Source organism: Staphylococcus sp. Ze2, from assembly GCF_048568365.1.
Classification (GTDB): domain Bacteria; phylum Bacillota; class Bacilli; order Staphylococcales; family Staphylococcaceae; genus Staphylococcus; species Staphylococcus xylosus.
On the sequence record NZ_CP183486.1, the window covers coordinates 173,015 to 230,685 of the forward strand.

Sequence of the window (57,671 nt, forward strand, 5' to 3'; positions counted from 1 at the left end):
AATGCCGGACTTACTGGTGTAGATGTACAAATCAATTTGTTAGGAAAATATGAGAAATCACCACAACTTTTAAAAGAAGCTCTCGACAAAAATAATTTAAAGTTAGCAGCATTAACAGTGCCACATGCTTTTGTAGATGGGCATGCATCTGATAGTGAAAAAGAGATAGATGATTACTTTTTCAATTATCTCAAGCATTTCCCTGGAGCAATTATGAATGTTCCATCAAGAAGTGGCAAAAATAGGGATAATTTATTGCAACGACAAAAAGAAATTATTACAGGCGCAAATGAGCTCGCTAAACACGCTTATGAAGAGCATGGTATTACAACCTCACTACACCCAATATCATATGAAACATCTTATTGGAAATTTGAAGAAGATTATAAAGTCCTGTTCGACGGCCTAGATGGTGGTTATATGGGCTATACACCAGATGCTGGACATATTGCTATGGGCGGTATGAACCCATCAAAAGTATTTGAAGATGCAATTTCACTTATTAAGCATGTGCATTATAAAGATGTTGCTAATCAGTCAGAATGGAAAAACATGGGCGCTGGAGATATAGATTTTTCAAAATGTACACAAATTTTGAAAGATAATGACTACAACGGCTGGATAATGCTCGAAGATGAAATAGGAGAAGCACATGCAAACACTACCCAAGTGATTAAAGATCTTGGTAACTATGTTCAAAATCATCTTCAACCTATAATCAACGATAAATAGTAGAGAAAATTTTACTTAACAATAATTTTCATCACGCTATTATCAGTTAGAATAATTGCTAAAATTTATGTATATGGAGGTAATACTTATGAAAGTTGGATTTATTGGCTTAGGTATTATGGGAAAACCTATGGCACTTCACATTATTAAAAGTGGCTATGAAACATATATTTTTGATTTAAATACAAATGCAGTTGATGAGTTAAAAGCATTAGGTGGCAAAGCCTGTAGCTCAAATAGTGAAATAGCTAAAAATTGCGATGTTATTATAACGATGCTTCCTACATCTAAACATGTTACACAAGTCTTATTTTCTGAGGAAGGCCTTGCGAATAATTGTAAGCCAGGGACTATTGTGATAGATATGAGTTCTGTATCAACTGAAGATTCCAGAGAATTCGCAGCCAAGTTGAAACCATTTAATATTCAATTTATGGATGCTCCTGTCAGCGGCGGAGAACCAATGGCTCTTGAAGGACGTCTATCCATTATGGTTGGTGGCGAAAAACAAGATTTCGAAAAAGTTCTACCTTTATTTCAAACAATGGGAGAAAATATTGTTCACTTTGGAGAAAGCGGTACTGGTTCAGCAGCTAAATTGGCTAACCAGATTATCGTCAGTATTAATTTAGCAGGTTTATCAGAAGCTTGTGTTTATGCTAGTAAATCAGGAATAGATTTGAACAAACTCTTTGAAGCAATTAGTGGTGGATTAGCCGGTAGTGCGGTCATGGACGCTAAGATGCCATCTATTATAGAAAGGAATTTTGAGCCTGGTGGAAAAATTGAAACAAACTTTAAAGATTTAGGCAATATTCAACACTCTGCCAACGCTTTAGGAGTACCACTCCCTGTTACAAATATTGTTAAAGAAGTTTTCAGTTCAGAAGTAGCAAATGGTAATAGTAAAAAAGACCACTCCTATATTATTGATTTTTTCGAAAAAATGGCTAACCATCGCGTATAGAATAGCGTAACCCAAATTTTTGGAGATATGCTTTAAATTTCAATCAAGGAAGCTACTACCTATATAATGATTAATGTTGAGACAATTAATTTGCCTCAACTTTTTTATCTCTTCTTTCAATATAAACCTACTAATACTCAACATGTGCTTTCCACTTTATTTTCAGATTATTACCTCAACATAATGTCCACACATTGTTACACTATTTTAACTAAAAAACCCTGCAAAGTTCTCAATGTTAATTGATTACTTTGCAGGGACATATCCATAATTCAAGTTAGGTTTCTTAGCAAATCAATTATTCTTTATTGATTTTAAGTATAAATACCCACTTTTAAAAATTACTTTTTAAGTGAAAATAAATAATCTAAGATCTTTTCCAATAAGTCTGATGCAGTATCTGTATCTGGCATGAAAATCACTCCCAACTATTGTAACGTTATGTTAGCGTTTACTTAAACGCTTATTAGTTAGTATAATAGTAAATTTTAACTTACACAAATTTTTTATATAAAAATTACTTAATAATTAAGAATATATAACCAATTATATATATTATACAATTTTAAATTACATGCAATGTATAAGTTATATGTATAGTAATAGCCACCTATTTCAGAACTCTGTCTAAAACAAGTGGCTACTATAATATACTTTAAAATTATTTAAAAGCACGTTAGATATTCATTAAATTCAAGTTAATTACATTGTGCTTGTATCGATAACAAAGCGATATTTAACATCAGATGCTAAAACTCTTTCATAAGCTTCATCTATTTGATCAGCTGAAATCATTTCAATTTGAGGTTTGATATTGTGTTCGGCACAGAAGTCTAACATCTCTTGTGTTTCACGTATACCGCCTATAGCTGATCCAGCAAATGATCTACGGTGACCAATTAAATTTGCAACTCTTAATGAGATTGGTTCCGCTGGCGCCCCAACGTTAACAATTGTACCGTCTAATGTAAGCAATTTAAGGTAATCATCTAAAGGTAAGTTTGCACTTACTGTATTGATAATTAAGTCAAAAGTTTTTGGCAACTGCTCAAATGTAGATTCATCACTTGTTGCATAGTAATGTGTTGCGCCTAATTTCAAACCATCTTCTTTTTTATTTAACGTTTGTGATAATACAGTAACTTCTGCGCCCATGGCATTTGCAATTTGAACAGCCATGTGTCCTAAACCGCCCATACCGATAATTGCTACTTTTTTACCTTCACTTGCTTTCCAATGATTTAAACGTGAATAAGTAGTAATACCCGCACAAAGTAATGGTGCTGCAGCATCTAAACCGATATTATCAGGAATACGTAATACAAAATCTTCATGTACTACAATATGTGTTGAATAACCGCCTTGTGTCGGTTCACCATATCTATCCGTACCTGCGTATGTGCCAACCATGCCTTTTAGACAATATTGTTCTTCACCGTTTTGACAATTTTCGCATTCGCCACAAGAATCAACCATGCAGCCAACACCGACACGATCATCTACTTCATACTTACTCACTTCTGATCCAACTTCTTTAACAATACCTGCAATTTCATGACCTGGGACTAGTGGATAGTGAACTGGTCCCCACTCACCATGTGCAGTATGAATATCAGAATGACATATACCTGCGTATTTAATCTCAATTAATACATCATGTGTATCAAGATCACGTCTTTTAATTTCTGTAGCATGAAAATTCGAATCCGGCCCGTTAACCGCTCTAGCTTTAGCATTAACCATAATATAATTCCTCCAGTACTTATCCTATTTGAAGACTTTCCAACTTCTTCACCTAATATCATAGCGCTTAGAGTTAACTCTAGTCTAAAGAACAGCCTATATATATTTATATACCTATATAGTATCGTATATTTTTCATGTTTTTATTACAAAATACAATTAAAATTTTAAAAACCAGTTATTATATGAGTTATTGCTTACATTATCGTGTTTTCTGGTTTTGTATTGCTCTGTACATCTTTTTCTTAAAACAAATTCTTGTTTAGACAATATTTATTTTGAAAAGATTAAGACACTTCTTTTATTTATTATAGGTTGAAAATGTAATTTCATCCTGATTATTTAACGATAAATTTTACTACCTTTCGAAACAAATTCTTTTGACTTTTGCTTCAATCCTTCTGATTTTAAATCTTTATGTTTTCTCAAATCATGGGAGATACGCATCGAACAGAATTTAGGTCCACACATACTACAAAAATGGGCAACTTTTGCTGACTCAGCCGGTAAAGTCTCATCATGAAATGAACGTGCCTTGTCTGGGTCTAACGATAGATTAAATTGATCATACCATCTGAATTCAAATCGCGCTCTACTAATTTCATCGTCTCTGCGTTGTGCCCCTTTCATTCCTTTGGCCAAATCAGCTGCATGTGCAGCAATCTTATACGTAACAACGCCCTCTCTTACATCATCTTTATTAGGCAGCCCTAGATGTTCCTTAGGGGTAACGTAACAAAGCATTGCCGTGCCATGACTAGCAATTTGTGCGGCGCCAATCGCTGACGTAATATGGTCATAGGCTGGTGCAATATCAGTTGTCAATGGCCCCAATGTATAGAATGGCGCTTCTTGGCAATGGAAATCAGCGAGGTCTTGATTTTCCTTTATCTTGTTCATCGGTACATGACCTGGACCTTCAATCATCACTTGCACATCGTGCTCCCATGCTATTACAGTTAATTCGCCCAGTGTTTTTAATTCTAGTATTTGACTCTCATCATTTGCATCGTAGATTGAGCCAGGTCTTAATCCATCACCAAGAGAAATTGCAATATCATAGCGACTCATAATCTCACAAATCTCTTCAAAATGTGTATATAAAAAGCTTTCTTCATGGTGAGCTAAACACCACTGTGCCATGATTGATCCACCCCTAGAGACAATACCTGTTAATCTATCAACTGTTGTAGGTACATATCGCAATAACACGCCAGCATGTATGGTAAAATAATCGACACCTTGTTCTGCTTGTTCAATCAATGTGTCTCGGTAAACTTCCCAAGTCAAATCTTTAGCAGAACCATCTACTTTTTCAAGTGCTTGATAGATAGGCACTGTGCCAACTGGGACAGGCGAATTTCTCAAAAGATATTCTCTCATAGCATGAATATTTTTACCTGTAGATAAATCCATGATAGTATCAGCGCCCCAATGAATACCCCAGACTAATTTTTCTATCTCATCTTCTATAGAAGAGCTAACTGCTGAGTTTCCTATATTGGCATTTACTTTCACCTGAAAGTTCTTACCAATGATCATCGGCTCTGATTCAGGATGATTTACATTATTAGGAATAATCGCTCGTCCGCGCGCAATTTCAGAACGTACATACTCAGATGATGTATCTTCTCTCATAGCTACAAATTTCATTTCTTTCGTGATAATACCCTGTCTCGCATAATACATCTGAGTGACATTCTTACCTGTTTCTGCTTTCCTTGGCTGATATTTAAACGGTGTTTCGACAAATTTTTTATGATTATCTGACTTAAATCCATTATCTAATGATACTATGCTTCTACCTTCATATTGTAATGTATCATTTCTTTCTTTTATCCATGGTATTCGCATTTTCGGTATACCTCTTTGAACGTCAATCTTATAATTATCGTCGTGGTACGGGCCTGCAGTATCATAGACAAACACTGGATCATTATCAGTTGTTCCTTCCTCTGTTACGGTTGGAGAAAGTTGTATTTCTCTAAATGGCACTCGAATATCTGGATCTTCTCCACTAATCCATATTCTTTTACTTGATGGAAATTGTTTTTTTAATTCAATTTTTTCTTGTTCCAAATAAAAAACTCCTTAGCATTTATTATTGCTAGGAGACCTGGTAGAAAATCACATATTTAGTGAAGCGACAGTAAATAAAAGCCCAACAAACAGACTTCCCATATGTACTGTACTTTTCTGCTTCCCTACGCTGGTACTAACCAGATCAGGTTCAAAGGGTTGAGACCAATGCCTCTTTCAGCTTACAAGCACCCCTAGCAATTCTTATTAAATTCTTGCTCCAACTTAACACTAATAAAGAACAATTACAAATAAATTTGAAATTTTATATAAACGTGTAAAAAATTAATAACATTTACAACTATACACCTGCTAAGTTTATCGAATTAAACATTCGTTATTTTAATTTAAAAATCTAATATTATATTTATAGAAAATATGATGGTAGCAAGAAAAAAGTTATCTATACTATGAAATAGTATGGATAACTTTTGCATTTCTCTTTTTCTCTACAATTCTAATAATCCTCATTATTTAGATATTATTTTATTTTAAAACGATTAAGGAACTTCTTTATTAATAGGCTTCTTTTAAAATAGTTAAATAATCTTTTTCAGTTATTGGTCTGACATTACTTGATGTTGAATTATTTTGTTTAGCTAGATTGGCCATTTGTTCAAAATGTTCTGTTTTAACGTATCCTAAATCTTTCAACGATGGGATTCCTAAATCGTTTGTTAATGTATATAACCCTTTAATCAACTTTTCAATTGCTATTTCATCAGTATCATTCTGCTTTGCAAACTGCATGATTTTGCTAATTTCAGCATGAAGTGTCTTATTTTCAACAGCATTGAATTTTACTACATGGGGTAAAAATATTGCATTCGCAACGCCATGCGGGGTGTCGTATAAGCTACTTAATGCTTCTGATAAGCAATGGACGCTTGCAACATCAGCAGATCCAAAGCATAGTCCTGCTAAGAGACTGCCTTCTTGCATTTTATACCGGGCATCTAGATTTTTTCCGTCTTGATATACTTTCGGTAGATAGCCAACGATAATAGACATCGCACTTTTTCCCATTGCTTGTGAGATTGGGTTTGTCACAGTGCATGTATAACCTTCAATTGCATGAACTAATGCATCTACTCCAGTTGCTGCGGTTATAGATTTTGGCACACTTAAGGTAAGTTCGGGATCAAGAACAGCAATTGTCGGTCTAAGTAAAGGGCTTTTTAGTGTAATTTTCGTATGTGATTCTTCTAATGTAATTACTGAAGACCGTGTTACTTCAGAACCTGTCCCAGCAGTTGTTGGAACACAAATGACAGGCGATATATTGGCATAGCTTCTCTCACCATTATTATATTCTTCAGGTGAACCTCCATTTGGACCCAGTAAGGCAATAGCTTTGGCGGTATCCATTGGACTACCGCCTCCTACCGCAATTACAGCTGATGCGTTTGTTGATTGATAAAGTGATGCACCTTTTAAACACTCTGTATCTCTTGGATTGGGAGATATTTCATTATAAGATATCACTTTATAACCTGAATTTTTCAAATTCATTTCTATTGGGTCAACTAATCCTGCATCTTTAATACCAGAATCCGTTACCACCATTACAGTCTCACCTATATTTATATACTCCGAGATGATTTCTGGTAAATTCTTTGATTTACCAGGGCCCATTATTATTTTTGTATCACAATGATATTCGTAATTCATATAATACCTCCTAATAAATTTGTGAATTTCCTTGTAACTCTATCCTATTATTACAAGGGGATATTTGATAACTTCATAATCATAGTCAATCTCTATATACTTTAGATACAGTATCTATACTGCGTTCGTTATATTATGTCTATACATGTTTATTTTCAGAAAATTGTGACAATTCAATAATAAATCATTATGAAATAGTACTGCTTATAATGTTGAATTCTTTATTTACAATATATATTTCAACCATAGCACTATATGAAGTTACACATTTAGGTTCATTATGACCAAATCCAGCATTAAAAACTATAGGTGTTTCAGCTATACTTCATTCCTTTGATTTGCTCATAAAAAATTTATATGACTACTTCTTTTAAAAAATGAAAATGCCATTCTTCTCTTAAAATTCCCACTTGTATAGCATCATAAATTCACATTCAACTAGGCGCCCTTTACGTATACGTGACTCTTCTGTCACACCAGTTCTATTTGCTAATCTAATAGAAATTGTAAAAGGCTATTCTCCTACTAGTAACTTAGCGTCTTGACAACTCCCTCCAGAACCATATCTATTAACTTTTATGTTCCCAGGCTTAATCAATAAATATAAAATATACAATGAAACGCCCCCTGCAATAACCACACCAAAAATACCAGCAATAAATGTAGAACCTAATAGACCAAATTCTTCAAACTTAATAGTCGCAAATATAATACCCAACACAAATAGAATTGTTGCGGCTTTAGTGATGAAACCACTAATATAGTATAGTATCGCAAAAGCCATTGAACGATTCGAATCATGTAGGCGTCTAGTCATAACAGTAAAGTATGGTATAAGCGTTATAATCGCAAATATACTACTTAAAGTACCTACAGAAAATATCCCTAAAAAAGAAGTGATTAAAAAATTAATCCAAAATGGGTGCCAAAATTCAGAACGAGTGGATCGCCCATGAATGTCTAAGCAACGTTTCCAAAAATTAAAATAACTGCTAATAAAATTTGATGATTTATTCATATATCCTCCTAGACTATAAAATATATTAAAAAAACTATATGATTTAAATACTAGATATATTTTTTGAATAAGTAAACAGAAAATAATTTAATTATCGGTGCTAAGACCATATAAGTAACGTTATAACAATGATAATTTAGAGCTACCTTAATTGAACAATTATCGAGGCTAGTAAAACAGTATTCCTGTATGTATGGTTAGTTTGTTAAAAATGATTGTTATTAAGACGATATTAGATTTTCAAACAATTAAGAGACTCCTTTTTGAAAAAGGAGTCTCTCAGAACGTAGACAAACCTTGCGCAAATTAATGCGTAAGGTTTGTTTATTTTTATTTATATAGTTATTTTTCAAAAAGCAGTGGTCTTTCAGACCATTATTGGCCCTTTTACTAACCACATTGCTATTTTTTTTAGATTCATGGCAGCACAAATTAGCGTGGTATCCATGGAAACTTTGTCATGCCCTCTATATCTTGTCCATCGCATACCATGCTGTTCTTTTGCATCGCCAAATCTTCTCTCTATTGTTTGACTTCGCAATTTATATTGTTTTTTTACAGTATCAATAAACCTTAAATCTTCAACTATATCTAAATCGTCTTGCCAAACATGTCTTCTAATTTGTTTTATGGCATCTTTATTTTCGGTACATTTACTTAATACAGGACAGTCTCGACATATTGAACCATCTGATACATATAACCTGTGTCCTGTCGGCATCGTTCTTTTGTATGATAAAATTTCATCATTAGGACAAATATAAGTATCATAATATTCATCGTAGATGAAATCTTTTATTCTGAAAAATCCAGGTTTCCCCTTAGGTCTTGTATAGGGCATTACTGGTACAATTGCTTTTTTAAGTAAAAAGTGGGCATTAAAAGGTGTTTTATAACCTGAGTCAATTGCTAATGTAATAGGCAACATCTGCTTTGCTTCTAGTCTTTCAATCATTGGTTTGAGTTGTGTACTATCATGAATATTACCGGGCGTCACATGCTTATCAATTATATAACCATTTTTATCCACACATGCATGTAAACTATAAGCAAATTGCTTTTCTCGTTCTCCTTTTACATAGTATCCAGCTTCTGGATCAGTTGTACTTACCTTTTTTGTTTTATATTCCTCCTTCTTTTTATTTTTTAATGGCTTTTTTCCTTGTGCTAACCTTTGTTCATTTATTTCATTGTCCAATTCTTCTTGAAAGTGGAGTGTATCTTTTTTAACAATTTCTGTAATATACTTATTTTTATTTGCATTTGCTTTAATATGGGTGGAATCAATAAATAAAGATGAGTGATCGATTAAGTTATTTTTGATAGCTATTTCGAGTATTTTCTCAAATATTTGTTCAAATAAATCCGTATCATGAAAGCGACGTGTATAGTTTTTACTAAAAGTCCCAAAATGAGGTACTTTATCTAAAAAGCTATATCCTAAATACCAACGGTAAGCTACATTTGTTTCTATTTCTTTAATTGTTTGTCTCATTGATTTGATACCAAATAGTCTTTGTATAAGTAATATTTTTACTAAAATAACTGGATCTATAGAAGGTCTACCATTATCGAGACAATATTTGTCTTCGACAAGTTCATATACAAAATTTAAATCTAATATCGTATCGACTTTACGTAATAAATGATTATTAGGGACTAATTCAGAAATAGAAATCATTTCATATTGATCTCTTTTATCAATTGATTTATTCAACATAATAAACACCACCACTGTTTAATTTATATATATTATAATATTTTTCGTATAATATTGGCAGTGATTTGGGCCGACTCCTGCGGGAAGAGCGCTAGCCGAAGACTACAGGCTAAGGCAGTGCCCGCGGAAAGCGTGCACAAAAAAACTGCCAACAAAGTCGGAGACTTTGTCGACAGTCTGAGAGACTCCTTTTTGAAAAAGGAGTCTCTTTTAATCTATTTTCTAATAATAATCACTCATATAAATAGAAGAAGATAATTTTTAATTCACATTATCATTTGTGAAGAATAATATGTTTATTTAATGATGATGGTATTTAGTACTGTGTTCAATAATACTAGAGCATACTGCAGCCTTAGTTTTCGTATTACAATAACTATAACCATAACATTTTGTGCTTCTAAGTAAAGCTTTGTCACAGTCACTTCCAGGAAAATCACAATAGCCTTGGGGTTACTTTTGGTTAATGTACATTATCACTATGTGGACCATTAAACCTATTACAATGCACCCATTCTCCTTTTTTATACTTTTCCCATAACCTGCTTCTTGAGTTACTGTGTTAATCCCTTTATCCATATTATCTATTATTTGGTTTGTATTTATATCAACATCTGCGGTTTTTTCTCTATTATTACTAACAACAGTAAATCTGGTTTCATTTTTTAAATTATCTACTTTAACAATATAACGGTTATTTATTTCATGTTTTTTCCGTTTATGTAAACATCGCCTTCTGATAAATTCACATCACTATTAGCACCTTTTTCTGTACTATTCCAGCCACTATTTTTATATTCTTGTACTACCTTCTCGAGCATTTTTATAAGATGTTCAATAAACTGCTTAGATTTTAAGAAACCAAATATTAATAAAGAAATTAATATAACCCCTAGGAATAACAAGATTATTGACATAAAATCCTTCCTTTTATGATATTATAAGCAAATCAAACGATACCACAAACCAATTTTAAATAACCTTCATTTTTGACACAAAACCTCTAAACTTTATGTTAATAGTGTGACGTGTTTAAATGATAGTACGTTAATTAATTTAACAGTTTTGCATTCCTACCAATTATGATGTTATAATGCACTTAACAAAGTTATTAAGCATAATACACCAATCCCCTCACTACTTCCGATAGTGAGGGGATTTTTTAGGCGTTGGCTAAAGGTCGCCTATTTTTTCTTATCGTTGCGATTACGTAGCCAATGCGCAAATAACGCTACGATACAACCACTCGCTGCCGTGGTCGTGATGTGAACAAAGTTATCAAGCATAATTACACCTCCTCTCTACGTCAACTTGACGCCTGAGAGATAGGCGACTCCATTATTATACCATCTGTAATTACGTAAACATATGCGCTTCCGATAAGTTAATTGATGTTAATATGTCATAATTTTAGGATTTATTTAATAATATCTATTAACTCTTTCTTAGCTGCTGCTCGGGCTGGAATCCAACCGAAGACGATACCGATCAACATAGAAACACCTACCGCAATGACGACAGAACTGATACTAACAACACTCTTAATATAATCTGGCGTGACCGCATCGACTAGACTAGCGATTAAAATACCTAAAATCAATCCAATAAGACCACCAAGAACACAAAGGACAACACTTTCTACTAAAAATTGTAGCTCGATATCTCTACTTTTCGCCCCAAATGCGCGGCGAATCGCTATTTCCTCCGTACGTTCAGTAACTGAGATGTACATTACATTCATAACACCAATACCTGCAATAAATAACGAAATCCCTGCTACTGCTGCCACAAAGTAAGTAATGCCATCAAAGACTTTGTTAATGCCTTTCATCATCTCTTCAGTATCATTATAACTATAGCTACCGTCAGATATGCCCGAACCATTTTTATTCAATTTATCTGCAACTTTGTTAGCTACTTCTTTTTTATTCGCATTATCGGCAATTGTTAGTTGTAATGATGGAAAATCTTGCTGTAAGTTGCCCATATATTGATTAAATGTTTGAGACGGCATGCTAACAGCTTTAGGGTTCATCATATCATTAACGATACCTACAACTTCAAAGCCTTGGCCATCAATATACAACGTCTTACCTATCGCATCTTTATTAAAGACATCTTTAGCAATTTTATCATCAACCGTTACGACCTTTTTGCGTAATTCATTATCTTCTGAATTAAAGTCTTTTCCTTCTTCCGGACTCGTTACTTCGTCCTTTTTCAAAATACTGATGTCGCCTTTTTTCTGTGGATTTGTCATTTTTGCTGAATAACCTTGATCCTCAGTTTCTTTAATTTTGGCATCTGACACACCATCAATTTGTTTAACAATGCCTATATCTTGCTGACTGAAAGGATTATTTTTCGCACTTTCTCCACTGCTTGTCATAAAGCTAATAAGTGCAGAATTTTTACCAGCGCCTGAATCTGAGAATTCATCTGCTGCAGTCTTTTTAAAACCATTACCTAATGACATAATCGTTATAACCGCCGCAATACCAATAATAATTCCAATCATAGTAAAAATATTACGTCGTTTGTTTTTTAAAATAGATTTGAATGAGATGGCAATAATATTTGATAAATTTTTCATTCTACCACCTCTTCTCGCTGAACGCGTCCATCTAAAATATGGATAATACGATCGGCTTTATCGGCAACTTTACGATCGTGTGTGACCATAATCATCGTCGTATTATACTCTTTATTTAACTTCATAAATAATTCCATAATATCCTTCGAGGTCTTCGAATCTAACGCCCCCGTTGGTTCATCAGCAATAATAAATTTAGGTTGATTAATAATGGCACGTGCAATCGCCACACGTTGTTGTTGCCCACCTGATAATTTATTAGGGACAAGATTTTCTTTATCGTACAAGCCCACATCATGCAAAGTGTCGACTACTCTTTGTTTGCGCTCTTGTGATCCTAATCCAGCGTATACCAAAGGGATGCTTACATTCTCTAAAATAGTATTATTTTGAATTAGTTTGAAGTTTTGGAATACGAATCCTACGGTCTTATTTCTAATATCTGAGAGTTGATTATCTGAAGTTTTTTTATAATTTTCTCCATTAAAAAGGTAATCTCCTTCATATCCACGGTCAATAAACCCTAGTATATTGATTAATGTACTCTTACCAGAACCTGAAGGACCCATAATCGCAATGAATTCACCTTCGTTAATGTTGATATTAATGTCTTTCAAAATATGGTTCTCTTCATCCCCATTTTTGAAGTATCGATTGATATCTACAAGTTCTATCATGATGACACCTCAACTTTGTCTCCATCATTTAATTTTTTTTTAGGATTTTTGAGGACTTTGTCACCTTTTTTCAATCCTTCTTTAACGAAGATTTCTCCGTTTACTTTATCGATTTTAATATCACGTTTTTCAACTTTATTATCTTTATTAACGACAAAAACGTTATTATCTTTCGTTAATACTGTTTTAGGTAATTTAATAGAGTCTAATGGTACTTTTACTTCCATAGAATAACCTGCACGTACTGGAATATCTATATCACTAATAATCACAGTGTATTTAGAGGACTCTGAATCATTACCTCCACTTGGCGCTGATTGAATTGGGTTGGATGACTGCATTGCAGCACCTTCTTCATCACCACTTCCTCCAGCACTCGCACTATTTGCAGCTCCAGATTCACTCAACTGATCTTCATAGCTTTTAGGCAATTCTGAGATCTTTTTAATTGTCCCTTTACCTGTTTTACCGTTACTTGTGATTTTAACGTCTACCTTGTCTCCTTCTTTGATTTTTTCTAAATCAAATTCTGAAACTGTTGTCTTAATTTGTGGTTCATTTGAAACCAATTGCAATATCGTTTGACCATCAGATAGATTTTCGCTATTTTTGATATCTACTTTACCATCAAATGCTGCATAAACACTGTCATTGATTTGTTTATCATGTTGATTTAACTGTTGTTGTGCTTCGTTTAATGCACTTTGATCTTGTATCAGTTTCTTCTGTAAATCACTATTGTTGGGCGCTTGATTGATATTTTTATAATCTTCATTAACAGCACCCTGTGTTTCGTCCACTTTATCTACTAATTGTTGGCGTTTATTGTTGTTAACGTTATAGTTAATGAGTGAGTCACCTTGCTTAACTGATTGACCATCGTCAACTTGTGTACTTACAAATGTGCCTAACTGGCTATTGTTGTTATATGTTTTTACTGAATGAGGGGAAGCTTTCCCTTCTAAATTAAGTGGACTTTCTTTCTCCACTTTATATGTATCGTAACCGTCTTTTTCTTTTTCATCGCTATTCACTTGTTTTAACACTAAAGCGATGGCTAACAATCCTATAACTGCGACAATCCCTATAAGCCACATCCATTTTTTCTTCAATTAACAAACACTCCTTATATATTCTCACCATAAGATTATCACAATAACGCAATTTAAAAAATAAAGCATTTCATAATAAATAAATCAATATTATTTTGAATATATACATATAACAATATTGACACTTGAACTATTTTATTTCAATTAAATCTACTACATCTAGTACCTCTGCTATGGCTAAATATAAATACTCATTTCAATTGCGTAATTACTCAACTTTTTATTTATAATTGTAAATTAATATTTCATTTGTATATTAAAATGTAAAAGTTAACAAATTTTTTTCTAAATTTTCAGAATCTAACAAATTACTTTTAATTATTTTATGGTAAATTTAATTTATTTAGCATTTATATAAGGGGGAGGTTATTTGAGTTACTTCAATAAAGAACGTCATCATACGCCAAAATCTAAGAAAAAATTTAAAATGCCACACATCTATGTCATTTTATTTGTTTTTGGTGTAATCGCTACGATTGCTACTTATATTGTTCCGTCAGGTGAATTTAAGAGAATTAAGGGTCCTGAGGGCAGAGAAATGGTGGATGCTGATTCATTCCACTATATTACTTCTGCACCAGTAGGCATTGTCGACTTTATATCGATTATTCCCAGAGGACTTATTGAAGCTGGGGAAATCGTATTCTTTACATTAATTATTGGTGGCATGTTCATGGTACTTAGAAGAACCGGAATTATTGAAATTGCTGTTGATAACTTAGCGCGTCGCTTTATTTATAAAAGTATATTTATTATTCCTGTATTAACTACGGTATTTGCTATTGTAGCTACTTTAATTGGTACCGCAGAATTATCGCTAGTTTATATTCCTGTCATCATTCCACTCATCATCGCTTTAGGATATGATTCTATCACTGCCACAGCGATTGCTCTGTGTGGAACAGTTGTCGGCTTTACAGTTGGTGTGCTTAATCCTATCAATACTGGATTAGCTCAAAAGCTTTCTGGCATCCCTGTATTCTCAGGTATCGGTTTAAGAATCATCTTATTTATCGTAGTGTTAGCAGTCACAATTATTTTCATTATGCGTTACGCTAAAAAAGTTCAAAAACAACCAACTTTAAGCTCCGTATATGAAGATGACTCAGAAAAAAGAGAGCTTTATCAACACATTACAGAACATGCACCAACTACAGCTACAACAAGACAAAAGTGGGGCATCGCTGTTATTTTTGCCTTCTTTATTATCCTGGTTTACGGCGTCACTACCCAAGGTTGGTTTATGGTAGAAATGGCTGGTTTATTTATATTCATGGGTGTCATCGTCGGGATCGTTTCTGGTCTATCAATGCAAACTATTTGCGAAGCGTTCAATGATGGCTTTAAGGATGTGCTCATGGGTGCAATCATCGTTGGTCTTGCACGTTCCATTGCTGTAGTACTTGAAGACGGCAAGATTATGGACACTATCGTTCATGGGCTTGGTTCAATCATTGATGGTACTACGCCAACAATTGCAGTCATAGGCATGTATGCAGTACAAATGTTGATTAACTTCATAATCTCTTCTGGTAGCGGGCAAGCATTGGTTACAATGCCGATTATGGCTCCTTTAGCTGATATGTTAGGCATTACTAGACAAACTGCTGTCTTGGCTTTCCAACTTGGTGATGGTTTCACACACATATTTTATCCTACGAGTGGTTACTTTATGGCAGCATTAGCCATAGGTGGCGTTTCTTATACTAAATGGATCCGCTTCTTCTTCCCACTGTTTATAATATGGGCAGTTATTTCTATCATTACATTGATTATTGCACAACTTAGTGGGTGGTCTTAAATAATTTTTATCACATAATAATATTTTCAAAATATAATACTCAAAACTAAATCAAAAATTACATATGTTATGATACTTATCGCAATCCAATAACCTTAAAATAACACCATGCATAAAAGCGATACTTAACAATCTGTATGTCTTTTTGAGACGATGTTAAATTTCTAGGGAGCAAGAGATAAACTTATTACTAGTTTTTCCTGTTCCCTTCACTACTGTATGAGTTAAAGCACACTAAATCAAAAAAGCTCATACCATTAGGTACTTCATTGATAATCAACGGTTACCAAAATCAATTTCAAAACCTAAGTCTTCTATCATTTTATAATCTAATTTATTCGGTTGACCACCTGTAATAAGATAATCTCCTACAAATATTGAATTCGCAGCTTTTAAAGCTAGTGGTTGTAGTGAGCGTAAATTAACTTCTCTACCTCCAGCAATCCTAATCTCTTTAGATGGGTTTATAATTCTAAATAACGCTATGATCCGCAAACATTTCATTGGTGTTAAATCATCCATTTCGCCAAACTTTGTTCCTTTAATAGGATGTAGAAAATTAATAGGAATACTATCCGCATCTATTTCTTTTAATGCAAATGCCATATCTATAATATCTTGATTAGATTCTCCCATACCGCAAATCACTCCAGAACATGGCGAGATATGATTTTTCTTCATGATTTCTATCGTATCCGTTCTATTTTTGTATGTATGCGTAGTTACAACTTCCTCATGATAGTTTTCACTCGTATTAATATTATGGTTATATCTATCCACGCCAGCTTGTTTTAGTTTTTTAGCTTGTTCATCATTTGTTAACCCTAAACACGCACATATCTTAAGTTGAGGATGTTTCGTCTTAATTTCTTCTACTGATTTACTTATATGATCTATTTCTTTGTTACTAGGTCCTCTACCACTCATTACAATGCAGTATGTACCTATGTCATGTTGATGTGCTACTTCAGCACCTTTAAGAATTTGTTCTTCGGAAACCAATGCATACCTCTGTTTTTGTTTCATGTCTCTAGACTGCCCACAATAACCACAATTTTCTGGGCATATACCACTTTTTGCATTTAAAATCATATTTAATTTCACTTTTTTTCCATAGTAGTGCTTTCTCAAAATATACGCCTCATTCAACAAATCTAATGTATCCACACTTGCGTCTTCATATACATTCAATAACATTTCTTTAGTCAATTGCTTTCCTTGTAAAATACTTTGAGCTAATTTCATATATACATCCCCTTTTAAAATATGAATTAAATATTATTTTTAAATTCCTACTTAATTCATCATAAAACGAATTAACATAAAATGTAAACCTTTTAAGTAATTTGGTTTACATTAAACTCATGTTCATTCAATATACTTCACATCCTTCTCTTTATTAAGGTAATAAGTCAATTTTCCCACTAAATATTTGAATGTTTTTAATTGCTGAATGATAATTATAGTAATTGATATATTATTATCTGGCAGGAGGTAACCATGAGTTTAGCTGAAACTTTATTTACGACGGGAGAATTTTCTGAATTATGTAGTGTAAAAAAGCAAACACTTTTCCACTATGATGAAATTGGTATTTTAAAACCTCAATATAGAAATGACAAAGGCTATCGATTTTACACTTTAAAACAATTAGAAACTTTTAGTGTGATTGATATATTGAAGGATCTTGGCTTATCGCTGACTGAAATAAAAGAATTTTTAGATATTCGTTCACTACCTAAAACAATTAACCTGTTAGCTGACAAAGAACAAGAAATAGATTTAAAAATCCAACAATTAAAACAACAAAAGCTAACCATACAAAATAAAAAGAATTATTTATCTGAGTCTTACAAAGCTGACTTTTCTTCTATAAATATTGTAACGTTGCCGACACAATACTATTTGTTAAGTGACACTATCGGCGACGTAACCCTTAAATCTTCATCACATAAACTCATGTCGTTTATTAATTTTATAAAGCATAATCATCTAGACTCTGGTTACCCTATTGGTGTAATCCTTGCTAAAAATAACATTCAAAACGATAAATTCACTGAGTTTACAAATTTTTATATTCAAGTAGAACAAAATATCGAGCAGTCGCATTTTACTAGGGACCAAGGACAATATATTATTGCCTACCATGAAGGCCCTGATGAAACGTTATACAAAACACATAAAAAAATTAAAGATTATCTAATAAACACTGGATTTAAAATGATTGGTGATAGCTTTGAAGAATATGTGGTTGATGAAATCAGCACTAATGGTCCAGATAAATATGTCACAAAAATTTCTATAGCTGTGACAAAAATTTAACACCTTCTATTTTGTATAAAAACTTACAAAACCATGCTTGACTATCTGGTTACCGTATAGTTTATATTTTTATATATGGAAAGTAGGTGACCGTTATGAATATTAAAAAATGGATAATCTTATGTTTGGTCTCTAGTGCATTATTTTTAATCGTGATTGATATGACAGTTTTATATACTGCTCTGCCATTGCTAACACATGATTTAGAAGCGACAGCTACACAAAAATTATGGATTGTTAATGCCTATGCTTTAGTAGTTGCGGGATTACTACCTGGTCTTGGTACACTGGGAGATTATGTAGGCTATAAAAAAATGTTTTTACTTGGTTTGGCTATTTTTGGTGGCGCTTCATTGCTAGCAGCAAGTGCTACGACACCAACTGTATTAATATTAGCTAGAGTGTTATTAGCTATAGGTGCTGCTACAATGATGCCCTCAACACTATCAATCATAAAATTAACGTTCAAAGATTATCAAGAACGTGCATTAGCACTAGGTATTTGGTCAGCTATTACTGCAGCTGGTGCAGGTTTAGGGCCTGTAATAGGCGGTCTTTTATTAGAGAAATTTTCATGGCCATCTGTATTTATTATCAATATACCTGTTGTGATGATCGTCTTAATTATTTCTTATATTTTAATTCCTCAATATCCTACAAATAAAGATGGTACTTGGGATTTTATAAGCTCATTCCAAATTATGATAGGCTTGATTACAGTAGTATTTGCAATCAAAGAATTAGCTAAACCAGATAATAATTTCGCAGTATTATTCGGTGCTTTCGCTATTGGAATCATCGCTATAATGATGTTCATTAGAAGACAAAACAGATTAAAATTTCCATTAATCAATTTAGCAATCTTTAAAAACCCATACTTTACGGGCGGTACTATTGTTGCTATAACAACTTCCTTTATATTGATGGGATTTGAATATATTCTTTCTCAAAGGCTACAACTTGTTTTAGGCTTAACACCTTTAAATGCTGGATTAACCATAATGATGATGGCCTTAGCCTCACTGGTAGGCGCAATTTTAATTGGGATTATTTTAACTAAATTTGGTACATTAAAACTACAATGGGTAACATTACTACTGGCCTTTATTGGCATATCATCATTTTATTGGGTTTTACATGCGCATTTAGCCATACAAATTGTTACTTTAATCATCATTGGTCTTGGTTTAGGTGGCGCAATGACGCTAGCATCTAACGCTATTATGTCAAATGCGGATGATAAGAATTCTGGTATGGCCGCTTCCATTGAAGAAGTGTCATTTGAATTTGGTGGATCATTAGGCATCGCTATATTAGGTGGATTATTCTCTATTTTCTACAGTTTATTCTTTAATTTTAATAGTAATTCTGTTGATTTATCTAAGGCAAAGGGCAGTTTAGATGAAACATTGATTCAAGCAGAACAACTTCCTTTTTCAATCAGCAAAGAACTTATCGAGGCTGGCAAAGCAGCATATGACGATGCCTTTTCACTCATCATTATTATAAGTATTTTGTCGCTAGCATTCACTATTATCTTATTAATATGGATGGACTTAAAACAAAAACGACTACCCGAATAAATAAGCAGTTAAAAGCAGATGAAACGTTCAATTTATGAACACTTCATCTGCTTTATTCATGCTGTTCTATCATTGTTAAACACAATTTTAGTTATCAAACTAACTACAATCCGCATAGAAAGATACCTATACTTTAAATCTTACGATAAGATAACCATTCTGGTTTACTAGATCCTCTAGGAATTAACGTAGTACGGTAATGACCAGGTGTTTCTGACATTATAACTTGATCAGTCACACCGATATAATGTCCGAGTGGTGTCTCAGATTCAAATTGGTCAGGAGCGACAATTGCATGCGTATCTGTCGTATTAAAAACTTCATTTACATATGCTTTTTCAAAAATACCTAGTGACATTAAATAGAGAGAAACGCGACTCAAGTTAACCTGAACTCGATAACTGCCGCCTTCTTTCGCTCTTCTTTCTAACGCTTTAATTGCTCCAGTTTCTAACAACCATGATATGACATAATCATTTACAACCACGATTGGTGGTAGCTTAGGTTGATCTTCGGTACCTTCTAATGCCATTACACCCGCAGCGCTTCCTGCAGTTTGATCGAAACCGTTTCTATCTGACCAAGGGCCTTGATCTCCATAACAATTAACAGAACAATGAATAATTCCAGGTCTTTTTTCAGCGAGTTCATGAGGTGTTAAATGTCTCTCCTGCATGAAGCCATATCTTTTATTCATGAAAAAGATATCTGCTGATTTTAATAGGTCATCAAATTTTTGTTGATGTTCAGTTGAATGGTCGATATCTAAATAGGTTGATCTCATGCCGATATGTGAAGTTAATAATAAAGTTTCCTCTTCTAGCTCAGAAGGTCTCCAAACATTTAATACATCTGCACCATGTAAAGCTAATCCTCTTCCTAAACCTGCACCAGCAATTACATGACCCATGCCTAATGCACGGATGCCATCGAGCGGTTGTTGAGGGTTTTCACTGAAGCCCTCGGGTTCTGATTCACCAATTTTCTCTATCGTAACAAGTGGTTCTTTAGCAATATATTCAAACTGTTCTTCTTCCATAAATTCAGGCAATGTTCTTACCATAGGCATGACGACACCTTTTTCTGCAGCAGCTTCTTCCAAATCTTTGGCACTCCATTGTTTAATTGCATGAGCCACAGACTGCTTGTTTGGTAATGCTTTGATGAGTTCAAGCGTATGTCTATGTGAACTTGGATAAGGATTTAATGGCATCACCCATCGATTATCTTTTGTTTGGTAAAAACTAAATCGCGTTGGATTATTTGGAAAATATTGCTGTTTAGCAGGAAATCCATTTAATGTTTCCCATTTTCTTTCATAAAAAGGAGATAAACGTTTCAATGCCTTTCTTATATCTACATAAATATCCTGTCCATTACCTCCCCTTTTTTGCCACAAGGAGGCAAGCGCAACGGATTTGGCAGCTAAGCCTATACCAGCTAATGAAGCAATTCTTAATGTACTTGGTTGTATTGGATCCTTACCATAGAACGTAACTTGTCCACCAGCATCCGCAGTTGAATAGCCAATATCATTCAACAATTTCTCTAACTCAGAATTAATATCAAAATCATCATCTTTATTTATACGATTCCGATAATTGTGTAGTAGCACTGTTTTTAACTCTTCATTTAGCATTTTTTTCCTTCTTTCTCAATAGCTTTATTTCATTATAGTTATTTCGTTATACTCATTAAAGTAAGCGAAAGTTCAAAAATATACACTTTGTTAGTAATTGTTTATTTTTAAGGAGTGTTTTTTATTTATACAAATAAGCGAAAGAAAACCCAAAAAAGCATTATAGCTTCGGCTTTATCATTACTAGAAAAATGCGCTTTAACTGATATTACAGTATCTGATATATGCAATGGAGCTAATATCACACGTGCCACATTCTATAAATATTATAAAAATATGGATACGTTATACAAAAACATTAAAACACAAACACTCAACGAATTATTTGGTAACCCTTATGTCTTCTTTAATAAGCATCAAAATATTTTAGATGCTCAATTGTACTTAGCAAACCAAGTCTTTCATTATATTATTCATCATCGATATTTATTTAAAACTTTAATACTGAATGACACTAAATTTAATTTAGAAATGTATAACTATTTCAAAGAAAACTATATTAACTTTTTAAGTAATACTATTGTTAATAATCACAACTTAGAAATTAATGATAAATTCTTATGTACTTATATAGCCTCTGCTTATACCGGCATCATCTATGAATGGGTACTTTCTGATTTTGAAATGTCACCTATTGATTTAACACATAGTATGATTTTTATAAATTCAAATGGTCCAATAAGCGTTTTAGAAAAGTAAAATTCATTGAAATTTCAAATAATAATCGAGTAAAAAATATTTTCTAATTATTTAAGCAAAAATATTGAAACCCGATTAAAACGGTAGTATTATCACCTAATGTCAGTTTGAAATTCACTTCACAAGAACTGGACTATGAATATAAAAGACTAAGAGGAGCGTAAATATGTTCAATCACACAAAACAATATATCAACGGTGAATGGGTAGAAAGTCACAGTAACGAAACAATGGATGTTATTAATCCAGCAACAGAAGAAGCTTTTGGTAAAATTGCTAAAGGTAATGCTCAAGACGTTGAAGATGCGGTTAACGCTGCAGATAGCGTTTATTTAGAATTCCGTAACACTTCAGTAGAATACCGTCAAAACTTACTTAACGATATCGTTAAAGAATACGAAAATCGTAAAGAAGATCTAATCAAAGCAATGACTTTAGAGCTTGGTACACCAGTTACAGCATCTGAAAATGTCCACTACGAAATGGGATTATCACATTTTAAAGCAGCAAGAGATGCTTTAGATAACTTTAATTTTAGAGAACGTAGAGGCAACAATATTGTTATAAAAGAAGCAATCGGTGTAGCAGGATTAATTACTCCTTGGAACTTCCCTACAAATCAAACTGCCTTAAAATTAGCAGGTGCATTTGCAGCAGGTAGCAGTGTAGTGTTAAAACCATCAGAAGAAACACCATTTGCTGCAATTATCTTAGCGGAAATTTTTGATAAAGTAGGCGTGCCAAAAGGTGTATTCAACTTGGTAAATGGCGATGGCCTTGGTGTAGGTAATCCAATCTCTGAAAATGAAAAAATTAGAATGGTATCTTTCACTGGTTCTGGTAATACTGGTAGTAAAATTATGGAAAAAGCTAGTAAAGATTTCAAAAAAGTATCACTTGAATTAGGTGGTAAATCACCTTATGTCATATTAGAAGATGCTGATTTAGACAAAGCTGCAGATGCAGCAGTCCATAAAGTAGTTGGCAATTCAGGGCAAGTTTGTATTGCCGGCTCAAGAACGCTTGTTCCAGAATCAATCAAAGATGAATTTATTGAAAAAGTAAAAGAAAAAATGAGTGCAATCAAAGTTGGCGACCCACAAGATGCAACAGTAGAGATGGGACCAGTCATTAACAGTAAACAATTTAACCAAATCCAAGAATTTATTAAAATTGGTGCACAAGAAGGCGCAACAATTGAATTAGGTGGAGAAGGTAAACCTGAAGGGCTAGAAACAGGCTATTTCATTAAACCAACTATTTTCTCAAATGTAGATAATCATATGACTATCGCTCAAGAAGAAATATTTGGACCAGTAATGTCTATTATCACTTACAGTGATGTTGATGAAGCAATCAAAATTGCAAATGATACAAAATATGGTTTAGCTGCATACGTGTATGGTTCAGATATGGACACTTTACAAAAAGTAGCTACTGCATTTGAAGCAGGCGTTATTGAAATTAATGAATACCCAAGAAGTGCTGATATGCCATTTGGTGGTTATAAACAATCTGGTATCGGTAGAGAATGGGGAGACTATGGTATTGAAGAATTCTTAGAAGTTAAATCAATTTCTGGCTTCTTTCAATAAATAATAGTAATTAATGTACGTTAACTAACTACTTAATATTAATAATGAAACCCTAATTAAATACACTCCTATTTAAAAAGTAATAAACCCCAAAAGTTGAATTTTAAGTTCAGCTTTTGGGGTTTTTATATTATAAATACTGCTAAAATTGCTTTGACATTATACTAAGTCAACATATTTTTAACTACTTTTACTATCCCACCAATTATATTAATGAATATATCTAATATTATAGTAAATATACTTTCTTTACTCTCTCTACTTAACTTCCTTTTTCTTTGATTACACATTAACTTCACACCCTTGTTCAAAGACTACAAAATACATGTAGTAATGTAACATCAATTTCCACCTATACGTTTTTTTTAACCCAATAAAGTGAAAAACTATCTCACAATAATAAGCATATGAAATATCATAAATTAACAATTAAAAATTAAAGACAAAATGTTAAAAATAAACTAATTTTACATTATCATTAAAGCTTTTATTTGTATTTGATTAATTTTTATTTAAGTTTTTTTAATACATTGTAGCACATGTTATGCTTTTTAAAAAGATACACTTAGGAAGCAATATACATATGGAAACATCTAAATTACCCTTAGCTCAACATTTTTCAAATTTACGAGCTAATCCTAAATGGGCGTTAAAACTACTTATTGCTATTGTTGTTTTAGTATTAACTACTTTAATTACCAATAGTCTAATTGACTATGATACCTTGTTTAAAGATTCTGGTTTAAGCGGTCAGGAGCTTGAACAATCGAAAGCAATAGGACAAATTTCTGGCCTCATTGTAAGCATTGTTGGTGGCATCATCGGCATCGGTATTACATTCGTTATTTTCTTATTAATTTCAAAAATTATGAAATCTGATGCTAGTGCTAAAACTATTTTTTCTGCTACATTAAGCTTTACAGTTATCACTAGTGTAATTGGACTTATCGTAATTGTTATTCAATAGATTGCAGGCTTATCACCAACAGACTATGTCATAACAAGTCTCAATATCTTTGATAAAGGCAACAGCTTTCTTGCTGCATTTAACTTACAGACACTTATCGGCGCTTACGTATTTGGCGTAATGCTCTTAGCTACAAATCGTTTTTCTAAAAAATCAGCACTTATTTGGTCAATTGTGTATTTAGTGATCTTCGTAGTCTTTACATTAATTGGTGCTTCTTTCCAATAATTATTGAAAATTAATAAGGCACGGTTATTCTTGTATTTTATCTAATAACTTATTTATTCTTTTCTGCTTCTCTTAATTCAATACGTCTGATCTTACCTGAGTTTGTTTTAGGTAAGTCTTCTACAAATTCTATAGCACGTGGATATTTGTATGGTGCAACGTCTTGTTTCACATAATCTTGAAGTGTTTTGACTGTATCATCCGTTGCTGGTATACCCTCTTGCAAGATAATAAACGCTTTAACGATATTCCCTCTTATTTCATGCGGGCTAGCAACTACGGCACATTCTTTTACGTACTCATGTTTTGTAAGGGAGTCTTCTACTTCAAATGGTCCAATTGTATACCCAGAACTAATAATAATGTCATCTTTACGTCCTTCAAACCAGAAATAACCATCTTCATCTAATTTGGCTAAATCACCCGTGATATAATAATCGCCTATTCTAGGTTCAGCAGTTCGTTCAGGGTCTTTATAATAACCTTTGAATAACGCCGGTAAGTCTAACGGCACTGCTATATTACCTACTTCTCCTATTTCTGCTAGCTCACCATCATCATTGATGACAGTAACATGACTACCAGGAATCGCTTTACCCATAGACCCTGGACGACTCTCTGTATCTTTCAAGAAACCAATTAATAAAGTGCTTTCCGTTTGTCCATAACCATCTCTAACTGTAAGATCAAAATTGGTTTGGAATTTTTCTACAACTTCTCTATTTAAAGGTTCACCTGCAGAGACTGCACTATGCAAATGTTCTAAGTTATAGTCCGTTAGATTAGGCAATTTTGCCATTAAACGATATTCAGTAGGCGTACAACAAAGGACATTAATCTTATAATCTTGTAATAATTCTAAGTATTTTTCAGCGTTAAATTTGCCGTTATAAACAAATGCCGTTGCTCCTGACCCCATAATTGATAAAAATGGACTCCATACCCATTTTTGCCAACCAGGCGCTGCAGTAGCCCACGCAATATCATCATCTTTGATACTCAACCAATGTTTAGGCGCCATTTGCATATGTGCATAGCCCCATCCATGTGAATGTACCACAGCTTTCGGATTACCTGTTGTACCTGACGTGTATGATAATAAGGCAACATCATCTTTAGATGTCTCGACAATTTGTAATTCATCTATTTCCTTGGCTGATTCTGAATCGACCGTATACCAATCTTCGTATTCTCCGCCAACAATAAATTTTGTTAATGTGTTGTATTCTTTAACTGCTTTAAATTCATCAATGCTATCAGCAGTTACAACGATAGCTTTGACCTCTCCATGTGAAATTCTATATTGTAAATCCTTTGTACGTAACATTTCAGAACTTGGAATAACTACAATGCCCAATTTCAAAGCAGCTATGTAAATTTCATACGTTTCAATAGAACGCGGCATCATCACAAGTACTTTGTCACCTTTTTGTAGGCCATGTTTTAAAAACATATTACCGACTTGGTTAGCATTTTTCACCAATTGATTATATGTGATTGAATGTGTTTCGCCCTCAGCATTTTCAAAAATAATAGCTTTTTTATTTTCATCAGCTATATATTTTTCGATTTCGCTAACGATATTATAAGTATCTGGAGCGACTAAATCTTTTTTGTTCATTATTTACTCTCCTTTAATTCTAAATCTACAATTATCGTATGCACGTATGCAAACACAAACCATAGATCATACTTTCGTTAATACAAAGTAACCCTATTACTCAATAACACCATAATTCTAATCCTTCTCTATCTAAAAAGATACAATTATGACTTTAATAATATCAATATTTTCCTATTATAATACGCTTCTAGATATACTTAAAGCCTGACTAAATTTACGATATACTAGATTTGTAAAAATATAGCTAATCCCGAAATAACTTTGACATTTAGGATATATCTCATGTAGTATTTCTAGCATACAGTTGTAAAATGTCATCTAAAATAGAGGTTAGAACACAATTATTGCCGTAACCTCTAAAATGATGCCTATTTCAGCGCATTATACTTATGTTCACTTCCAAATATTCTATTATAGCTTTCTATTTTCATAAGTTTTATCGATGGAATTTATTTTTCACAGTTCAACATTTAGCTTTAACTTGTTCTTAGTGATATAATATAAAACTGTGTAATTTTTAATGAAAGAAGTGATACGATTGAGTTCAAATGATACTTTCCATGTTGAAAAAAGAATTCCCCTATTTATTGTGCTACTCTCTGGGGCTTTTATTACGATTTTGAACCAAACGTTACTTGGTACGGCATTACCGCCAATTATGAAAGATCTCCAAGTAACTGAAAGCACTGTACAATGGTTACAGTCTATATTTATGCTTGTAAATGGGATAATGATTCCAGTAACAGCCTTTTTAATCGAAAGATATACATCGAGGCAATTATTCTTAACTGCCATGAGCATCTTTGCCGCAGGTACATTACTCTGTGCAGTAGGCTCAGATTTTTCAATGCTACTTATCGGACGCGTCTTACAAGCAGCAGGCGCTGGTATTATGATGCCATTGATGCAAACAATTCTATTTTTAACTTTTCCTAAAGAAAAACGTGGTACTGCAATGGGACTCTTTGGTCTCGTTATTGCATTTGCACCCGCTATAGGTCCAACTTTATCAGGTGTACTAGTAGAACATCTATCATGGAGAAGTGTCTTCTATGTTGTGTTCCCTATCGCAGTTATCATTATTATTGCATCAATTTTCTTATTGAAAAATGTGACTGAAACTTCACATCCAAAATTAGATACATCATCAGTAATTCTATCTACATTAGGATTTGGTGGACTATTATATAGTTTCAGTTCTGTAGGTGAAGCAGGTTGGAATAGCGTACAATTCATAGCACCATTAATCATAGGTATTATTTCATTAGTTGTATTCATTCGTCGTCAATTGAATCTAAAAGAACCTATGCTCGAATTTAGAGTGTTTAGTTACAATGTCTATACATTAGGTACAGTATTAAGTATGTTTGTATTCGGTGTATTAATTGCTACTAACATTATATTGCCACTCTATATGCAAAATATGTTACAGTTCTCTGCGCTAGAATCTGGTCTTGTCTTACTACCAGGTGCAGTAGTCATGGGCCTTATGAACCCACTTACTGGCTATTTATTCGATAAATTCGGTGGAACGTGGTTAGCACGTATCGGGTTACTCGTATTAGTAGCGTCATCCGTACCGTTTACTGTACTAACAGCGCATACTAGTTTTACTTACCTTGCAATATCTAACGCCTTACGAATGATTTCTATCGCAATGGTTATGATGCCTATGACAACATTGGCCATTAACCAGTTACCAAATCATCTCATTGCACATGGTACTGCAATGAACAATACTTTCAGACAAATGGCTGGTGCCATTGGTACAGCATTATTTATTACATTAATGTCTGTATCAGCTAATCCAAGTGATGGCGTAGAAGGCATCATCCATGGTGTAAACGTCACATTTATGGTTGCAACTGGTATTTCAGTAGTTGCGTTGATCTTATCAGCTAAACTTTCTGACGATAGTAAACCAGCTCGAAGAACCTTATAAGATCTAATAATTTAAAACATGGATAAAAAAATATAAAAAATAACACTTTCGAAAAGTTCACTGCACATTGAACTTTTTGAAAGTGTTTTATTTTACAAAGTGATAGATTACAATGCATTACATAATCAACAATCGCTTAACGCATTAATTTAATTAAGCTTTAGCAGATAGTCTATTAATCGCAATCTCTCCTAATGATTTTGCAGATACCAAGAGTGCATTTTCATTAACTTCAAACTTAGGATGATGATTCATATAAGGTTCTTCCATATGTTCTGGCTTACAACCTACAATAAAAAATGTACCTGGTATTTCTTTTAAATAATAAGCAAAGTCTTCTGAGCCTGAAACGGCAGGAATTTCAACTAAATGTTTGAAATAGTCTCCCTGACTTGTTGATAAAATGTCTGTTACCGCTTGTGTTTGTTCAGGGTGGTTATATAATACTGGATAACCAAATTGATAATCTAAGTCATACGTAATATCGAATCCCACTGCGACACTTTTTGCAACTTTCTCAATTTCTTCATACATAAATTGTTCTAAATCATCATTAAGATAACGTGCAGTACCTTTAATTGTCACTTTATCTTGAATGACATTAGCGCCACCTGGTGCGTCGAAAGAACCTACAGTAATAACGCCCATTTCTGAAGGATCAATACGTCTAGACACAATTGTTTGGAGCGTATTTACAAAGTTTGTTCCAGCTACTAAGGCATCGTGTGTCTTATGCGGGCTTGCAGCATGACCACCGAGTCCTTTAATTGTTAATGTGAACGTTGAGCTTCCAGCAAAAGCATTGCCTGTATTGTAACCAATTACTTCTGGACCAGCAACTGGCACAACATGAATACCATATACTTCATCTAAATCGTTTAACGCACCCGATGCCATAATTTGCTGTGCACCACCTGGAGGCATTTCTTCAGCATGTTGATGGATAATTTTAATTGTACCTGGCAATTCATCTTTGATATCAATTAATGCGTCCGCTAAACCTAGTAAATAAGCCGTATGCGCATCATGGCCACAAGCATGCATTACACCTTCGTTCGTTGATTTAAAAGGGACATCCGCTTCTTCATTTATAGGTAAAGCATCAAAATCTGCACGTAAACCTATCGTATTACCTGGGTGTTGCCCTTTGATTTCTACAATAATAGCATTACTCTCAGCAACCGGTTGTGTAACTACAACGTCTTTATCCTTATAAAAATCCTTGATATACTCTGCTGTAGCATTTTCTTGGAAAGACAGCTCAGGGTGCTGATGCAAATAGCGACGGTGCTTAATCATGTCGGCTTCCTTCTGTTCTAACTTCTCAAATAATTTTTCTTTTACATTCATGAACATTCACTTCTTTCGATTGAATTTTAAAACATATCACTCATTAATAAGTTTAAATTCCAAAGAGTATTAATTCAAATATAAAATAACATTTTATAAAATTTCTAGTTATTTAAATCGAATTTAGTGAAATTAATTACTAAAACGAACATATTTTCATTTTAAATTTTATTATCTTAGTTTAAATTCTAAGAGACTTTAAGTTCTACTACCGTTTCTTTTTTATGAATGATATACATAATAGCGCTAGCAATGATTACCATTCCAAAACCAAAATATGGTGTCATTGTAATACCAAAATGATTTAGCACAAACCCGCCAATTACTGATCCTAATGTGATGCCAATATTAAATGAAGCAATGTTTAAACTTGATGCGAAGTTCGTTGTCGCTTTATTTTTACGTTCAGCAAAAAGTACCACAATTAGTTGTAATCCTGGTACATTCATAAAAGCAAATAACCCCATAAGCAATATGATTACGGTACCTAATAAGTGATGCGTTACGGTTATACCTACAAGCAATAAGACTAGTGCTTGTACTAAAAATATACCTATAAGCACTTTAGTCGGCTGATTATTTGTAAGTTTGCCGCCTAATGTATTTCCTATTGCAACCATTACACCGTAGATAACTAATAAAAATACAACTGCGTCGTCACTATAATTTAATACATCTGTAAGCAATGTCGTCAAATAAGTGTATACAACGAACGTTCCACCATAACCTAATGCCGTAATTAAATAAATCATCATTAAAGATTTATTTTTAAATACAGTTAATTGTTCTAACATTGAAGCTTGTTCATATTCATTAAGATCTTTAGGCACAGTAAATATGTTTACGATTAAACTGATTAAACCAATTAGCGCAATTGTAAAAAATGAAGCTTCCCAACCAAATTGCTGGCCAATCCATGTCCCTAGAGGTACGCCGGTAATAGTTGCAACAGTCAATCCCGTAAACATCATTGCAATAGCGCTTGAACGTTTGTCTGCTGTTACTAAATCACTCGCAATAGCAGTCGCTATAGACATAAATACGCCGTGCATTAACGCAGACAGTATACGCATAGCCAACAACATACTCAAAGTTGTAGCAAAAGCTGCAAGTGTATTTGCGATAATAAATATTAACATAATACCGATGAGCAAATGCTTACGTTTCATTTTATTAGTTAATGGAGTAAGTAATGGCGCACCAATTGTTACACCTACCGCATATAACGAAACAGTTAAACCAGCTAATGAAATGCTTGTATTAAATGAATCTTTAATTAATGGCAATAGACCAACACTAATAAACTCTGTCATCCCAATTGCAAAAGCTGACATCGCTAAAGCTAAAATAGCAAACTTGTTTTTCTTCATAATTCATTTTCTCTCCTTAATTTTGTTGATTATGTTACTATATATCACACATGTAAGAAGAGGAAGTACGCACTTTAAAGTAATATAGATACCTTTTAGTACCTATAAGGAGGAAATCATATGAGTAAAACATATAATATAGGAGTTGAAGCTACAATTGACGTCATTGGTGGTAAATGGAAACCTGTCATCCTATGCCACTTACAAAATAATGGCTTAATGCGTACTTCTGCATTAAAGCGAGCGATACCAACTATTACTCAAAAAATGTTAACACAACAATTACGGGAATTAGAGAAAGATGGCATTATTAATCGGATCGTTTATGATCAAGTTCCACCGAAAGTAGAATATGACCTTTCTGAATATGGTCAAACACTTGGTAATATTTTATCTTCTTTATGTTATTGGGGAGAATTTCACGTAGAAAAAATGTATGAACAAGGCGAAGCTGTCACACTGAACCAACAAGACTTTATTAATATTCCAAATGCCTAAACAAACGATTTACTCAGCTTTCAATGGCTACAAACTGACTATTAAAGATAATACTTAACGGTTGGGACTAATTAATGATGGATTACTACAGTAGAGGAGTATTTAAAAATTATGAAACTTGATGAATTTGAAATAGATGATGTATTTACTACACCACCTAATAAAATAAGTGAGAAAGATATTATTAACTTCGCTCAAGAATTTGACCCACAATACATGCATTTGAATAAGGAGAAAGCTACAGAAGGTAGATTCAATGGTATCATTGCTTCAGGTATACACACGTTATCTATTTCATTCAAATTATGGATTGAAGCAGGTAAGTATGGTGAAGATGTAATCGCAGGTACACATATGAACCATATTAAATTTATCAAGCCCGTATATCCTGAAGATGAACTTTACACAAAAATAAAAGTATTGAAAAAACAAGCCACGAAAAGCGATCAAGGTTTACTCACGGTACTATTATCGACATTTAACCAACACGAAGACAAAGTATTTGAAGGAGAACTAACAGCATTAATGAGACGTTAATGAGGTATTATTGATATTGAGGCATTAACTACGTACTAACTATACACTTAACTTCAATATATCCAATAAGCTAAATAATAATGATACTCTCTCTTGTCTATTCATAGTCTAATAAAACCAAACACTACACATATATTTCGCGCATGTGCGTTCATGTGAAAATCAATCATAATTTATATTTATTTTTCTTTGCTATTTCTATATAATCATAAAGATGTAAAAATTAATTATTTACTAAAGGAGATATTAATATGAGTATTATATCAATTATTTTAGTTTTATTAGTTGCTGCAGAGTTTTTCTATATCATGGCTTTGCAGACTTTTGCTACAACTTCTGACAAAACGAGCAATTTATTTAAAATGACTAAACAAGCCTTACAACAAGATAATTTAAAAACACTGATGAAAAACCAAGGCATTTATAATGGCCTTTTAGGCGTATTCTTACTATATGCTTTACTCTTTTCAAATAATGCCAAAGAACTAATTGTTTGCATATTAGTGTACATGATTATCGTTGCGATATATGGCGCTGTAACAAGTCAAAAATCTATTTTATTAAAACAAGGTGGCTTACCAATCCTAGCCTTAATTTCATTGCTGTTTTAATATTTAATCTTTTAAACTATGCTAACATCATTTAAATTAAAGAATCGGTAGCTAGAAATGTGTATCTTCTAAAACTACACATACAAAAGCGGAGTATGAAATCTAAACAATGATTTCGTACTCCGCTTTACTTTTTATGAATAATTATTTTATATTAATGATTATTATATTTTATTGTTTCGTTTCCAGATGTACGTTCTCTTAAATCATATTCAATTTCTTCTAAACTCCGTCCTCGCGTTTCTGGCAGATATTTTATTACAAAGCACATTGCAAATACACCAATAACCGCAAAAATCAAGAATACCCATTCTGTACTTAGTGTATTATTTAACACTGGAAACAGTTGCGCAACAAGTAATGTACCGAAATTTAATACAAGCGTTGCTAAACCAGTAGCTGCGCCACGTGCACGCATCGGGAACATTTCTGGCAACATAACCCAAAGGATTGGTCCCCAAGTTAAACCAAAGAATACAATAAACAGTGATAAACACACGATAATAATACCTGCTGATGATGCTATACCAATTGTCCATATTAAGATTGCCATAACAAGTAATGAAGCTACCATTCCGACATTTCCTGTTACTAACAATTTCTTACGATTAACTTTATCCGCTATAAATACCGCTATAATCGTTACAAGTACATTAATCGTCCCAATTCCTACCGTTCCTAAAATGGATGTTGCTTCACCTAATCCTGCTTTACTGAAAATAGTGGGTGCATAAAATATAATTGCATTAATACCTATGATTTGTTGGAATAATGCAAATATACATCCAATTATTAATGTCGGTCTTAACCAAGGCGATTTTAAAATAGTCCAAGTTGATTCTGAAATTGCTGATAGTTCTTTCATCTCTTTAATTTCAGTATTAATCTCATTATCGTCATTAAATGTAATTCTCATAACATCTCTTGCAGCTTTTTCATTCCTATGTTCTAATAACCACCTTGGACTCTCAGGCATAAATGCTATACCAATTAATAAAATAACAGATGGTACTATTGCTAAACCTAGCATCCAACGCCATCCTTCTATGTCGGCAAAGGCATAATTAACGAGATACGCTGCTAAAATTCCAATTGTAATCATTAATTGATTCAATGAGCCAAGCGAACCACGATAAGCTGTTGGAGCCATTTCTGATAAATACACAGGCACCGTTGCCATTGAACCACCTACAGCTAGACCAATAATAAGACGTCCAAACACAAGTGTTGGCATATTTTGCGCAACCACTAATATTAATGATCCGACGATATAAATAATTGCAATGATTAATACTAAATGTCTTCTTCCGATTCTATCCGATAAAGGTCCACTCCCACCAGATCCAATGATTGCACCTATAAGCATGGATGAAACAACAAGACCTTCTGTAAAACTGTTTAATGGAATGTCGTCATTTATAAAGAGCAATGCTCCTGAAATCACGCCATTATCATAGCCGTATAATAAACCGCCAAGTGCTCCTAAGATAAATATTAAACTCTTATTTGCTTTCAATTTGTACCAACCCCTTTAAAATTATGTCTATTATATTCTTAATATGTAAGCGTTACAAATATTTTTAAATTATTATATTCTTAACTTCTATTTTTAAAGTAGCCTTTTATATACATACTATATTTCAATAAGTTTAAAACTTATATTTTAGGAAATTAAATAATATATTATAATTTTAAGGGGTGAAGTGTAATGCTTTTAAAAGAAGAAATTAATAACTTAGAAAAATATGATGGTACAGCAGAGAACCAAAAAGTATTTTCAATTTATTTAAATACACATCCTGACCAAGGCACAAAATGGAAAATAGAATTAAAAAATGCACTAAAAGATTTAGCCTATAGAACTAAACATAGTGATGATCATGAGGAAAAAAACCAAGCTAAAGAAGTCATTAAAAAAGTTGAAACAGAAATTCAAAGTGTAGAACCTGAGTTAAAAAGAGGTCTCATTCTATTTTTAACTGCAGATGAATCTTTATTATTTAAAAAATTAACTCATATATCCTTAGATACTGAGTTTAATTGGGGAGATCAGCCTAAATTAGATCAATTGAAATCATTACAAGGAAACTATCCTTATACTGGTATATTAGTTTTACAACAAGACAAGGCGCGTTTAATTGAAACAGAAATAGGTACCATCGTTAAAGAAAAAGACTTTATTTTAGATTTAGATACTGATGATTGGCGTGAACATCAAGGCCCTCAAGGTGATGACTTTACACAAGGTGGCTCAAAAAGAGACGAGTTTAAAGAAAGAGTCAAAGCTAACCAAGAACGGTGGCTCAAAAATTTAGCTTCTACTGTTGAAATAAATGCTAAAAGAAACGAATGGAAACGAATTTATTTAGCAGGAGAGAAAGAAGAAATAGAAAAACTACGTACTTTATTTAATAGAAATATTGATAAAGTAATTACCAGTAACATCTTAAATTTAAATGCTACTGAAATTATAACTAAAGTTAATGAAGAATAATAAAAATGGAGGCAATATAAGAAATCAAAGTGTTAAGATGATTTTTATAATTGCCTCCATTATATTGCTGATATATTTTAATTAAACTCTATGCTTCACTTACGGTTTGAATTTTAAAAAACTTACAATATACTTTCTCAATTATTCGACTTTACAGCTTTAGGTTCTCTACCGATATATATGGATTGAAGCATAATATATAACACAAGCAAGCTACCCAACGTATCTGTAAAATAGTGTGCTTGTAGATAGATTCTAGAAATCATAATAGAAATGACTAATAATACACAGATTACCGATAATATTTTGCTATTTTTTAATAATAAGATGAGACTTACTAATAAACAAACACTTAAAACATGCATACTTGGAAAACTATAACCATCTATATCTATGCTCGGTCTCGGACGTTGAATAGCGTACTTTAGAAATGTTCCTATAGCAAAAACACTAAAACACCAAAAACCATACCACCAAAATTTAACTTTATTAAAGAAAAATAACACAAGTAGTATTAATAACACCATAATCAAACAATTCAGAGGAGAAAATACCGCAGAAATAATAGACAAATATTGAACTAGTATATCGGCTGTTATCAACTCATGTAACCAATGATAAACAAAAGTATCTAAGCCATTTGTTAAGCCTGTATGTATACATAAAACTAAGAGCATAAAACATATGCTAACTAAAATCATATTCACGTAATTTTTCATTTAATAGCTTTCCTTTCTTTATTAATATTTCGAGCTACTGCAAGTAACGCACCAAATGCAATACTTATGCTTAACATCGATGAACCACCATAGCTTAATAACGGTAATGTGACACCTGTTAATGGAATAAGGCCTGATACACCTGCAAGGTTGATAAATACTTGCATAAATAAATAACTTACAACACCAACACAAATTAACTTATAAAATTGATTTGTTGTTTTATTCGCATAAATTAGTCCTTTAAACAAAATAACGCCATAAACCATTAATGTGGCTAATACACCGATTAAACCCAATTCTTCTGCTATTACAGTAAATATAAAATCTGTATGTGGCTCTGGTAAGTATCCTAATTTTGCAATACCGTTACCTAAGCCCCTACCCGTTAAACCACCATTTCCTATAGAGGTAAGCGCCCCAGTTAATTGGTAACCATCTCCACTTTCATAATTAAATGGGTCTAACATAACCTTGATCCTTTTTAATCTATATAAATTTTTAGAATCAAATATCAATGTATAAATAATATAAAAAACAATGGGAATCATTGTGATCATTATAATTTGAAGTTTAATTTTATTTTTTATATCTGAATAAATAAGTATAGAAGCAATTATAGCGACTGTTAGCAATGTGCCACCTAGGTCCCCTTGCATCAACACAAGTAATAAACCTACACCTAACACACCCAATGGAGGAATCATATGTTTTAAATGATAGTCTCGAGAACTCGAAATACGTCGGTTAATTATGTATGATAGATAAAAAATTGAAGCTAATTTTAAAAATTCTGAAGATTGTAAGCTGAACAGGCCTAAGTTAATCCAGTTTCTCGAACCATTGATTTCTTTCCCAATCAGAACTGTAATGAGTAATAAACATAAAGTACCTATAATTATAAGTTTTTGTATATTGCTCTGTTTTAATACATTAATATTGATAAAAGCGCCAATAAATATAATGACTGAAAATCCAATTACTATAAAGAGAAATTGCCTTTTCATAAAATGATTACTCTCAATAGGCACACCGCCTGTAAGTGAGCCTTTAGAAGCTGGCACCATACTGGCACTATAGACCATTATTACGCCTAAAATACCTAGTAGTAAAAAACTTATAATTAAAATATAATCTAATTCCTTGATGTGTTTACGTATGTAAGTTAAAAATCCTCTCATGTCTGCACCTCATTATGACTGTCAGAATATAGTAAAACACAAATTTAATATTAGCTCAATCATACTTTAGACTTATCTAATTTGAATTCTTAACTTTTAAGCATTTAAGTTTTATTAAATTATTATATATTTATCTATAATCGAAATATTTACACCTATACATATACTATCGATATTGCGTTAAAAATCCTCAACATCAGCAAGTAAAAGAAATTGAAAAATAAAAAGTGCTATGCTAAAATCAATTAAAGACTTAAAGTATCTATAATAACCTTATAAGTGGTAAGTATATTCAAAACCACTTATAAATGAAGGAGCTTTTATTTGAACAAAGATCGTTTTGACCAAATTGCCCAAAAATACGATGGCCCTGAAAGAATACACCTCGCTCATATTATTACCCAAGCAATAACGCAACAACTTAAAGATACAAACTATCAAACTTTGCTAGACTATGGTGGTGGGACTGGCCTTGTAACTTTAAATATCGCAGAGTATTTTGAAGCAGTTACGCTCATGGATGCCTCTCCGCAAATGGTAGATATTTTTGAACACAAGGTATCAAATTTAAATCAAACTTCCATTAAAACCTTAGTGGGTGACGTACTTTTAGACGATACAATACTCAACCACAAAAATTATGATGTTATTGTGTTATCTTTAGTCTTACTCCACAGTGGTAACTATCAATTATTATTACAAAAGCTGTATAATCAGCTAAATAGTGGAGGGATGATAATACTTGTTGATTTTGATAAAAACGAAAATATTTATCATCCAAAAGTATATAATGGCTTTGAACAAATGGATATCATCCATGTTTTTAACAAATTAGGCCTGATAAACCCACAGATTAATACTTTTTACAGTGGTAAGAAAATATTTATGAAGCAAGATGCAAGCTTGTTCATAGCTACAGGCACTAAACTATAAATTCTTATATTTATATAGAGAGAAACCGTGACACAAATTGAGGTCACGGTTTTTTAATTATTTAGTTAGTAGGCACCAATATCGATGCCCTTACCTCTGTCATCAATAGCTTCAAATACCTTTGCAATTATTCAAGTATTTTGCCATTTATTTAAGACTGAAACTTTGCTTTTAATGACATTTTTTCTAAATCTGATAAGAAAGTATAATTAATCGCACGTTGATTAATGTATTCAATTTGCTCAAACGTAATCATTTGGTTATCCACTAATAATTCATACTCTTCAGTCAAGGAAGTTTGAGTAACCGTTCGATTGTCAGTATTTATAAGAAAAGGAATATCTTGTTCTAACAAATAAGGAAGATTCAATTCTTTTAAATCTGCAATTGCTTTTGTCTGAATATTACTTTTAGGACACATTTCTAATAGAACATCCTGCGCTTTTACAAACTGTAAGGCTATCTCATCTTGATTGATAGCCACACCATGCCCAATACGCTTTGCTCCTAATTTGATAGATTCTATCACATTCTGTTTACAACCACACTCGCCCGCATGCAACGTGAGGTTGAAACCTTGATCTAAGGCATATTGAATAGGGGATGCTATATCATTAGGAGGCACTGCCGCCTCAGGACCAGCAAAATCAACGCCCCTGATGACTTTACTATCGTATTTTTGAACAAAATCGAAAAGTGCTTTATTATCTTCAGTCTCATGTTGTCGCATTGCACAAACTAACAAGTTAACTTGAATATCCAATGTATGAATAGCTTCTTGTACACCTTCTTCAACCGCTTCTAACACTTCGGTTAACGTCAATCCTAGCTCCATATGAAATCGTGGTGCGAAGCGAATTTCAATGTATTTCACATTATCGCGTTGTGCCTGTTGTGCAACATCGACAACCGCTCTTTTTAAAGCATCAGGCGTCTGTAAAACCTTTAATATTTCATCAAAACATTGCAAGTATTCATCTAAACTCTCACAATTACTACTCACAAATAGATGCTCTTCATTTAAATTCACGCCTTGCTCCACCGCTAATTGTCTAATTAATTCAACGCTAGTAGAACCATCTAAATGACAATGTAATTCAACTTTCGGGATATCTTGTAGCGTTTTATTCATATATGACTTACCTGCCTTACCTCTCAAATGTCACCATTCATTTTTAATACGGAAACAAAAAGAATTTTTAAAAATTTTATCTATATACTATATCACGACGTTAAACACAATACTATAAACGCATATAATAAAGGGTATTTTATTTTGAATAAATTCACACAATCCAACCTGATATTAAATAAAATAATTCAATATAAAAATACTGCCAACAAGTCTTCAGACTGAGTTGACAGTATCATTATTGATCAAAAAACAAATTGTATTAAGTCCATATGTAACGTTAGCGTTACTACATGCCTCCTAAATAGCCTATAGTAACTAATGAAATGCCTAAACCTAAAAAGCAAACACAAAGTAAGATTACGATAATTTTCAATTCAGTCATGAAATGTTTTCTACTTTGTCCTTTATTAACAAGCAATATACCTATAATAATAACTAAAATAAAGAGTGTCATTAAAGTGTAAGCAATGATATTTAGTATGGCCATTCCATCTTCCCCTTTTAACGTTATACATAAGTCTTATGATAAAACTATTATTATATTACTAAACTGCTGAGCACATATAATCATGTCTATACTTAACTTATAAGACTGAAACTTCTGTGCTATACAAATTAAATATATTGATGTGTTTTTAGATACTCAATGATTTGAGTAACCGCTTCTTCCACACTATATTGCTCTGTATCTATTACAATTTCTGGATTTTGTGGTTCTTCATACGGTGCGTTTATACCTGTAAATCCTTGAATTTCTCCGCTACGTGCTTTTTGATATAATCCTTTAGGGTCTCTTGCTTCACATTCATCCAGACTACAAGAAGTGTAAACTTCTATAAATTCATCTTCTGCTAATAGTTCACGAACAACGTCTCTATCTGCTTGATAAGGTGAAATAAATGCCGTCACTGTAACTAATCCAGCGTCGACCATAAGTTTGCTCACTTCACCAATACGACGAATATTTTCCGTACGATCTTCTGGACTAAATCCAAGATTTTTATTAAGACCATGTCTCACGTTATCTCCATCTAAACGATACGTATGAACTTGTTGATCATATAAAGCTTTTTCTAATGCTACAGAAATTGTAGATTTACCTGATCCTGATAATCCAGTAAACCAAATAACTGCACTTTTATGGTTTTTACGTTGTTGTCTTTCTTCTTTAGTTACTTCTGACGCATGCCAAGTAATATTTTTGGAAGTAGTCATAATAAAGCTCCTTTAAAGTTATTTTTCTTGTAATCCTTTAATAAGTACTGCTGCTACTTCAGGTCTTGAGAATTCTTTAGGTAATGGTTCACCTTTTTTCAATTTTTCTCGAACTTTTGTACCACTTAGATGTAAGTGTGAAGAAGCATCATGTGGACATGTTTTCGCTGTTGCCATGTTTTCACAAGATTTGCAATAGAAAGCGTGCTCAAACTTCAAAATTTGTATTCCTAACTCATCTTCATATTGTTCTATTAATTCTTGTGCTTCATATGTACCATAGTAATCACCAACACCAGCATGATCACGACCGACAATAAAGTGGGTACAGCCATAGTTTTTGCGCACTGTCGCGTGTAATATCGCTTCTCTTGGACCCGCATAGCGCATTGCTGCTGGATATATAACTAAGCGTGTTCTATTTTCCGGGTAATAATTTTTAAGAATAACTTCGTAACTTTCCATTCTTACTTCAGCTGGAATATCATCAGATTTCGTTTCTCCTACTAAAGGATTTAATAAAAGTCCATCAACCGACTCTAATGCAGCTTTTTGAATATATTCATGTGCACGATGTACTGGATTACGCGTTTGGAAACCAACAATTGTCTTCCAATTTAAATCGTAGAATAGTTGTCTCGTTTCTGCCGGATCTAAATGATAATCTACAAAGTCGTCATGTTTGGGTCTATCTAATAAATGAATCGGTCCAGCTAAATATACGCTGCCTTTTTCATAGACTTTTGCTACACCTGGATGCTCTACATCTGTCGTGCCGTATACAAATTGCGCTTCTTTCTCTTTGTCATAAGTATACTTCTCTTCTAGTTCAAGAACACCATATAAATGATTGTCTTCGCCATATAAAGCAATGCGAGAACCAATTTCAAGTTCATTAGCTTTATCCTCAGTCACTGGTAAAGTGATTGGGATACTCCATACTAAACCATTACTCAAATGTAAGTTCTCTACTACCTCAGTATAGTCAGCTTTATTCATAAATCCTGTTAACGGACTAAAGCCACCGATACCAATAAGTTCTAAATCTGATAAACTCCATGGATTTAATGTAATAGCTGGCAATGAATCTACTACAGCTAGTAACTCTTCTTTTAAAATTGCATCTGCTTCTCTATTAATCAATGTTCCACCATGTGGTTGAATTGTATTTTCTTTAATTTCTTTAGTTAATGGCAATTGTAAAACTCCTTTTTTAATCTACTTCATGCGCGTTGACTTTGGCATTATTTTTATTGAATATAAATGGTAATTTCTTATTTTGATATAGAGTGAAGAATAATAAACCAATCCAAATAACGATTAACGCTATTTTTACAGAGATTGAAAATGTTGGACTTACTTCAAATACACTTAATAAAGAACTAGTATTTGTGAAAATTATTAATCCACTGACACAAACAGCTAAAATATTCATAGGTAAAATCTTAACTAAATAAGCTGCAAATGGTGCTGCTATTAAACCACCAACACTTAATGCAATTACTAATCCCCAGTTAATTTGGCTCCACCCTAAAAAGATAATAAAACTAATAGAAGCTGAAACAGTTACAAAAAATTCACTCGCTGAAACTGTACCTATTGCATATCTTGGTTCTAATTTTTTCTGAGCTAATAGCAATGGCGTATTAACTGGTCCCCAGCCGCCACCACCAACAGAATCTAGAAAGCCTGCAACTGCACCTTGAGGAATCATTGAATATTTACCAATGCTTGAAGGTTCTTTAATTTCGTGTTTATTTCGTTTATATAAAAACTGATATAAAATATAAAAGCCCATTATTAATAAAAATATCGCGATAAATGGTTTGATAAATTCACTGTGAATATGGCTCAAAAATGCTGCACCTATAAAAGCAGTGACAGCACCTGGAAGCGCTAATTTAATCATCGTTGGCTTGTGTACATTATCAAACTTCCAATGTGATGTACCTGAAGCAGCTGTTGTCGCAATTTCTGAAAAATGTATGGTCGCAGAAACGATGGCTGGTGCTACACCAAACGTTAATAGTATAGATGAGGAAGATGCGCCAAAGCCCATTCCAAGCGAACCATCAATTAATTGTGCAAGAAAACCTGCAAGTGCAAATATAAATAGTTTATTCATGCGTCGTACTCCTTCCGACTCTACTTCATTGATTCAAGCCTTTTTATCATTTCAAGTTGCTTATTTTTCTCTCTATACGGTCGAGTTAAAACCATTTTCAAAAAGTCTTCTTTTTGGCTTTTAGACAATTGTGTTTGCTTAATGTGTTGTCTACATTCATATAAAAAATCAACATAGTCTTCATAACTACTATCAAAACGTTCTTTGAATTCTGATAAAATTTGTGCTGTTAGCTTAGGGCTAGCACCATTGGTAGAAATACTCAGTGTCAACTTTCCTCGACGCAATATACTTGGAAATACAATGTCACCTTCCTCAGCAACGGATGCCATATTGATAAATGCATGTTGAGGTTTTGAAGCTAGAATTTGTTGGTTGACTTCGCTACTATTGGTTGCAGCAATGATTAAATCCGCCTGTTTTATATCCTTTGCTTCGAATGATTTTGCATGCCAATGTATACCATCTTGTTCAACCATATGGCGTAAATGCTCAGAAATCGTAGGGCTAATGATGTGGATGTCTGTTGCATAATGTACTAAAGTACTAACTCTACGTTCAGCAACTTTACCACCACCAATGACAACAATTTGCTTTTTGGAAATATCTATCATAAGTGGTATAAACGGCATAACATCACTTCCTTCTTAGATTGAATTACTGAGTCACATATTCAAAAGTCTCTTCAACACGGTCTTTTAACGCATCTTGTAAATGCTTATGATTACCTAATCGTTTACAGAGTATGATTTCTTTGTCATCCTCGTATTCAACAATTTTCTTAGAAATCTGTTGATCTAGTATGCCAGTAAACCATATATAAGGTACAACATAGATTTGTGAACATTCTGAATGAACAGCATTATGCAAAGCTTCTTCAAAGGAAGGCTTACAAGCTGCCAAATAACATGTTTCAATGTCTTTAAATCCCGTTTGTTCTTGCAATTGGGACTTAATTGTCTCTACATCTATTTGAGTTTGTGGGTTATAACTGCCTCGTCCAATGATGAGCACTTTAGCATCACTGTTTGGCGTAACACCTGATGTTTCTATCCTCTGTTTTAAAATCTCAGTCAATCTTGGTTGTACCCCTAAAGGTTCACCATAAGTAACATGGACGTTGGGATGTTTTTGTTGATTACGTTCAATTTCTGATGGAATGTCCTTGAAATAGTGACCAGCACTTAATAACAATACTGGTATCACTGAAATTTCAGTTGCACCTTTATCCACTAAGCTTTGGAATCCTTGCGATAAGTCTGGGCTTGTTAATTCTAAAAAACAGGTCTCCTGCAGGGCCACATCAACTTGTACTTTTACTAAATCAATAAATGCTTTAGCTTCATTGACAGCATCGGGCACTCTACTACCGTGACTTACATATAAGACGCCTCGCATACTTACCCCTCCGTTTCTAGCTCTCTCAATAACACTGGTTACATGTTATTGATATGTTAGTTTCGCTACTGCTGATTCAACTGGCATCTCTTCAAACCAGCTAATGCGCTCTCTTAATTTGACTACTTCACCGACAACAATCATTGCAGGGTTTTCAATGTCTTTTGCAACTTCGACAATATTTGATAACGTACCTACCACAGTTTTTTGATATTCGGACGTTCCTAAACGTACTAATGCAACAGGGGTATCAGTAGCGCGGCCATGTTTGATTAACAACTCACTAATTTCAGGTAATTTTTTAACACCCATATAAATACATAGTGTTTCTGGCCCTAGGGCAAGGTGCTTCCAATAACTATCTTTATCTATATTTTTATTAATAACACCTGTAACAAATGCTACGGATGAACTATAGTCACGATGTGTTACTGGAATGCCTGCGTATGCTGGTGCCGCTACGCCAGAAGTTATGCCAGGGACAATTTCAAATGGCACATGGTGCTCAGCTAATATTTCCGCTTCTTCTCCACCTCTACCAAAGATAAAAGGATCGCCACCTTTTAATCTTGTTACTACTTGTCCTTTTTTGGCTAAATTCACGAGTAATTTATTTGTGTCTTCTTGCGGCAACGAATGGCGATTAGGATCTTTACCACAGTACATAAATTTTGCTGTGGGTGATGCATGATTTAACAATTCTTTATTCACCAATCGGTCATACAAGATTACATCTGCTTGTTCAATTGCTTTTAATCCTTTAACTGTAATCAGATCAGGATCTCCAGGCCCTGCGCCTACTAAAAATACTTTGCCCATCCTGTCACCACTTTCTCAAATTTTAACTATGGAACGTCTGTCCATCTCTTACTTCTTCAACAATTCCTGCACGTACAACGAAATCTCCGAAATGCTCTCCTTCATTTCTTTCTTTAGCATATTGGATTAGTATTGGTTTTAAGCTTTCTAATATTTCTGCTTCACCGATATTTTCTTTGTAGATTTTATTTAATCTATCGCCTGTAAATCCGCCACCCAAATACATATTATATTTGCCTGGACCTTTACCGATAAAAGCAATTTCTGCTAATGCCGGTCTCGCACAACCATTTGGACATCCAGTCATTCTAATCGTAATTTCTTCTTCGTTTAATCCCGCTTCATCAAGTAAATTTTCAATTTTACTTATGAGGGAAGGTAGATATCTTTCTGATTCTGCCATGGCTAGACCACATGTTGGGAATGCCACACAAGCCATAGAATTTCGTCTCAGACCTGTATAATTTTCACCATCTGTAATGCCATACTCAGCGATGATTTTTTCGATTTCGGGTTTTTTATCTGCAGACACATTAGCAATTACTAAATTCTGGTTAGGTGTTAACCTAAAATCACCTGTATGAATTTCTGCTATATTTCTTAATGCAGTTTTTAATTTATATTCTTCAGTGTCTTTGACGCGTCCATTTTGAACAAATAATGTATAGTGCCATTGCCCACTACCCTCTGTCCAACCATAGCGATCACCATTGTCATCAAAGTGATACGGACGTGCCTCTTCTAATTTCCAACCTAAACGGTTGTTGATTTCATTTTTAATCCAATCAACACCAAGTCTATCTACTGTGTATTTAAAGCGGGCATTCGTACGTACTTCACGATTACCATAATCTCTTTGAACGGTTAAGATTTTTTCACAGACATCTACGACTTCTTCTTTCGGGAAGTATCCAATAAGACGTCCAACTTGTGGATATGTGGCTGTATCACCATGTTTCATACCCATACCACCGCCTACAGTGATATTGAATCCAATAAGTTCATCGTTTTCTAAAATGGCAATCAACCCAATATCTTGAGAGTACACATCTATATCATTTGATGGTGGCACCGCGATACCAATCTTAAATTTACGTGGAAGATAAGTTTTACCATAAAGTGGCTCTGGCTCTTCATCGCTTGTATCCAATACTTTTTCACCATCTAACCAAATCTCATGATATGCCTGTGTCTTTGGTGAAAGGTGTCGGCTAATGTCACTTGCGATCTGATTAACTTCACTATGCACATCAGATTGGTAAGGATTAGGGTTGCACATCACGTTACGATTTACATCTCCACATGCTGCGAGTGTATCTAGTAACGATTGATTGATGTCTTTCATCGTTTGTTTTAGGTTATGTTTTAAGATGCCATGAAATTGAAATGCTTGTCTTGTTGTTAATTTTATTGTGTTATTCGCATATGTGTTTGCGATATCGTCCATCGCAATCCATTGAGCTGCTGTCGAAGCACCACCTGGCGCACGTACTCTAATCATAAAACTATAAGCAGGTTCTAACTTTTGTTTTCTACGTTCATCACGAATATCTCTATCGTCTTGCATATAACTACCATGGAATTTCAATAATTTCGTATCTTCTTCAGCGATTGCACCTGTCACTCTGTCTGCTAAACCTTCGACAATCGAGCCACGAAGATAATCACTGTCTGTTTTAATGCGTTCCATTTCATCGAGTTTGTCTGAAAAATTCACTTTTGTTTCAGCCATATCATCATCCCTCTCTTAATAAACATCTCTTTGATAACGTTTGTCTTTTTTCATTTGAGTAAGATACGCTTCTGCATCTGTTTCAGACATGCCACCTTCTTGTTCTAAAACATAGCGTATGGTTTCATGTACATCTTTTGCCATGTTCTTTTCATCACCACAAACATATAATGCAGCGCCATCTATCAACCATTGATAAAACTCTTCGCTTTTCTCTGCAATGCGGTGTTGAACATATACTTTTTCATCAGTATCACGTGAAAATGCCACGTCTAATTTGGATAATGTTTCGTCTTTTAACCATGCTTGCCATTCCGTTTGATATAAAAAGTCGGTTGTGAAATATTGTTCACCAAAGAATAGCCATGTATTACCAGATAATCCCAACTCTTCTCGTTCTTGTAAATATGATCTAAACGGTGCTACGCCTGTACCAGGACCAATCATAATTACAGGTGTTGTTTCGTCAAATGGGAATTTGAAATTTGGATTTTTCTTTAAATATATTGGAATTGTATCTCCCGGTTGTACGCGTTCAGCTAATTGTACAGAACATACACCATTACGAGCTCGTTCATGTGCTTCATATCTCACTGCACCAACAGTTATGTGAACCTCATCAGGTGTTGCTTCGTAACTACTTGCTATAGAATATTCTCTTGGTGGTAATTTTCTTAAGAATTTATATAAATTGTCAGGACTTAAGTTTGCTGCTGGGAATGCATTTAATAGGTCGATAACATCGCGGCCATCAATGTATTGTTGTATCCACTCAGCATCTTCTACATGTGCAAGTAATTCGGTATTACCAAATAACTCAGCTGCTTTTTGTAATAATGGTTTCGTTAATTTTGTAACTTCAAAGTGTTCTGTTAATGCTTTTTCTAAAGTTAATGTATCACCGTCGTCATTAATATTTACTTTTGTCTCTTTATCCCAGTCTAATGTCTCTATTAATGATGACACTATTTCGGGATCATTTTGAGGTAAGACTACGACACAGTCTCCAGGTTCAAATGATTCTCCATAATTGTCTAGCAATAACTCAACGTGTCTAACTTCTTTGTTAGATCCTCTACCGTTGAGGTTAATATTTTCTAGCACTTCTGCTTGATATGGATTCGCTTTGGTATAACGTTTTTCTTTTGCTGATTGCACAGTTTCAGTGGATGTCACTGTTGGCTCATTACCAGAAGATTGGTTGATTATTTCAATATTTGTGTTCATCCATTTTTCTGCTAATTCATCAAAATCTAAATCACAATCTTGTCTTTCAGCTAATTGTTCAGCGCCTAACTCTTGTAACCTCGCATCAAAATCCTTACCAGTTTGGCAGAAATATTCATACGATTCGTCACCTAAAGCTAATACTGAGTACCTTACATTTTCTAATTTCGGTGCCTTACGACTATGTATAAATTCGTGGAATGTAAGTGCATTATCTGGAGGGTCACCTTCACCATGTGTAGCAGTAATGACAAATAAATCCTCTACTTTTTTCAATTCTTTTGGTTTAAATTCGTCCATCGCTGTTAATTTCACGGTATGATTTTGTTCAACAAGACGGTCTGCAAATATTTCAGCTAAACTCTGTGCATTACCTGTTTCAGAACCATAAACGACAGTGATGTGACGGTTATTTTTTTCTGTATCTGCTTCAGAATTTAATACATATGCTGCTACTTCTTGTGGCACTTCAGAGGCTGATTCTTGTGTTGTTTGTTGTGCTGTGAGATAGCCACTTAGCCAAATTTGTTGCTCTGTTGTTAATGTTTGAAAAATTTGATTTAACTGCTTTGCCTGCTCGGCGTCAAAAGGACTATTTGATACTGATAAATTCACAATGCGTTCACCTCAATTTTATTTTTAAAACTTATTATTTTTTAATTTTTATATTTGGTATCAATTAATATCTATAGATTAATTGATTGGGAAATATTTTAAAATGGTACAATATACGATGACTAAATTCATTATATACCCGATACGAATACTAAGGTATTAGGTTAAAAAATTTTATAACCTAAGTTATGGTTTATTAGTTGTATGAAGACCACATTCTGTTTTAGTAGAATTACTCCATCTACCTTCTCTTGAATCTCCTGAGCCCGAAACAGCTGCTGTACATGGAATACAACCAATACTCGGATAATTAAAATCATGTAATTCATTATAATGCAAATCATATTTTTTGATATATGCCCATACGTCATCCCATGTCCAATGAATCAATGGACACACTTTAACAGACTTAAATCGCTCATCTTTATTAATAAAATTAGTAGACTGACGACTTGGTGATTGCTCTCTTCTTAATCCTGAAACCCAAGCAGTCGCACCAGACAATACTTCTTCAAGAGGTTTGATTTTACGAATGTAACAACATTGATTTGGATCGTTCTTCCAGAGCGCTGGATTAAATTGATCGGCCTGTTCTTCTAAAGTAAGATCTGGCTGTTTAAGTTTTATATTCAATTCTGGATAACGTGCTTTAACACGATCTATTAAATCATATGTTTCTTGGAAATGAAGGTTTGTATCTAAGAATACAATTTCAGCATCTTTTTTCACACTGTAAATTAGATCAATTAAAATCATACCTTCAGCACCAAAGCTACATGAATATATAATAGAATCGCCATATGTTTCATACGCCCATGTAATTACTTCACGAGCGCCTTTTGTTTCGTCTGTGATATCTAATGTATCAAAAGCGTTTGGCTTAAAGTTCTCATACGTAATTTTTGCTTCTGACATGAATGGGTCATCCCCTTTTCTTTTAATGTGCTTTGATTAAAAGTTCACGTTATATTTATTTTTTTAGAATTATTCGAAAATAATTATGTTAAACACTTTACTCACTGAAATTTTTTATGTCAAGTTCATCTTTTAATAATTAAAAATATTAAACTTACACTAATACCTTCCAATGAAAGCGCTACAAACGCTTGTTTTAAAAGCTTTTCGATAATTATTTTAAAAAAATAATTATAATAATCTAATGATTGTAATATCGCTCAAACATGCGTTTTTATAGCATTTCTATATTTTTTGAAAAATTTTTAAATTTTTATAATGATTCTAATTTAAATACAAAAAATACCAACAAACATTTAAATGTTTGTTGGTATTTAGTAATTATTTTATTATATACATGTTTATTAAACAGAGCAGGTCAATTTCATATGCATGTTTCAAAACGGATACCATCAATTCAAATATTCAGTAACTATATCTGTCGTGTTTAAAATTGTATTACTGAAAATAGAATAAGACAGAAATCATCTGCTTCTAAAATCATTTCTAAACTAAAGATCCTAAGTGCAAATTTGATATTTATGGTCTACATGTCTGATCTGATAATTAGTCATTGTTATATTTGTTATTCAATTGATGTATTAAGCGTTTGAATTCTGCTTCAGATTTAAATTCAAACGTAATTTGTCCTTTAGTCTTGTTTGTAGATATCGCTACATTTGACCCGTACTGTTCTTTTAGTTGTCTCTCTTGTTGGCGAATAAATTTTGGTTTCGTAGCCTTCGGATTTTCAATTTCTTGTTCTTTTTTGCTACTGAAGCGTGTAGTTACATATTGCTCTAATTCTCTTACACTCCATGACTCCTTATGAGCTTTATTAGCGATTTGTTGCATTTTTTGCGTATCTTTGACAATCAATAAAGTGCGTCCATGTGCACCAGATAGCGTACCATTTTTCACCATATCAGAGACTGATTTAGGCAAGTGCAACAAGCGCAACATATTTGCTATATAAGGTCTTGATTTACTTAGACGCTGTGCAACTGCTTGTTGTGTTAGGTTTAAATCATCCATCAGTTTACGGTAACTTTCTGCTTCTTCAATTGCATTTAAATCTTCACGTTGTAAATTTTCTATAATAGCTAGTTCCATCATATCTTCGTCTGTTAGTGATTTTATGATTGCAGGAACTTCTCTTAAACCGGCAATACTAGCAGCTCTAAAACGTCTTTCACCTACAACGATATGATAACCAGCAATTGTTTTTCTTAACACGATTGGTTGAAGGATACCATGTAATTTAATAGATTCAGCAAGATCTTTTAAACGTTCCTCATCAAATGTTTTACGCGGTTGATATGGATTAGCTTTAATATCTTGAATTTTTATATTTTGAACTTGTGCATCTGCTTCTAAAGTTAACCTTTGATCTAGTTCATTTTCGATTTTTAAACACCTACTTCCCTTATCATCATCAGAATGATGTATGTGCTCATACGCTCATTATATCATCACTACAAAACCATAAAAGACAACAAGCAATATTTAGTTTAATCTAAATTTTCAGAAAAGTTATTGACAAATGTAATTTTAATGTGTAACCTTGGGTATATCAAATTCGTAAATCACATATTTCACACACAGTAACAAGGAAAGTAAAACTTACACTACTGACACAGAGAGTCTTTGATACGCTGAAAGAAGACACGGAAAGAAAGTTTGAAAATGGCCTTTGAGTGTTGATGCCAATATGAGGTATCAACGGGATCGCCCGTTATAGCGATACAGTATTAACATTTTGTTAAATGGCGTACTGGATTTTTCCACACGTCGTATATTTCGTTAATACTCATTTTATCCCAACATAAGATGAGTTTTTATTTTTTATCGAAAATACGATATCACGATTCAGACAACGCTAATCATTCAACAATTTGGCGTACTGGATAAGGTTACTTTAGTGATAAAGTAGCAAACAAAGGTGGTACCGCGAGCTAAGCTTTCGTCCTTTACATCCGAATAATTCGGGTTTAAAGGACGGAAGCTTTTTTATTTTAACAAGGAGGTTAACAATTATGAAAAATACTGAATTCGCACAGATCGCACTTTCACAAGATCATACAGGAGCAATCGCTAATCCAATATACTTATCTACAGCCTATCAACACCCTAAGCTCGGAGCGTCAACAGGATATGACTATACAAGAACTAAAAACCCTACACGTTCGGCTTTTGAAGAAGCATTTGCAAAACTTGAAAGAGGTGCTGCTTCATTTGCAACATCCAGTGGCATGTCTGCCATTCAATTAATTTGTAACTTATTCAAATCTGGCGATGAAATTCTAGTTTCTTTCGACTTATATGGTGGTACTTTTAGACTTTTTGATTTTTATGAGCAGCAATACGGTATACATTTCAAATATGTTGACTTCCTAAATTATGAAGAAGTAGAGCAAAGTATTACAGAAAACACAAAAGCACTTTTTATCGAACCAATTTCTAATCCACAAATGATAGAAGTAGATATTGACCCATATTACATTTTAAGTAAAAAATTCAATCTACTATCTATCATAGATAACACATTTTTAACACCATATCTTTCAACACCACTTGAAGAAGGTGCAGATATCGTTTTACATTCGGCTACAAAATATATCGGAGGCCATAACGATGTACTCGCAGGTGTCGTAACTGTAAAAGATGAACAACTTGCAGAACAACTAGGGCAATTACACAACATGATAGGCGCAACGCTGTCACCTTTTGATAGTTATCTATTGCAACGTGGATTAAAAACGCTGCATTTAAGAATGGATCGTTCTGAATATAATGCTAAATTACTTGCCGAACGATGTAATCAATTAGAAGCCATTGACCAAGTGCTCTACAGTGGACGTACTGGTATGTTGAGTTTAAGGCTGAACAAAGATTATAAAGCTGATAAATTTTTAGAACACTTAGAGGTTTGCATTTTCGCTGAAAGCTTAGGTGGCACTGAAACATTTATTACTTTCCCATATACACAAACACACGTAGATATGCCAGATGAAGAAAAGGATAAGCGCGGTATAGATGAATATCTATTAAGATTATCGATTGGCATTGAAAACTACGAAGATATTGAACAAGATATTATTCAAGCATTAGAAAAATCTAAACAAGGAGTGATTTTATGAGTTTATCAAAAGAAACAGAAGTAATATTCGATGCACATAGAGGGATTGACTATAATTCAGCAAATCCTCCCTTATACGATTCTTCAACATTTCACCAACAAGTTCTAGGTGGAGATGCTCAATATGATTATGCTAGAAGTGGCAATCCAAACCGTGCTCTTTTAGAAGAAAAGCTAGCTAAACTGGAAGGTGGCAGTCATGCCTTTGCCTACGCTTCTGGCATTGCAGCAATTTCAGCAGTGTTACTCACGTTAAATGCTGGTGATCATGTCATTCTGCCAGATGATGTTTATGGTGGTACATTCAGATTGACCGAACAAATATTAACACGCTTTAACATTCAATTTTCTACTGTAGATACAACGCACTTAAAAGAAATTGAAAATGCGATCCAAGACAATACGAAATTAATATATATTGAAACGCCATCAAATCCATTATTTAAAATTACAGATATTCGAGGAGCAGCAGATATTGCCAGAAACAACAATCTTTTACTCGCTGTCGACAATACCTTTATGACGCCACTAGGCCAATCACCATTAGCACTCGGCGCAGATGTTGTTGTACATAGCGCCACTAAATTCCTAGGTGGCCACAGTGACATTATTGCTGGCGTAGCTGTTACTAACAATCAAGCACTCGCTGACGCGCTTTACCTATTACAAAATGGTACTGGTAATGCGTTATCTGCACAAGATAGTTGGACATTGGCTAAACATTTAAAAACTTTACCTGTTCGTTTTCAACAATCTGTTGAAAATGCCAAACAAATCTATGAATTCTTAGCACAATGTGAGCAAATCTCAGAAGTCTATTACCCAGGAAATAGCGAGCTACACTTGTCTCAATCACATCATGGTGGTGCTGTCTTAGGTTTCAGATTGAAAGATGAGACAAAAGCACAAGCATTTGTCGATGCCTTATCATTACCTTTAGTTTCAGTAAGTTTAGGAGGCGTTGAAACAATTCTCTCTCATCCAGCTACGATGTCACATGCAGCTGTACCTAAAGCAGTACGTGAAGAACGTAATATCACATTTGGGTTATTTAGATTGAGTGTCGGATTAGAATCAGCCGACGAATTGATTTCAGATTTAAATTACGCATTTAAGGAGGCCTTCAATGAGTCAACTACTCGACAAACTAAAATCCAACATATTAGTAGCTGATGGCGCTATCGGTACGATCCTTTACTCTGAAGGTCTAGACACTTGCCCTGAAGCATATAACTTAAATCATCCAGATAAAGTTGAACGCATTCACCGCACATATATTGAAGCTGGTGCAGATATTATTCAAACCAATACGTATGGTGCAAATTTTGAAAAGTTAAAAGTTTTTGGTTTAGAACATAGAGTGAAAGACATTCACCAAGCAGCAGTTCAAATTGCCAAAAAAGCAGCAAATGATGATACTTTCATCTTAGGAACAGTCGGTGGTTTTAGAGGTATTAAACAAGAAGATTTAGAGCTATCTTCTATTCAATATCACACTGAAATCCAAGTAGAAACCTTAGTCAATGCTGGTGTAGATGGCATTCTCTTTGAAACCTACTATGATTTGCAAGAACTTACTAATATTATTAAGGCTACAAAGAGTAAATACGATATTCCAATTATCGCTCAACTAACCGCATTAAATACAAATTATTTAAGAGATGGTACTGAAATCAATCAAGCACTACAACAAGTAACTGCAAGCGGTGCAGATGTGGTCGGATTAAACTGTCACCATGGTCCACACCATATGCAGCAATCCTTTTCACACATCGAATTACCAGAAGGTGCATATTTATCTTGTTACCCAAATGCAAGCCTATTAGATATTGAAAATAGCCAATTTAAATATAGCGATAATGCATCTTATTTTGGTAAAGTCGCTGAACAATTGATTAACGAAGGCGTAAGACTTATTGGTGGTTGTTGTGGCACAACACCTGAACATATCCAATATATTAAATCATCCGTAGCCGGTTTAAACCCTGTTACTAAAAAAGATGTTATACCGATTACAAAATATATCAATAACACAGAAAAAGAACCCAAAAAACAGAACCTTAAATCAAAAGTTGAAAATCGTCCTACTATCATTGTGGAGTTGGATACGCCGAAGCACCTTGACACAGAAACATTTTTCAGAAATATCAAAAAACTTGATGATGCAAAGATTGATGCCGTCACTTTAGCAGATAATTCATTAGCAACGGTCCGCATTAGCAATGTGGCTGCTGCAAGCATTATTAAACAGCGCTATGATATCGAACCATTGGTCCATATCACTTGTCGCGACAGAAATCTCATCGGATTGCAATCTCACCTATTAGGGTTGTCGTTACTAGATATCAACGAAATTTTAACAATTACTGGTGATCCTTCAAAGATTGGTCATTTACCGGGTGCAACCAATGTTTATGATGTTAATTCTAAAGGGCTAACCGAAATTGCCTTACGTTTTAACCAAGGTATTAACACTGATGGTGATGCGCTGAAGACAAAGACAAACTTCAACATCGCAGGTGCTTTTGATCCAAACGTAAGAAAGTTAGACGGTGCAGTTAGACGCTTAGAGAAAAAGTTAGAGAGCGGCATGCACTACTTCATAACTCAGCCAGTCTATAGCAAAGAAAAAATTAAAGAAGTTTACGAAGCGACGAAACACTTAGACGTCCCCTTCTTTATAGGTATAATGCCCGTTACAAGCTATAACAACGCATTATTCTTACACAACGAAGTACCTGGCATTAAATTATCAGAAACAATATTAGAACAATTTGAAGCAGTCAAAGATGATAAAGCCAAAACAAAGGCTTTAAGTCTCAAACTTTCAAAAGAATTGATTGACACCGTACACGAGTATTTCAATGGTTTGTATTTAATTACACCATTTCAAAAAGTCGATTACACATTAGAACTTGCAAACTATTCAAAAACAATTACTTTAACTAAACAGGAGGCAATATTATGACAATTAAAACATCAAATTTAGGTTTTCCAAGGTTAGGTAGAAAAAGAGAATGGAAGAAAGCAATCGAAGGATACTGGTCAAACAAATATGATTTAGAAACGCTTCACCAACAATTAACAGATTTACACAAAGAGAACTTATTACTCCAAAAAAATTACAATTTATCTAGTATTCCGGTTGGAGATTTCTCATTATATGACCATATCCTTGATACATCGTTACTCTTTAATATCATCCCTGAACGCTTTCAAGGTAAAGACGTAGATGATGATTTATTATTCGATATTGCCAGAGGTAATAAAGAACATGTTGCAAGTGCATTAATCAAATGGTTCAACACAAACTATCACTATATCGTTCCAGAATGGGATCATGCTGAACCTAAATTAAATAAAAACGTGTTACTTGAGCGTTTCAACTATGCACAATCACTTAATATAAATGCGCATCCAGTTATTGTAGGCCCAATTACATTTGTTAAATTATCTAAAGGTGGCACGCAGTCATTTGAAGAAAAAATAAATACACTTTTACCATTATATAAAGAAGTTCTACAATCATTAGTTGACGCAGGTGCTGAATATATACAAATCGATGAGCCAGCATTAGTTACCAACGATAGCTCGGAATATGAAACTATCACACAAGCTGCCTATGATTATTTCTCTGAGGCTGGTTTAGGTGAACACTTAGTACTACAAACTTATTTCGAACGTGTTAACTTAAAATTCTTAAATGGTCTCCCTGTTAAAGGGTTAGGTTTAGATTTCGTACATGACAATGGATTTAATCTACAACAAATTAAAGCAGGCGATTTAGACAGCTCTAAAACACTTCATGCAGGAATTATCGACGGCCGTAACGTTTGGGCTGCTGATATCGAAGCTAAAAAAGAACTAATTGAAACGTTACAAGCATATTCAAATGACCTTGTCATCCAGCCTTCATCTTCACTATTACACGTTCCTGTGTCACTAGATGATGAAACACTAGATACTTCAATCGCTGAAGGTTTGAGTTTCGCTACCGAAAAATTAGATGAATTAGATGCACTCAGACGCTTATTCAATGATAGCGATGATTCAAAATATAATGAGTTGAAGGCACGTTATGAACGTTTCCAAAACCAATCATTTAAAAATCTTGAATACGATTTTGATAGTGTACGTACTTCAAGACAATCAGCTTTTAAAGAACGTAAAAAAGCACAAGACGCACGCCTAAATTTACCAGATTTACCAACAACGACGATTGGTTCTTTCCCACAATCTCAAGAGGTTCGTAAGTATCGCGCAGATTGGAAAAATAGTCGTATCACAGATGCAGCATATAAAGACTTCTTAAAAAATGAGATTGCTCGTTGGATTAAAATTCAAGAAGACATTGGTCTAGATGTTCTTGTACATGGTGAATTCGAACGTAACGATATGGTAGAATTCTTTGGTGAAAAACTACAAGGTTTCCTAGTAACGAAATACGGTTGGGTACAATCATACGGTTCACGTGCGGTTAAGCCACCAGTTATTTATGGAGATGTAAAATGGACAGAACCACTTACTGTCAAAGAAACACTATATGCGCAAAGTTTAACTGACAAACCAGTTAAAGGTATGTTAACTGGCCCTGTCACTATTTTAAACTGGTCATTTGAACGTGTTGATTTGCCACGTGAAGATGTCCAAGATCAAATCGCATTAGCAATTAATGAAGAAGTATTAGCACTTGAAAACGAAGGTATTCAAATCATCCAAGTTGATGAACCTGCTTTAAGAGAAGGCTTACCGCTTCGTTCAGAGTATCATGCAGACTATTTAGATAAAGCAGTTCGTTCATTCAAACTATCAACATCTTCAGTCGCTGATGAAACACAAATTCATACACATATGTGTTATTCTCAGTTTGGTCAAATCATTCATGCAATTTACGACTTAGATGCAGAC

48 protein-coding genes, 1 riboswitch and 1 other annotated feature (2 of these 50 running past the window's edge) are annotated in these 57,671 nt (G+C 33.6%); of the genes, 18 read left to right on the plus strand and 30 right to left on the minus strand.

Annotation, left to right across the window (positions count from 1 at the left end; genetic code table 11):
• On the plus strand, positions 1 to 732 hold the 3' portion of the coding sequence (locus tag ACM591_RS00725; protein WP_058625803.1) for a sugar phosphate isomerase/epimerase family protein. 93 nt of this gene lie to the left of the window's left edge; 732 of the gene's 825 nt are visible here — the last part of the coding sequence; the start codon falls outside the window, past its left edge; the stop codon is at positions 730 to 732.
• A 73-nt stretch (positions 733 to 805) separates the two neighbouring features.
• Positions 806 to 1,699 (plus strand): 2-hydroxy-3-oxopropionate reductase, encoded by an 894-nt coding sequence (locus ACM591_RS00730; protein ID WP_080704798.1) that lies wholly within the window; start codon positions 806 to 808, stop codon positions 1,697 to 1,699.
• Positions 1,700 to 2,401: 702 nt separating this feature from the next.
• Here the strand turns inward: ACM591_RS00730 and ACM591_RS00735 are convergent.
• From ACM591_RS00735 to ACM591_RS00780, 10 genes are all read right to left on the minus strand, one after another.
• Positions 2,402 to 3,442 carry an NAD(P)-dependent alcohol dehydrogenase gene (locus ACM591_RS00735; RefSeq protein ID WP_418354399.1) on the minus strand — a complete coding sequence of 347 codons (1,041 nt, stop codon included), beginning with the start codon at positions 3,440 to 3,442 and terminating at the stop codon, positions 2,402 to 2,404.
• Between the two features lie 342 nt (positions 3,443 to 3,784).
• Positions 3,785 to 5,521: a phosphomethylpyrimidine synthase ThiC gene (gene thiC / locus ACM591_RS00740; RefSeq protein ID WP_326008351.1), complete on the minus strand. Its 1,737-nt coding sequence runs from the start codon at positions 5,519 to 5,521 to the stop codon at positions 3,785 to 3,787.
• A 105-nt stretch (positions 5,522 to 5,626) separates the two neighbouring features.
• Positions 5,627 to 5,727: riboswitch (TPP riboswitch) on the minus strand.
• 310 nt (positions 5,728 to 6,037) lie between these two features.
• On the minus strand, positions 6,038 to 7,192 hold the full coding sequence (locus tag ACM591_RS00745; RefSeq protein WP_029378802.1) for an iron-containing alcohol dehydrogenase: 1,155 nt from the start codon (positions 7,190 to 7,192) through the stop codon (positions 6,038 to 6,040).
• Positions 7,193 to 7,706: 514 nt separating this feature from the next.
• Positions 7,707 to 8,210, minus strand: a complete 504-nt coding sequence (locus tag ACM591_RS00750) for a DUF805 domain-containing protein (protein WP_326008353.1) — start codon at positions 8,208 to 8,210, stop codon at positions 7,707 to 7,709.
• 367 nt (positions 8,211 to 8,577) lie between these two features.
• The gene (locus ACM591_RS00755; protein ID WP_326035565.1) at positions 8,578 to 9,930 is read right to left on the minus strand and encodes an IS1182 family transposase; all 1,353 of its coding nucleotides are present in this window, start codon (positions 9,928 to 9,930) and stop codon (positions 8,578 to 8,580) included.
• Between the two features lie 698 nt (positions 9,931 to 10,628).
• On the minus strand, positions 10,629 to 10,847 hold the full coding sequence (locus ACM591_RS00760) for a hypothetical protein (protein WP_038679516.1): 219 nt from the start codon (positions 10,845 to 10,847) through the stop codon (positions 10,629 to 10,631).
• A 267-nt stretch (positions 10,848 to 11,114) separates the two neighbouring features.
• The gene (locus ACM591_RS00765) at positions 11,115 to 11,216 is read right to left on the minus strand and encodes a type I toxin-antitoxin system Fst family toxin (protein WP_002495781.1); all 102 of its coding nucleotides are present in this window, start codon (positions 11,214 to 11,216) and stop codon (positions 11,115 to 11,117) included.
• A gap of 131 nt (positions 11,217 to 11,347) precedes the next feature.
• On the minus strand, positions 11,348 to 12,523 hold the full coding sequence (locus ACM591_RS00770) for an ABC transporter permease (RefSeq protein ID WP_418354400.1): 1,176 nt from the start codon (positions 12,521 to 12,523) through the stop codon (positions 11,348 to 11,350).
• Positions 12,520 to 13,200 (minus strand): ABC transporter ATP-binding protein, encoded by a 681-nt coding sequence (locus ACM591_RS00775; RefSeq protein WP_029378799.1) that lies wholly within the window; start codon positions 13,198 to 13,200, stop codon positions 12,520 to 12,522. Before ACM591_RS00775 ends, ACM591_RS00770 begins: the two co-directional genes overlap by 4 nt.
• Positions 13,197 to 14,312 (minus strand): efflux RND transporter periplasmic adaptor subunit, encoded by a 1,116-nt coding sequence (locus ACM591_RS00780; protein ID WP_326026948.1) that lies wholly within the window; start codon positions 14,310 to 14,312, stop codon positions 13,197 to 13,199. Before ACM591_RS00780 ends, ACM591_RS00775 begins: the two co-directional genes overlap by 4 nt.
• A gap of 370 nt (positions 14,313 to 14,682) precedes the next feature.
• On the opposite strand from ACM591_RS00780, the gene ACM591_RS00785 reads away from it, so the two are divergent.
• Positions 14,683 to 16,113 (plus strand): YfcC family protein, encoded by a 1,431-nt coding sequence (locus ACM591_RS00785; protein WP_260987851.1) that lies wholly within the window; start codon positions 14,683 to 14,685, stop codon positions 16,111 to 16,113.
• Between the two features lie 276 nt (positions 16,114 to 16,389).
• Here ACM591_RS00785 and bioB read toward each other — a convergent pair whose 3' ends face one another.
• A complete protein-coding gene (gene bioB, locus ACM591_RS00790) occupies positions 16,390 to 17,358 on the minus strand; it encodes a biotin synthase BioB (protein ID WP_037557266.1) in 969 nt (322 codons plus the stop codon).
• A 255-nt stretch (positions 17,359 to 17,613) separates the two neighbouring features.
• Between bioB and ACM591_RS00795 the strand changes: the two genes are divergently transcribed.
• Both ACM591_RS00795 and ACM591_RS00800 read left to right on the plus strand, forming a co-directional pair.
• Entirely contained in the window at positions 17,614 to 18,435 is an 822-nt protein-coding gene (locus ACM591_RS00795; RefSeq protein WP_029378796.1) for a MerR family transcriptional regulator, read from the plus strand.
• Positions 18,436 to 18,530: 95 nt separating this feature from the next.
• On the plus strand, positions 18,531 to 20,018 hold the full coding sequence (locus ACM591_RS00800; RefSeq protein ID WP_038679510.1) for an MFS transporter: 1,488 nt from the start codon (positions 18,531 to 18,533) through the stop codon (positions 20,016 to 20,018).
• Between the two features lie 133 nt (positions 20,019 to 20,151).
• Here the strand turns inward: ACM591_RS00800 and ACM591_RS00805 are convergent, their stop codons facing one another.
• A complete protein-coding gene (locus tag ACM591_RS00805; RefSeq protein WP_029378794.1) occupies positions 20,152 to 21,657 on the minus strand; it encodes a CoA transferase in 1,506 nt (501 codons plus the stop codon).
• A gap of 114 nt (positions 21,658 to 21,771) precedes the next feature.
• On the opposite strand from ACM591_RS00805, the gene ACM591_RS00810 reads away from it, so the two are divergent.
• From ACM591_RS00810 to ACM591_RS00820, 3 genes are all read left to right on the plus strand, one after another.
• Positions 21,772 to 22,356 (plus strand): TetR/AcrR family transcriptional regulator, encoded by a 585-nt coding sequence (locus ACM591_RS00810; protein ID WP_029378793.1) that lies wholly within the window; start codon positions 21,772 to 21,774, stop codon positions 22,354 to 22,356.
• Between the two features lie 166 nt (positions 22,357 to 22,522).
• Positions 22,523 to 23,950, plus strand: coding sequence for an aldehyde dehydrogenase family protein (locus ACM591_RS00815; protein ID WP_029378792.1), 1,428 nt, complete (start codon positions 22,523 to 22,525; stop codon positions 23,948 to 23,950).
• Positions 23,951 to 24,533: 583 nt separating this feature from the next.
• Positions 24,534 to 24,917, plus strand: coding sequence for a YIP1 family protein (locus ACM591_RS00820; protein ID WP_326026947.1), 384 nt, complete (start codon positions 24,534 to 24,536; stop codon positions 24,915 to 24,917).
• Positions 24,918 to 25,194: 277 nt separating this feature from the next.
• On the opposite strand, the gene mbcS is transcribed toward ACM591_RS00820, so the two are convergent.
• Entirely contained in the window at positions 25,195 to 26,766 is a 1,572-nt protein-coding gene (mbcS, locus tag ACM591_RS00825; protein ID WP_326011727.1) for an acyl-CoA synthetase MbcS, read from the minus strand.
• A 523-nt stretch (positions 26,767 to 27,289) separates the two neighbouring features.
• Here mbcS and ACM591_RS00830 point away from each other — a divergent pair.
• Positions 27,290 to 28,711 (plus strand): MDR family MFS transporter, encoded by a 1,422-nt coding sequence (locus ACM591_RS00830; protein ID WP_107542873.1) that lies wholly within the window; start codon positions 27,290 to 27,292, stop codon positions 28,709 to 28,711.
• Between the two features lie 153 nt (positions 28,712 to 28,864).
• On the opposite strand, the gene ACM591_RS00835 is transcribed toward ACM591_RS00830, so the two are convergent.
• Positions 28,865 to 30,061: an amidohydrolase gene (locus tag ACM591_RS00835; RefSeq protein WP_029378787.1), complete on the minus strand. Its 1,197-nt coding sequence runs from the start codon at positions 30,059 to 30,061 to the stop codon at positions 28,865 to 28,867.
• A 188-nt stretch (positions 30,062 to 30,249) separates the two neighbouring features.
• The gene (locus tag ACM591_RS00840) at positions 30,250 to 31,431 is read right to left on the minus strand and encodes an MFS transporter (protein ID WP_038679505.1); all 1,182 of its coding nucleotides are present in this window, start codon (positions 31,429 to 31,431) and stop codon (positions 30,250 to 30,252) included.
• A gap of 120 nt (positions 31,432 to 31,551) precedes the next feature.
• Here ACM591_RS00840 and ACM591_RS00845 point away from each other — a divergent pair, with 120 nt between their 5' ends.
• The 3 genes from ACM591_RS00845 to ACM591_RS00855 all read left to right on the plus strand — a co-directional run bounded on the left by ACM591_RS00845 (position 31,552) and on the right by ACM591_RS00855 (position 33,077).
• Positions 31,552 to 31,929 (plus strand): winged helix-turn-helix transcriptional regulator, encoded by a 378-nt coding sequence (locus ACM591_RS00845; RefSeq protein ID WP_029378785.1) that lies wholly within the window; start codon positions 31,552 to 31,554, stop codon positions 31,927 to 31,929.
• 111 nt (positions 31,930 to 32,040) lie between these two features.
• On the plus strand, positions 32,041 to 32,466 hold the full coding sequence (locus ACM591_RS00850) for a MaoC family dehydratase (protein WP_326026946.1): 426 nt from the start codon (positions 32,041 to 32,043) through the stop codon (positions 32,464 to 32,466).
• A 251-nt stretch (positions 32,467 to 32,717) separates the two neighbouring features.
• Positions 32,718 to 33,077 (plus strand): DUF1304 domain-containing protein, encoded by a 360-nt coding sequence (locus ACM591_RS00855; protein WP_029378783.1) that lies wholly within the window; start codon positions 32,718 to 32,720, stop codon positions 33,075 to 33,077.
• A gap of 154 nt (positions 33,078 to 33,231) precedes the next feature.
• Here ACM591_RS00855 and ACM591_RS00860 read toward each other — a convergent pair whose 3' ends face one another.
• Complete coding sequence (locus tag ACM591_RS00860) at positions 33,232 to 34,593, minus strand: sugar porter family MFS transporter (RefSeq protein WP_081225224.1); 1,362 nt, start codon at positions 34,591 to 34,593, stop codon at positions 33,232 to 33,234.
• A gap of 192 nt (positions 34,594 to 34,785) precedes the next feature.
• Here ACM591_RS00860 and ACM591_RS00865 point away from each other — a divergent pair, with 192 nt between their 5' ends.
• Entirely contained in the window at positions 34,786 to 35,571 is a 786-nt protein-coding gene (locus ACM591_RS00865; RefSeq protein ID WP_326026945.1) for a VLRF1 family aeRF1-type release factor, read from the plus strand.
• 137 nt (positions 35,572 to 35,708) lie between these two features.
• On the opposite strand, the gene ACM591_RS00870 is transcribed toward ACM591_RS00865, so the two are convergent.
• Positions 35,709 to 36,272, minus strand: coding sequence for a phosphatase PAP2 family protein (locus tag ACM591_RS00870; RefSeq protein ID WP_326009643.1), 564 nt, complete (start codon positions 36,270 to 36,272; stop codon positions 35,709 to 35,711).
• Positions 36,273 to 36,286: 14 nt separating this feature from the next.
• Positions 36,287 to 37,471, minus strand: a complete 1,185-nt coding sequence (locus tag ACM591_RS00875; protein WP_326026943.1) for an FtsW/RodA/SpoVE family cell cycle protein — start codon at positions 37,469 to 37,471, stop codon at positions 36,287 to 36,289.
• 324 nt (positions 37,472 to 37,795) lie between these two features.
• Between ACM591_RS00875 and ACM591_RS00880 the strand changes: the two genes are divergently transcribed.
• Entirely contained in the window at positions 37,796 to 38,404 is a 609-nt protein-coding gene (locus ACM591_RS00880; RefSeq protein ID WP_038679502.1) for a class I SAM-dependent methyltransferase, read from the plus strand.
• Positions 38,405 to 38,555: 151 nt separating this feature from the next.
• Here ACM591_RS00880 and add read toward each other — a convergent pair whose 3' ends face one another.
• The 12 genes from add to ACM591_RS00940 all read right to left on the minus strand — a co-directional run bounded on the left by add (position 38,556) and on the right by ACM591_RS00940 (position 51,031).
• On the minus strand, positions 38,556 to 39,536 hold the full coding sequence (gene add, locus ACM591_RS00885) for an adenosine deaminase (protein WP_038679500.1): 981 nt from the start codon (positions 39,534 to 39,536) through the stop codon (positions 38,556 to 38,558).
• 289 nt (positions 39,537 to 39,825) lie between these two features.
• Positions 39,826 to 40,026, minus strand: a complete 201-nt coding sequence (locus ACM591_RS00890) for a hypothetical protein (protein WP_029378776.1) — start codon at positions 40,024 to 40,026, stop codon at positions 39,826 to 39,828.
• 128 nt (positions 40,027 to 40,154) lie between these two features.
• Positions 40,155 to 40,754, minus strand: coding sequence for an adenylyl-sulfate kinase (gene cysC / locus ACM591_RS00895; protein WP_029378775.1), 600 nt, complete (start codon positions 40,752 to 40,754; stop codon positions 40,155 to 40,157).
• Positions 40,755 to 40,772: 18 nt separating this feature from the next.
• The gene (gene sat, locus ACM591_RS00900; protein WP_069795517.1) at positions 40,773 to 41,951 is read right to left on the minus strand and encodes a sulfate adenylyltransferase; all 1,179 of its coding nucleotides are present in this window, start codon (positions 41,949 to 41,951) and stop codon (positions 40,773 to 40,775) included.
• Between the two features lie 16 nt (positions 41,952 to 41,967).
• The gene (locus ACM591_RS00905) at positions 41,968 to 42,879 is read right to left on the minus strand and encodes a sulfite exporter TauE/SafE family protein (RefSeq protein ID WP_047172971.1); all 912 of its coding nucleotides are present in this window, start codon (positions 42,877 to 42,879) and stop codon (positions 41,968 to 41,970) included.
• Between the two features lie 20 nt (positions 42,880 to 42,899).
• Entirely contained in the window at positions 42,900 to 43,511 is a 612-nt protein-coding gene (locus ACM591_RS00910; RefSeq protein ID WP_047172972.1) for an NAD(P)-binding protein, read from the minus strand.
• A gap of 25 nt (positions 43,512 to 43,536) precedes the next feature.
• Positions 43,537 to 44,277 carry a sirohydrochlorin chelatase gene (locus ACM591_RS00915; RefSeq protein ID WP_042363471.1) on the minus strand — a complete coding sequence of 247 codons (741 nt, stop codon included), beginning with the start codon at positions 44,275 to 44,277 and terminating at the stop codon, positions 43,537 to 43,539.
• A gap of 45 nt (positions 44,278 to 44,322) precedes the next feature.
• Complete coding sequence (gene cobA / locus ACM591_RS00920; RefSeq protein ID WP_029378770.1) at positions 44,323 to 45,096, minus strand: uroporphyrinogen-III C-methyltransferase; 774 nt, start codon at positions 45,094 to 45,096, stop codon at positions 44,323 to 44,325.
• Between the two features lie 22 nt (positions 45,097 to 45,118).
• Positions 45,119 to 46,828: an NADPH-dependent assimilatory sulfite reductase hemoprotein subunit gene (locus ACM591_RS00925; RefSeq protein WP_042363472.1), complete on the minus strand. Its 1,710-nt coding sequence runs from the start codon at positions 46,826 to 46,828 to the stop codon at positions 45,119 to 45,121.
• A 15-nt stretch (positions 46,829 to 46,843) separates the two neighbouring features.
• Positions 46,844 to 48,670, minus strand: a complete 1,827-nt coding sequence (locus ACM591_RS00930; protein WP_326026941.1) for an assimilatory sulfite reductase (NADPH) flavoprotein subunit — start codon at positions 48,668 to 48,670, stop codon at positions 46,844 to 46,846.
• 186 nt (positions 48,671 to 48,856) lie between these two features.
• On the minus strand, positions 48,857 to 49,585 hold the full coding sequence (locus ACM591_RS00935; RefSeq protein ID WP_029378767.1) for a phosphoadenylyl-sulfate reductase: 729 nt from the start codon (positions 49,583 to 49,585) through the stop codon (positions 48,857 to 48,859).
• Positions 49,586 to 50,191: 606 nt separating this feature from the next.
• A complete protein-coding gene (locus tag ACM591_RS00940; protein ID WP_029378766.1) occupies positions 50,192 to 51,031 on the minus strand; it encodes a ParB/RepB/Spo0J family partition protein in 840 nt (279 codons plus the stop codon).
• Between the two features lie 188 nt (positions 51,032 to 51,219).
• Positions 51,220 to 51,598 (plus strand) — a binding site (T-box leader).
• Between the two features lie 62 nt (positions 51,599 to 51,660).
• On the opposite strand from ACM591_RS00940, the gene ACM591_RS00945 reads away from it, so the two are divergent.
• The 4 genes in view from ACM591_RS00945 to metE are tightly spaced (each overlapping or abutting the next) and all read left to right on the plus strand, a layout consistent with a single transcriptional unit that may run on beyond the window.
• On the plus strand, positions 51,661 to 52,764 hold the full coding sequence (locus ACM591_RS00945) for a PLP-dependent transferase (RefSeq protein WP_029378765.1): 1,104 nt from the start codon (positions 51,661 to 51,663) through the stop codon (positions 52,762 to 52,764).
• Positions 52,761 to 53,936: a cystathionine beta-lyase MetC gene (gene metC / locus ACM591_RS00950; RefSeq protein ID WP_029378764.1), complete on the plus strand. Its 1,176-nt coding sequence runs from the start codon at positions 52,761 to 52,763 to the stop codon at positions 53,934 to 53,936. Before ACM591_RS00945 ends, metC begins: the two co-directional genes overlap by 4 nt.
• The gene (locus ACM591_RS00955) at positions 53,890 to 55,731 is read left to right on the plus strand and encodes a bifunctional homocysteine S-methyltransferase/methylenetetrahydrofolate reductase (RefSeq protein ID WP_042363479.1); all 1,842 of its coding nucleotides are present in this window, start codon (positions 53,890 to 53,892) and stop codon (positions 55,729 to 55,731) included. The genes metC and ACM591_RS00955 overlap by 47 nt, the downstream gene beginning before the upstream one ends.
• Positions 55,725 to 57,671: the 5' portion of a 5-methyltetrahydropteroyltriglutamate--homocysteine S-methyltransferase gene (gene metE, locus ACM591_RS00960; RefSeq protein ID WP_326026113.1), read on the plus strand. It continues 300 nt past the right edge of the window; 1,947 of the gene's 2,247 nt are visible here — the first part of the coding sequence; the start codon lies at positions 55,725 to 55,727; its stop codon lies beyond the right edge, outside the window. The genes ACM591_RS00955 and metE overlap by 7 nt, the downstream gene beginning before the upstream one ends.

What these genes read in the sequence shown, in the direction of transcription:
- ACM591_RS00815 (WP_029378792.1), top strand. Translation starts at nt 22,523, where the DNA reads ATGTTCAATCACACAAAACAATATATCAACGGTGAATGGGTAGAAAGT.
- ACM591_RS00835 (WP_029378787.1), bottom strand. Translation starts at nt 30,061, where the DNA reads ATGAATGTAAAAGAAAAATTATTTGAGAAGTTAGAACAGAAGGAAGCC.
- ACM591_RS00805 (WP_029378794.1), bottom strand. Translation starts at nt 21,657, where the DNA reads ATGCTAAATGAAGAGTTAAAAACAGTGCTACTACACAATTATCGGAAT.
- ACM591_RS00755 (WP_326035565.1), bottom strand. Translation starts at nt 9,930, where the DNA reads ATGTTGAATAAATCAATTGATAAAAGAGATCAATATGAAATGATTTCT.
- ACM591_RS00945 (WP_029378765.1), top strand. Translation starts at nt 51,661, where the DNA reads ATGAAAAATACTGAATTCGCACAGATCGCACTTTCACAAGATCATACA.
- ACM591_RS00760 (WP_038679516.1), bottom strand. Translation starts at nt 10,847, where the DNA reads ATGTCAATAATCTTGTTATTCCTAGGGGTTATATTAATTTCTTTATTA.
- ACM591_RS00745 (WP_029378802.1), bottom strand. Translation starts at nt 7,192, where the DNA reads ATGAATTACGAATATCATTGTGATACAAAAATAATAATGGGCCCTGGT.
- ACM591_RS00795 (WP_029378796.1), top strand. Translation starts at nt 17,614, where the DNA reads ATGAGTTTAGCTGAAACTTTATTTACGACGGGAGAATTTTCTGAATTA.
- ACM591_RS00910 (WP_047172972.1), bottom strand. Translation starts at nt 43,511, where the DNA reads ATGCCGTTTATACCACTTATGATAGATATTTCCAAAAAGCAAATTGTT.
- cysC (WP_029378775.1), bottom strand. Translation starts at nt 40,754, where the DNA reads ATGACTACTTCCAAAAATATTACTTGGCATGCGTCAGAAGTAACTAAA.
- ACM591_RS00855 (WP_029378783.1), top strand. Translation starts at nt 32,718, where the DNA reads ATGAGTATTATATCAATTATTTTAGTTTTATTAGTTGCTGCAGAGTTT.
- ACM591_RS00865 (WP_326026945.1), top strand. Translation starts at nt 34,786, where the DNA reads ATGCTTTTAAAAGAAGAAATTAATAACTTAGAAAAATATGATGGTACA.
- ACM591_RS00870 (WP_326009643.1), bottom strand. Translation starts at nt 36,272, where the DNA reads ATGATTTTAGTTAGCATATGTTTTATGCTCTTAGTTTTATGTATACAT.
- bioB (WP_037557266.1), bottom strand. Translation starts at nt 17,358, where the DNA reads ATGAAATTAGCTCAAAGTATTTTACAAGGAAAGCAATTGACTAAAGAA.
- ACM591_RS00730 (WP_080704798.1), top strand. Translation starts at nt 806, where the DNA reads ATGGAGGTAATACTTATGAAAGTTGGATTTATTGGCTTAGGTATTATG.
- metC (WP_029378764.1), top strand. Translation starts at nt 52,761, where the DNA reads ATGAGTTTATCAAAAGAAACAGAAGTAATATTCGATGCACATAGAGGG.
- ACM591_RS00845 (WP_029378785.1), top strand. Translation starts at nt 31,552, where the DNA reads ATGAGTAAAACATATAATATAGGAGTTGAAGCTACAATTGACGTCATT.
- ACM591_RS00875 (WP_326026943.1), bottom strand. Translation starts at nt 37,471, where the DNA reads ATGAGAGGATTTTTAACTTACATACGTAAACACATCAAGGAATTAGAT.
- ACM591_RS00770 (WP_418354400.1), bottom strand. Translation starts at nt 12,523, where the DNA reads ATGAAAAATTTATCAAATATTATTGCCATCTCATTCAAATCTATTTTA.
- ACM591_RS00935 (WP_029378767.1), bottom strand. Translation starts at nt 49,585, where the DNA reads ATGTCAGAAGCAAAAATTACGTATGAGAACTTTAAGCCAAACGCTTTT.
- ACM591_RS00735 (WP_418354399.1), bottom strand. Translation starts at nt 3,442, where the DNA reads ATGGTTAATGCTAAAGCTAGAGCGGTTAACGGGCCGGATTCGAATTTT.
- ACM591_RS00840 (WP_038679505.1), bottom strand. Translation starts at nt 31,431, where the DNA reads ATGAAGAAAAACAAGTTTGCTATTTTAGCTTTAGCGATGTCAGCTTTT.
- ACM591_RS00820 (WP_326026947.1), top strand. Translation starts at nt 24,534, where the DNA reads ATGGAAACATCTAAATTACCCTTAGCTCAACATTTTTCAAATTTACGA.
- ACM591_RS00925 (WP_042363472.1), bottom strand. Translation starts at nt 46,828, where the DNA reads ATGGCTGAAACAAAAGTGAATTTTTCAGACAAACTCGATGAAATGGAA.
- ACM591_RS00775 (WP_029378799.1), bottom strand. Translation starts at nt 13,200, where the DNA reads ATGATAGAACTTGTAGATATCAATCGATACTTCAAAAATGGGGATGAA.
- ACM591_RS00955 (WP_042363479.1), top strand. Translation starts at nt 53,890, where the DNA reads ATGAGTCAACTACTCGACAAACTAAAATCCAACATATTAGTAGCTGAT.
- ACM591_RS00890 (WP_029378776.1), bottom strand. Translation starts at nt 40,026, where the DNA reads ATGGCCATACTAAATATCATTGCTTACACTTTAATGACACTCTTTATT.
- ACM591_RS00915 (WP_042363471.1), bottom strand. Translation starts at nt 44,277, where the DNA reads ATGCGAGGCGTCTTATATGTAAGTCACGGTAGTAGAGTGCCCGATGCT.
- ACM591_RS00765 (WP_002495781.1), bottom strand. Translation starts at nt 11,216, where the DNA reads ATGCTTGATAACTTTGTTCACATCACGACCACGGCAGCGAGTGGTTGT.
- cobA (WP_029378770.1), bottom strand. Translation starts at nt 45,096, where the DNA reads ATGGGCAAAGTATTTTTAGTAGGCGCAGGGCCTGGAGATCCTGATCTG.
- add (WP_038679500.1), bottom strand. Translation starts at nt 39,536, where the DNA reads ATGAATAAAACGCTACAAGATATCCCGAAAGTTGAATTACATTGTCAT.
- ACM591_RS00850 (WP_326026946.1), top strand. Translation starts at nt 32,041, where the DNA reads ATGAAACTTGATGAATTTGAAATAGATGATGTATTTACTACACCACCT.
- ACM591_RS00830 (WP_107542873.1), top strand. Translation starts at nt 27,290, where the DNA reads ATGAAAGAAGTGATACGATTGAGTTCAAATGATACTTTCCATGTTGAA.
- ACM591_RS00750 (WP_326008353.1), bottom strand. Translation starts at nt 8,210, where the DNA reads ATGAATAAATCATCAAATTTTATTAGCAGTTATTTTAATTTTTGGAAA.
- mbcS (WP_326011727.1), bottom strand. Translation starts at nt 26,766, where the DNA reads ATGAACAAAAAAGATTTAGTCGCTCCAGATACTTATAATATCGTTAGC.
- ACM591_RS00800 (WP_038679510.1), top strand. Translation starts at nt 18,531, where the DNA reads ATGAATATTAAAAAATGGATAATCTTATGTTTGGTCTCTAGTGCATTA.
- ACM591_RS00905 (WP_047172971.1), bottom strand. Translation starts at nt 42,879, where the DNA reads ATGAATAAACTATTTATATTTGCACTTGCAGGTTTTCTTGCACAATTA.